This window comes from Novosphingobium sp. B1, assembly GCF_900176395.1.
Classification (GTDB): domain Bacteria; phylum Pseudomonadota; class Alphaproteobacteria; order Sphingomonadales; family Sphingomonadaceae; genus Novosphingobium.
Map to the genome: position 1 here is coordinate 1 of NZ_FWXL01000012.1, position 54,233 is coordinate 54,233.

The following is a 54,233-nucleotide window of genomic DNA, read 5'->3' on the forward strand; positions in this document are numbered from 1 at the left end:
CACCAGCTTGACCCAAAACCCGCTCTGCGGGACATACCATCACCCGGGTCAATTCTCGATGGAAATACCGGGTCAATTCTCAGCGGAAATCTACAGCCAGCCTCAACCTTCCCAGCATGCCCCGCAAAGCCGTGCATGCCCAGCCACCATTGCAGCGCGATCACCCCGCCCTTGGCAGGTTGGAGCAGGCCGACGAGCAGCACCAGCGCCATTACCGCCACGATCAGCATCATAGCCCAGCCGGGCAGGCCGGTGTGGAGGCCGAGTTCGATGATCACCGGGGCCATGATGTGCCCGGTCAGCAGGATCGCAATGTAGGGCGGGAAGTCGTCTGCGGCGTGGAGCGTCCAGTTCTGGCCGCACATGCGGCAGCGCTCCACCGGTTTGAGGAAGCGCGCGAACAGATGCGTGCCGCCGCAGCGCGGACACTTGCCGCAGACCCCGCGCCACACTGCTCTACCCAGTCCTTGCGGGAGCGTGGAGCGGTCTAGCGGGGGCGCGGCGTTGGGCATGTGCGCCTACTTTGCGAAGGGGTTCTTGGGGCTGCGCAGGGTCAGGCGGATCGGCACGGCATCGAAGCCAAGTTCGCGACGGATGCCGTTGATCAGGTAACGGCGGTAGCTTTCGGGCAACTGATCGAGCCGGGTGCCGAAAAGGACGAAGCCGGGTGGCCGCGTCTTGGCCTGGGTGATGTAGCGCAGCTTGATGCGGCGCCCACCGGGTGCCGGCGGCGGATTGGCAGCAAGCGCATCGTCGAACCACCGATTGAGACCGGACGTGGGCACGCGCTTCGACCAGGCGGCGCGGATCTCGAAAGCGGCCTTGAGCAGTTCGTCCAGGCCCTTGCCGGTGCGGCCCGAGATGGCGAGCAGTGGCACGCCACGCACTTGTGCCAGACCTTCGTCAAGCGCCTTGCGGATGCCCTGGAACAGGCCCGAAGGATCCTCTGCCACGTCCCACTTGTTGATCGCGATCATCAAGGCGCGGCCCTCTTCGAGCACCATCGAGGCGATCTTGAGGTCCTGATGCTCGAGCCCGCGCGTGGCATCGAGCGTGAGCACGACAACCTCGGCGAAATCGATGGCGTGCCGCGCATCGGCGACCGACATCTTCTCGAGCTTCTCGGTCACGTTGGACTTCTTGCGCATCCCCGCCGTATCGATCAGGCGGACAGGGCGATATCCCTCGCGCTCGGGATCGAACCACTGCCAGTCGATGGCGATGGAATCGCGGGTGATGCCTGCTTCCGGCCCGGTGAGCAGGCGGTTTTCGCCAAGCAGCTTGTTGATCAGCGTGGACTTGCCCGCATTGGGGCGGCCGACGATGGCGAGCTTGAGGACGGATTCAGGATCGAACTCCTCCTCGTCACCCTCTGCTTCGGCGTCGTCGTCTTCCTCGACCTGCTTGGGTTCAAGGTGCGGACGCAGAGCTTCGAACAGGTCGGCAAGGCCCTGTCCGTGTTCGGCGGAGAAGGCGACCGGTTCGCCAAAGCCCAAGACAAAGGCATCATAGATGCCGGGATCACCCTGCCGGCCCTCGGCCTTGTTGGCCATGAGCACAATCGGCACGCGGCTGGACCGCAAGTAGCGGGCGATTTCCTCGTCAAGCGGGGTGACGCCGGCGCGCGCATCGATCACAAACAAGGCAACGTCAGCGCCGACCAGCGAAGCTTCGGTCTGCTGGCGCATGCGGCCGGGCAGCGTGTCGGGATCGAGATCTTCCCAACCTGCCGTGTCGACGATGGTGAAATCCAGCCCGAGCAGCGTGGCATCGCCAAAGCGGCGATCGCGCGTGACGCCGGGCTGATCGTCCACCAGTGCCAGTTTCTTGCCGACAAGGCGGTTGAACAGCGTCGACTTGCCGACGTTCGGGCGTCCGATAATGATGACCTGGGGGCGCATGGGCCTGCCGTGGCTGTTTAAGCGCGTGAACGCAAGAGCGCGTTTAAGTCAGGGCGATTGATTATCCCGCCGTTAACCATGGGTATAAGGCCCGCCCTAACCCAAGCGGCAGATAACTGCCGGAATGAGGGAACAGATTTGCCGGTTCGGACTGCTCTGCGCAATCGCCACGCTTGGAACAAGCGTGAATGCCGCAGAATTCCGCGATTCTTCGCGCCTCGGGGCTTCGGCCTTCGATCAGGATGAAGCCCTGCCCTACCTGCAATGCGTGCCCTATGCACGTTCGGTCAGCGGCATCCAGATCTATGGCGATGCGTTAACGTGGTGGGAGCAGGCCGAGGGCCGCTATGCCCGTGGCCATCAGCCCAAGGTTGGCGCGGTCATGAGCTTTGCGCCCTATGGCCGGATGGAACTCGGCCATGTCGCCGCTGTCAGCCGCGTGGTTGATTCGCGCACGGTGCTTCTGCGCCACGCCAACTGGTCACCGATCGGGGGACACCGCGGCCAGATCGAGAACGACGTGCGCGGGGTTGACGTATCGCCCGCCAACGATTGGAGCCAGGTGCGCGTATGGTATGCGCCGATCGGTGACCTCGGCACGACGGCCTGGCCGGTCAACGGCTTCATCTATCCCGACAAGCCGGGCAAGCAGAAGGGCTATATGCTGCTGGCCTCGAGCAAGCCGGCGCCGGTGGCAAAGGCAGCCGAAGCGCCGCGACAGTCCATCGGCGCAGACTTCCTCAAGGGCGTGCGGCCCGAAGTGGACGTGAAGGCGAGCCCGGTGCGGCGACAGCTGGCGATGAGCTATGGCGTGCCGAAGAGTGCCGGTGCCAAGCCCGTCGTGAGCCGACCGGCGCGTCTTGCGCCTTCGCTTAGCGATGATCCGATCGGCCGGATCATCGCCGCGAAGACGCGCTGATCGTCAAAGCGATCTGATGATTGCCGAAAAATCGAGGCCTGCGTTTCCGGCCTCGGCGAAAGCTGCATAGAGTTCTTCAGCGCGCTGGCCCATCGGCACGTCGGCGCCCGCATCCTTGGCAGCAGCCATGGCCAGCTTGAGGTCCTTGAGCATAAGCGCGGTGGCAAAGCCGCCCTGGTAGCCGTTGTCGGCCGGGCTTTGCGGGCCAACCCCGGGGACCGGGCAGTACGAGGTCATCGACCAGCACTGGCCCGAGGCCTTGGACGAGATATCATAGAACGTCTGCAGGTCGAGCCCGAGCTTCTCGGCCATGGCGAAGGTCTCGCAGGTGGCGACCATTGAGGCGCCCAGAAGCATGTTGTTGCAGATCTTGGCGGCCTGCCCTGCCCCGCTGCCTCCGGCATGGATCACCGCCTTGCCCATGGCGGCAAGGATCGGCTCGGCGCGGGCAAAGGATTCTGCGGTGCCGCCAACCATGAAGGTCAATGTGCCGCCGTTGGCCGCCGCGATGCCGCCCGAAACCGGGGCATCGACCATCTCGTAACCGGCGGCGTTTGCGACAGCGGCAACCTCGCGCGCGGTGGCAACGTCGATGGTCGAACAATCGAGCAGCAGGGCCGAGGCGGGTGCCTGTCCGATCACGTCAGCGCTGTAGACCGCATTCACGATGGCGCCGTTCGGCAGCATCGAGACGACGGCATCGGCGCCCTGCACCGCTTCCTTGACGGATGTGTAAGTGGTGCAGCCGTTGTCCTTCGCGCGTTCGAGCGCCGCTTCGGCAAGGTCGAAAGCGTGGACGTCGTGCCCGGCCTTGACGAGGTTCGCGGCCATGCCGCCGCCCATGTTGCCAAGGCCGATGAATGCGATCTTCATGGCCTTAACGCCCCTTCCACACGCCGGGGCGTTTTTCGATGAAGGCCTTCATGCCCTCGGCCTTGTCCTCGCTGGCGGTGAGGATCTGGAAGACGCGGCGTTCGAACAGCAGGCCCTGGTCGAGCGTGGTCTCGAACGCGGCGTTGACCATTTCCTTGTTGGCGACGGCGGCCATCGGCGGCATCGCGGCAATGGTCTCGGCAGTCTTGAGCGCGTCGGCAAGCAGATCAGCCAGCGGCACGACGCGGGTGACCAGCCCTGAGCGTTCAGCCTCGGCGGCGTCCATCATGCGGCCGGTGAGACACATGTCCATGGCCTTGGCCTTGCCGACGGCGCGGGTCAGGCGCTGCGAGCCGCCCATGCCGGGCGCCACGCCAAGCTTGATCTCGGGCTGGCCGAACCTGGCGTTTTCCGAAGCGATGATGAAATCGGCCATCATGGCAAGTTCGCAACCGCCGCCCAGCGCGAAGCCGTTGACTGCCGCGATCCATGGCTTGCGCGTGGTCTTGACGAGGTGGCTGGTCCACTTCGAGAAGAAGTCCTCGTTATAGAAGTCGGCTGCCGGCTTGTCCGACATTTCCTTGATATCGGCGCCGGCCGCGAAAGCCTTCTCGCCCGAACCTGTCAGAACCGCGCAACGCTGTGCAGGATCAACCTCAAAGGCGGCGAAGGCTTCGATCAGTTCGGCCAGAACCTGCGAATTGAGCGCGTTCAGCGCCTGCGGGCGGTTCAGCGTTATGAGGGTGACGGCACCCTTCTGTTCGACGAGGATGGTTTCGTAGGTCATAGCGGTTTCCATTCGTCAGCAGCGCCGAGCGGCGCGAATATCTGGTCGAGCAGGTCGTCGGTGACGCCCTCTGCCGTGGCGGGCGACCACTTCGGCGCGTGGTCCTTGTCGACGATCACGGCGCGCACGCCTTCGGCAAAATCCGGCAGGACCAGGACGCGGGCGCCGATGCGGTATTCCATTGCCATGTTGGCGGCGAAGTCCGACAGCGTCAGGCTGGTGGCGAGCTGGCGCAAGGCAACCTTGCAGGTCTGCGGGCTCTTGGTGTGGAGCGTCTTCAGCGTTTCGGCGGCGAATTCCGAACCATCGGCTTCAAGCGCGGCGAGGATGTCCTCGTAGCGGTCAGAGGCGAACAGGCGCGCGATCGCATTGCCATTAGCAGCGATCTTCGGTTCGGGCGGAACGGCGGACAGCTCGCGCAGGATTGCCGAGATATTTTCCGGATCCGCCGCGATGCGGGCCTTTGCCTGCGCCAGATTGGCCGAGGGCAGGTAATGCGTGGCAAGGCCTGCCCAGAGGCATTCCGCACCATCGAGCCGTGCCCCGGTGAGCGCGAGGTACTGGCCAAGGCGGCCCTTGAGCCGCGAGAGGAACCAGCCGCCGCCAACGTCAGGGAACAGGCCGATGCCGGTTTCGGGCATGGCCAGCTTGGTGTTCTCGGTGGCCACGCGGAACGTCGCAGGTCCGGCGATGCCAACGCCCCCACCCATGGTGATGCCATCCATGAACGCGACCACCGGCTTGCCATAGGTCATGAGCAGATGGTTGAGCTGGTATTCGTCATGAAAGAACTTGCGGCCCGATGCACCGCCATCGTTCAGCGCCGAATTGCGCAGGAAGGCGATATCGCCACCTGCACAGAAGCCGCGTGAAAGCTTGGGATCGTCATCTGCGGGAAGCTGATGGTCGATCATGACGACAGCAACGCCGTCATCACCGCGCCATTCGAGCAGTGACACGGTCATGGCGTGGACCATGTCGAGCGTCAGCGCATGGATCGCGCGCGGGCGATTGAGCGAAAGGATGCCAGCCGCGCCATCCCGGGTCGAGATTACTTCGTCGGTCACTTCAGAAGGTCCCTTCCGACGATCATGCGCATGACTTCATTGGTCCCTTCGAGAATGCGATGGACGCGCAGGTCGCGCCAGAAGCGCTCGATCGGGTAATCGCGCAAGTAGCCGTAGCCGCCAAACATCTGCAGCGCGCGATCGACGATCGAAGAGCCGTTGTCGGTCGCCAGCTTCTTAGCCATGGCCGAAAAACGCGTCTTGTCGGGCGCACCAGCGGTGACCTTGGCCGCAGCCATGTAGAGCAGCGCGCGAGCGGACTCGAGGTCAGTCGCCATGTCGGCCAGCACGAACTGCGTGTTCTGGAATTCCGCGATGGACTTGCCGAACTGCTTGCGATCCTTGACGTAAGTCACTGCCTCATCAAGGCAACGCTGCGCACCGCCCAGCGAGCAGGCACCGATGTTGAGACGCCCGCCATCGAGGCCTGCCATCGCGAACTTGAAGCCATCACCTTCCGCACCGACGCGATTGGCGGCAGGCACACGAACGTTATCGAAGATCACCTGCGCGGTGGGCGAGGCATTCCAGCCAAGCTTGCGTTCAGGCGCGCCGAAGCTGACGCCTTCCATGTCCTTGTCGATGACAAGGCAGGAGATGCCGCGGGAACTGTCATCACCCGTGCGGACCATGGTCACGTAGATATCGTTGACCCCGCCGCCCGAGATGAACTGCTTGGTGCCGTTGACGACGTAGTGATCGCCATCGAGGCGGGCGGTGGTCTTGAGCGCGGCAGCGTCAGAGCCTGAGCCGGGCTCGGTCAGGCAGTAGCTGGCGATCTTGTCCATGGTGACAAGCTGCGGAAGGTAGCGCCCCTTGAGTTCGTCCCCACCGAACGTGTCGATCATCCAAGCGGCCATGTTATGGATCGAAATGAATGCGCTGGTTGCCGGGCAGCCATAAGCCATGGCTTCCATGATCAGTGCTGCTTCCAGACGACCAAGGCCGATGCCGCCGGATTCTTCGCTGACATAGATCGCGGCGAAGCCGAGTTCGGCCGCGGCCTTGATCGTTTCGCGCGGAAAGATGTGCTCCTCGTCCCACTGCGCGGCGAATGGCGTAATCGCATCGGCGGTGAAGCGACGCGCCATGTCCTGGATGGCAATCTGGTCTTCGGTCAGCGCGAACTGGTCGGTCATTTCTCTTTCCCGTCACACGGATTTAACCGTGCCCTTAAACTGAAGCTGGGCGGCGGATATGGTCCGCCACCCATGCTGTCCAGTGCTATCCGCAGGAAATGCGGACGATCGTGTAGTTGTCATCATAGGACACGGTCAGCCGGTCGGCGCGGTAGTCCATTGTCACCGCCGAACGCGGCGGCACCCAGCGCAGGGTGCGGGCACCGGTGAGCTTGAGCAGTTGCGTGCCCACTTCGGCACTAGCCTTGCTGCCGACCATCGATTGGGCCGCATCGCCGTTGCAGGTTCCCTCGGGCATGGCGGGCAAGTCCTCCGGTGGTGGTGTCCCTTGCGAGCAGGCCGAAAGGCTGGCCAAGGCCGCAATTGCGATGATCGGCAGTTTCATCGGTTTCCCCTTACTTGCATCGGCTGTGACGACGCGGGCCCTGCGGCGCGTCTTCGCCGAACTCTGTCAGCACAAGCGTCTTCCCGCCATCCTCAAGCTTGTAGCTCGCCTCGCGCTGCCATTTCATGCCCTCGCCCTCGTAATCGAAAACTGCACGGACTTCGGTAGGCGTGGCGATCTTGGCACTGCCAAGGTCAGCCATCGATTCGTAGAACTTGACCGACTTCTCACCGACGGTGAGCGCACCCTTGTCGGCCCCGGTAGTGGGGTCGCAGTCAGCGGCGTTCATCGCCCACTTGCCCCGCATAGCCGTCGGGAAGGTAGCGTTGGCAACCGGCGCATCGACAGGTGCCGCCGCGCTGGCTCCAGGGGCGACAGGCGGTGCCATCGCTTCGCTTTCACTGACCATCGGCGCCAGGCTCGGCGTCGCTGCATCGCTTGGGTCGGACGACGGCTTCGAACACGCGGCCAGCGCCAGCGGTGCAGCGATCAGGGGAAGGACAAGATACTTCATCTAGGTTGCTCCGGCGTGATTGCAGATGGCAAAACCAACGCACACCGGAGCATTCCTATCCATGAACAGCCTTTAACCCGGCCCAGCCCCACCATCAGCCCATCGTCGGAATGACGAACGCATTTCCACCGTCGGGCGAGCCATCCGGCCAGCGCTGGGTGATCGTCTTGACCTTGGTCCAGAACTTCACGCCTTCCATGCCATGCTGGTTGGTATCGCCGAAGGCCGAGCGCTTCCAGCCACCGAAGGTGTGGTAAGCCACCGGCACCGGGATCGGCACGTTGATGCCAACCATGCCCACGTTGACGCGAGCGGCAAATTCGCGCGCGGCGTGGCCGTTGCGGGTGAAGATGGCGACGCCGTTGCCGTACTGATGCTTCGAGGGCAGCGCGAGCGCTTCCTCGAAGTCCTTGGCGCGGACGATCTGCAGGACAGGCCCGAAGATCTCGTTGTGGTAGCTGTCCATGTCGGGCGTGACATGGTCGATCAGCGTCGGGCCGACGAAGAAGCCTTCCTCGTGGCCCTGCAGGGTGAAGCCGCGACCGTCGACGACGAGTTCGCCGCCCTCTTCGATGCACTTGCCGATCCAGCCTTCGACCTTTTCCTTGTGCGCCTGGGTCACGACCGGACCGTAGTGCGCTTCGGGATCGGTCGAGACGCCAACGCGCAGGGCTTCGATTGCGGGGATCAGCTTGGCGCGCAGCTTGTTGGCGGTATCCTCGCCGACCGGGACGACGACTGGGAGCGCCATGCAGCGCTCGCCCGCCGAACCGAAGGCCGCGCCGCACAAATCGTTGACGACCTGGTCAAGATCGGCGTCGGGCATGACGATGCCGTGGTTCTTGGCACCACCCATGGCCTGCACGCGCTTTCCGGCGGCTACGCCGCGATTGTAGACGTAGTGGGCAATATCCGACGAGCCGACGAAGCTGACCGCGCCGATGGCGGGGTGATCGAGGATCGCGTCGACCATTTCCTTGTCGCCATGGACGACCTGGCAGATGCCTTCGGGCAGGCCCGCTTCGATGAAAAGTTCAGCGAGGCGCACCGGCACCGAGGGGTCGCGCTCGGAAGGCTTGATGATGAAGGCGTTGCCGGTGGCGATGGCAATCGCGCTCATCCACAGCGGAATCATGCCGGGGAAGTTGAACGGCGTGATGCCCGCACCGATGCCGATCGGCTGACGCATCGAATAGACGTCGATGCCGGGGCCGGCCCCTTGCGTATATTCGCCCTTGAGCACGTGCGGGATGCCGCAGGCGAACTCGACCACTTCAAGGCCGCGCTGGATGTCGCCCTTGGAATCGGCGATGACCTTGCCGTGCTCGGACGAGAGCATGTGCGCGAGGCTGTCCATGTTGGCCTCGACCAGTTCCTTGAAGCGGAACATCACCCGGGCGCGGCGCTGCGGGTTGGTCGCGGCCCAGGCGGGCTGCGCCTTCAGCGCGGCCTGCACGGCGCGCTCGAGCGTCTCTGCGGTGCCGAGCGCGACTTCGGCCTGCACGCCGCCGTTGTTGGGATCGAAGATCGGGCTCTTGCGGGCAGGCGCGCCGCCGGGGCCGCCGACGATGAAGTGGTCTACGAGACGCATCAGGAATCCTCTTTCACCAAACTTTGACAGATTGATGCGCCTGCCGGCGATTGCAGGCAACCCGCGAATATGCGAGGCCCACCTGCAGATTTGCAGGTGATCCGATGCACTCGAGCGACTGGAACGACTTTCAGGCCTTTCTGGCGGTGGCGCGCGCCGGGCAGCTCGCTCGGGCGGCGGCGAACATGGGTGTGGACGCCACGACCATAGGACGGCGGTTGCGGCGGCTGGAGACGCGAACCGGCGCCACACTGTTCGAACAGACCCGCGAGGGACAGGTGCTGACCGAAGCGGGCGAAGCGATGCTGGCCGAGGTCGAGGCGATGGACCAGGCTGCCAGCCGGATCGCTGAAAATGCCGCAAGCGGCGGCGGCGTTGCCGGGACCTTGCGGGTGAGCCTGTCCGAGGGGTTTGGTAGCTGGATTGTCGCCCCTGCCCTGCGCGGCTTTGTCGATGCCAATCCTCGTCTGATGGTCGATCTCGTCGCATCATCAGGCTTTCTCAGCCCTTCCAAGCGCGAGGCGGACCTTGCCGTCACCCTCTCGCGTCCGCGTGCGGGACCGGTGATCGCGGGCAAGCTGTCAGACTACAATCTGCGGCTCTATGCCACGCGCGGGTATCTTTCGCAGAAAGGGCCGCCCGAAAACCCTGCCCAACTGGCGCAGGGCCACCGGCTGGTGGGTTACATCCCCGACCTGCTCTATGCGCCGGAATTGCGATATCTGGCGGAGATCGAGCCGGACCTGACCGCCGACCTGCGCTCGTCATCGATCATCGCGCAGCACCGCATGATCGCAGCGGGGGCCGGCATCGGCGTGCTGCCATGCTTCATCGGCGATTCGGACAAGTGGCTGGTGCCGGTCCTGCCCGAGCGGCGCATCACGCGCTCGTTCTGGCTGGTGACACACAAGGACACGCACAATCTGGCGCGCGTAAGGGCATTCAAGGAGTGGCTGACCGCTCTGGTCACGCGTGAGCGCGGGCGGTTGCTGCCGCGGTGAAGGTGCGCCCGGCCTGCCCGGGCGCACCTTCAAAAACCTCAGCCCTTGGCGACGGGGGCGTCTTCGCCGAGATCTTCGTACCAGGCTTCGACCGGGCCGTTGAGCTTGATCGTCAGTGGGTTGCCCTTGCGATCCATGCTCTTGCCGGCCTGCACGCGGACCCAGCCCTCCGAGATCGAGTATTCCTCGACGTTGTTGCGCACGACACCCTTGAAGCGGATGCCGACGCCGCGACGCAGCTTGTCCGCATCGAAGTGCGGGCTGCGCGGGTTGATCGCAAGGCGATCGGGCGGCACGTCAGGACCGGTGCTGGCAGCAGGCGCTTCGAGGGCGGTTTCGGGCTGGTTGATTTCGTCGCTCATGGGCTGCGCAAATATCTTGATTGCCCCACTTGTCAATCGATGCGGAGCGTCGTAGAGGCCCGCCCCTGTCAAGCGGTCGCAACGCCGACCTTCCTCTGACGGGCGCGTAGCTCAGCGGTAGAGCACACCCTTCACACGGGTGGGGTCACAGGTTCAATCCCTGTCGCGCCCACCATCTTCCCCCGACGGGCAGGATGGCGGCTATATCTATATCGGCCGATTCCCGCGCTGCTGCCCTCATCCGTTGCCAGAACCGCTCAACCTTGCGCTGGCGCGGCCTGCGCCGTTGCGGTCTGCCCATCCAGCTGGCGCCGATAGCGCCCTGCCAGCCATGCGCAGACGAAAAGCTGCAACTGGTGGAAGATCATGACCGGCAGGATCACAAGGCCGACCTGCGCCGGCGCGAACAGCGCACCGGCCATCGGCACGCCCGATACGAGGCTCTTCTTCGATCCGCAGAACAACAGGACAATCGCATCTTCGCGCGACAGGCCGGCCGCCTTGGCCGCCCCGGCGTTGATCCCGATTACGATCGCCAGAATGGCAGCCGATGCCACGAGAAGCACCGCCAGATCCAAAGCCCCGACGCGCTGCCACACTCCGTTGGCAACCGCTGCACTGAAAGCGGAATAGACCACAAGCAGCACCGAGGAGCGGTCCACCGGCAAGAGCAGCGCCTTGTGCCGGTCGATCCATTTGCCGATCAGCGGCCGCAGCAGATGGCCTGTCACGAACGGCAGCAGCAATTGCGTTGCGATCTTCTGGACCGAGGCCAACTCGTCGCCGCCGGCTGATGTGCCGGAATGGATGAAGAGCGTGACAAGCAGCGGCGTCAGCACAATGCCGAGCAGGTTCGAAAGCGAAGCGCTGCAAACCGCGGCCGCAACATTGCCCCCCGCCATGGCGGTAAAGGCAATTGAACTCTGCACCGTGGAAGGAAGCAGGGCAAGGAACAGCAATCCCGTCGCCAGCGCAGGGTCGACCACAAGTCCCCCGGCCCATGCAGCGCCCAGCCCGAGCACCGGAAACAGCACATATGTCGACGCCAGCGTCATCAGATGAAGGCGCCAGTTGCCCAGCCCGGAAACGATCGCCTCGCGCGAAAGCTTGGCGCCGTGGAGAAAGAACAGCAGCATGATCGCCGCGTCGGCAACCAGATCGAACACCTGCAACGCCGCGCCGCGCGCTGGCAGCACGCTTGCCAGAATGACCGTGCCGACAAGCGCCAGGAGAAACGGGTCCAAGGTGGGAAAATTCAAACGCCTGGTCATGATCGAAACGGCTATGCCCTGATTTTTCAGCCAATCCAACGAAATGATCGGCAAGGAATTGTTGTTCGCCCAGACTGCCTCTTCGGGCATCGCCAAGGCTCATCCGGTCCGGAAGCGCGATTGCCCAACCCGCTCCAAGCCGATACGTGCTGGGGCTGCCATTTCAAGTCGAACGGATACCCCCGACATGACAGACGCCGCCGCCCCGGTGCTCAACTACATTCCCTATGAAGATTTCCTGGCCCATGTGCGCAGTCTTTCGCGCAAGGTGGCCGAAGATGGCTGGAAGCCCGATTACATTGTCGGCATCGGTCGTGGCGGGCTCGTTCCGGCGGTATACATCAGCCACGATTTGCAAATTCCGATGCTGTCGGTCGATCATTCCTCCAAGGTTTCCGGCTTTGCCGACGAACTGCTCGGCAAGGTCGCCGGGAAGTCTGTCGATGGCACACGGCTTCTTTTCGTCGATGACATAAACGACAGTGGCGGCACCATCGCCTACATGCGCAAGGTGCTCGCAGAGTATGGCTGCAACAAGGAAAACCTGCGGTTTGCCGTGCTGATGGACAATTGTCGGTCGCAGGCGCGCGTCGATTATGCAGCGCAAGCGATCGACCGGGCACAGGACAAGCGCTGGTTCGTGTTTCCGTGGGAAGCGGTAATGACGGCAGAGACGCTGACCGAAGAAGCGCAGGCCGTGCCCGAGCGCCTGGGGTAACGCCAGCGCGTCTTGGCCCCAAGGCAGGCGCGTCGCGCAGGATTTCAACCGCCTGATAGTGCCCAGATCACGCTGGCCACAAGCGCCAGTCCAGCGGGTGCCCTCACCGGCGACCATCGCACATCGGCAACCGCTTCGCCCAGTTGCCGCTCGCAATTGCCGGTGATCATGGCGCTGACCAGATCGCGCCCGACAAGGAACTGGTAGAAGAAGATCGCCAGCACATGCAGGCCGATAAGGAACAGCGCCACGTTGAAGACGGTGCCATGAATGTCCGCAGCCCGCCTTGCGCCCTCGGCGCTCAGGACAGCCGCGAGCGGCCCGGCTTCACCGCCGTCCCCGTTCCCGGCGAAAAGCCCTGCCGTCGTCAGGCCGAGGAGCGCGGCAAGCAGTGCGGCAACGCTCCAGCCGCCAAGCGGGTTGTGACCATCGGTCGGATGCTCGTCCGCCGCCTTGCGTGCATAGGCAAGGACCGCTGCCGGACCCCTGAGAAACTGGGTGAAACGCGCCGTCCGTGATCCGGCCAGGCCCCAGTAGATGCGGAACAGCAACAGCCCCAGAACGACAAGCCCGGAGGTCCGGTGCAATTCCATATCGTGGTTTTCGGCGCTCCACCATGAAAGGAAGAACAGGCTGACCAGCGCCCAGTGAAACAGTCGCACCGGCGCATCCCACACGCGAACCGTTTCGGCCATGCCTGCCCCTCATGACAATCGCACTTCTGTGCTCTGCGGCCACCGGAATGTGCCACGAGGCGCCTCCGCCGCCAAGCGCGATGCTCTGTGCGCCAGCGAACCGGACCACGGCGCCGGACAAGGCTCCGGCAAGCTTCATTCGGAACAAGCGAGAACGGCCCCGCCGAAGCGGAGCCGTACCCCTTCGCCGGCCCGTTGGAGGCCGTGCCGACGAAGCCCCTTTAACCCTGTTCAGTCGTTGGCTTGCTGCTGCTGCTGCGCGGCCTGCTTGATCTGGCCTTCGCTCATGGCCGAGAGAACGGCATTGCCGCTGCCGCTGAAGTTCGCGGCGGGCAACATGGCCTTGGCCCCATCGACCTTGACCAGCAGCGAGCGCACCTGCCCACGGCCATCGGCAACGACTTCGCGGATCTTGCCGATCTTCTCGCCATCTGGGCCGAGCACGGTCATGCCCTTGCTGAGCGCGAACGCCCCGGTGGCCGAAGAAGCGGCGCTCCCGGCAAGGGCGAGCGAGCCCATCCCGCCCGAGGCCGCGCCATTGCCGCTACCGCTGGCCGAGCCTGTGGCCGAACCCATCGCGGAACTGGCAGCAGAGCCGGCAAGGTTGCGGCCAGTCGTGGCCACGCCCTGGGCCGTACCGCGCGCAGTGCCGGCAACCTGTCCGGCAGTTGAGCGCACGGCGTTGGTGCCGACAAGCTGCGCATCGGCGCTGCCAGTGGCCGAGCCGGAACCCGAAGCCGATCCGCTGCCGCCGACCATGCGCGAAGGCGTGGACAAGGTCTGTCCCACCGTGCCGCCGAGCGTTCCATCGGCGCTGCCATCGGCGTGGACCTTGCCGCTCCTGCGATCGACCGACTTGCTGCCCGAGGCGTTGCCCGAGCCATTCACCGTGCCGCGCGTGGTGCTGTCGGCACGGCGTGTTGTCCGCTCTACGGCATCGCCCATGGTGCGGCCATTGAGCGTGCCGCCCAGCGTGCCGCCGATGTTGCCTCCCAGGGTTCCGCCAAGGCCGCCACCAAGGCCGCCCCCGCCCAGGATCTGCGCCTGAGCCGCCGGGGCGATCAGGATGAACATGGCGGTCGATGCTGTCAGGAACTTGCGCATATCGTTTTCCTTTCCTCGAATGGATCGGGGCACTGCTCGCAATGCCCCTTCGAAAGGAAAACGGATGGCCATTCGGGTTTAATTCACCCGCGCCCTCATTTTTATCTTGCGGGGCGGCAGATCGTGCACAGCAAGCCGCGCCCGTACGTGGCGTCGGTGCCCTTGCCGCCCAGATCGATCGCTTCTGCATCGAGCCGCGCGCGGACATTGCCGGACGGCAGCGCCAGCGCGACGCGCGAGGCGACCAGCGGCGTGGCGAAAGATGTTCCCCGCACCTTGAAACGCCGGCCCGCGGCGTTGCTGGCAAACAGGTCGGCACCGGGCGCGGCATAATCGAGGTGCCCCGCCCTGCCCGCCTCGATCAGCGCACGATTGCGCCCGTCGACGGCGGTCACCGCGATAACGCCGGGATAGGAGGCGGGATAAGCAGGTGGCGCGGCAGGACCGTCGTTCCCCACCGCGGCCACGATCACCGCGCCCTTGCGCTGCGCCGCCGCCACCGCATGGGCGACGACGGGATTGGCGGGACCGACCAGACTGACCGAGACGACCCGCACTTGCGCGCCCAGCAGCCAGTCAAGGGCGCGGGCGACCGCAAGCGCATTGCCGCCAGCGGGGTCCTGCCCATAGACATCGGCAACAAACACGCGCCCTACGCCGGCGAACTTCAGCAGCGAGACGACCGCACTGCCGTGGTCGCTTGGCCTTGGGGCACCGCTGGCAAAGCCGCGCGTCGCGATGACGGAGAGCGCGGAGCCACCATCGATCACGCCTACCGGCGTGGCGATGGGCGGCATGGCGATGGGCGGCATGGCGATGGGTGGGGCCTGCTTCGCCGCCGAAGTGCTTGAACCGCTTGTGAAATTGAGCGTATCCGAAGAGATCTCTGCATCCGGCAGCCGCGCAACCAGCAACTTCTGGGCGCGGGCGAGGGTCTGGCCGGCGGGGACCGACAGGCGCACCACCGTCAGCCCGAGTTCTTCAAGGGTCTCGGTGGAGATGATGCCGAAACCCGCCGCACGTGCCGTCTCGATCGCACCCGGCGCGGGGTTGGTGAGGAGCAGTTCGCCCTTGCGCGCAAGGTCACCGGAAAGGTCACGCTCGATCACGTCGCGGTTGGTGCGCAGGAGGCGATCGAGGCGCTGCAAGCGCAGGCGGGTAAGCCCCTCGACCGCGCCCTTCATTTCCCCGACGGCGTCGCCGACCTGTGGCAGACCTGCCCCCAACCTGCCCGTCACCTGCCCCAGACCTTCGCGCACGTCAGGCAGCGCTATTTGCGCCCCGAGCGGGGCTGCGGCGCACAGGGCCAGAAGGGTCGCGAAGGTCAAGCGTTTCATCGGCATCACTTTTTTGTCATAGCCTCAAAGGTCTCGGGGATTAAACGGATGAGGCGGTTCGTTCTATCCATCAGAAAGGCAAAGACTCTGGCTGACCCCTTCGCCGATGGCATCCTGGCCCTGCTCCCGCGCCTGCGACGGTTTGCGGCCGGGTTGGCGCGAGATGTGGCCGAGGCCGACGATCTTTGCCAGATGACGATCGAACGGGCGCTGCGCAGCCGCGACAGGTGGCAGGCAGGCACGCGGCTCGACAGCTGGATGTACCGCATGATGCGCAACATATGGATCGACGAAATCCGCGCCCGCACCCGCCGGGGCGAAACCTTCGAGGCGGAGGAGGCCGGCCTGGCGGTCGGTGCCTCGGGCGGACAGGAGGAGCGCGTCGGCCTGGGCGATGTCGATCGCGCGATGGCCCGGCTACCCGACGAACAGCGCGAGGCAGTGCTGCTGGTGATGGTCGAAGGCTGGTCCTACAAGGAAGCGGCGGAGATCGTCGGCTGCCCGGTCGGCACGCTCAATTCACGGCTGGTGCGCGGGCGCGACGCGCTGATGACGTTGCTGGGAGAAGCGGCATGACCCCGACGCCTGAACAGATCGCGGCCTTTGCCGACGGGCAGCTTGAAGGTGCCGAGCAGGCGCAGGTCGGCGCCGCCGTTGCCGCCGATCCGGCGCTGGCGCGGCAGGTGGAGGCGCATCGCGCGCTGGCAAGAAGGCTTGGCGCGCATTTTGCGCCGATAGCGGCCGAGCCGGTTCCCGATCATCTGGCAGCCATGCTAGCCGCGCCAAAGGTGGTGGACCTGGCGGAGGCCCGGGCACGGCGCAAAGGCCCGCCGCGCTGGGCGTGGGTTGCCGGGCCGGCGCTGGCCGCATCGCTGGTGCTTGCGGTTTCGCTGGGCCAGCGCTCCTCCGACTATGTCAGTGACGACGTTGCGCTGGCGCTGGATAGGCAACTGACGAGCGAACAGGCCGGGGCAGCTACTGTCCGCGTGCTGTTGAGCTTCCGCGACGGCGATGGTTCGTTCTGCCGGGCCTACGCCGCTAGCGGAGCGTCGGGCATTGCCTGCCGCGATGATGAGGGCTGGAAGCTGCAGGCGGCGGGCCAGGGCGAAGCGCAATCGGGCACCGAATACCGGCAAGCGGGGAGCGAGGGCGCGATCATGGCGCGCGCGCAGGCCATGGCGGCTGGCCCGGCGCTGGATGCAGCGGAGGAACGTGCCGCACGCGATGGCGGCTGGCGCAAGGCAGGTTCGTAAGAGGGAACCGGGCGGTCTGGCGGCAGTTCAGGAAAGCCCCCCTCCCGGAGATTTCCCATGCAAAACAAGGATGAACGCACGCCGCCGCTGGAGCCGACGAGCGACAATGCGAGCCTCAACAGCGAAGTGCACGCCACCACCAAGATCAATTCGAACGTAACGCCCCAGGACTATCCCGAGGAAGAGCGCCGCATGCAGGCGATTTCGTCGCAGGAGCCGAGCGAAGGCGTGCGCAAGGATCGACCGCAGGACGCCTCGCAGCAGTCGCACTCCACCGAAGAACCTGCCGAAGGCGAGCGCGAGAAATGATCGTGCGATTGCGCAGGATCAAGGAAGTTCTAATATAAGGCGGCATGGTGGGCTGGTTCACACTGGAGGACCAGACCCATGTTCAGGACCAATGTCGGCGGTATCGACCGTCTGCTCCGCATCATTCTCGGGCTCGTGCTGATTGCGCTCGTGTTCATCGGGCCGCAGACACCGCTGGGCTGGCTCGGCGTGGTACCGCTTTTGACCGGGCTGCTGCGTACCTGCCCGCTCTATTCGCTGCTTGGCATGAATACCTGCCCCCGCCCGTAAGAGCGCCGACGGCGGCTTGCGCCTTGCCAAGCAAGGCGGCATAGCGCGGCCCATGCACGATATCCGCCTGATCCGCGAAAACCCCGCCGCTTTCGACGCCGTCCTCGCCCGCCGTGGCGTGGAGCCCGCAGCCGATACGATCCTCGCGCTCGATGCGCGCCGCCGCGAGATCGCGACGCGGATGCAGGAGGTGCAGGCGCGCCGCAACGAGGCATCCAAGGCCATCGGCGCGGCCATGGGCAAGGGTGACAAGGATACTGCCGAAGCGCTGAAAGCCGAAGTGGCCGCGCTCAAGGTTGAACTGCCCTCGCTCGAAGAGGAAGAGCGGACGCTGACGGCGCAGCAGAATGCCGCGCTGGCCGCCTATCCCAATGCGCCCGCCGCCGACGTGCCGGAAGGTGCGGACGAGAGCGAGAACGCTGAAGTCCTGCGCTGGGGCAGCCCCCGCGAGTTCGATTTCACGCCGAAGGAGCATGCCGACCTTGGCCCTGCACTCGGCCTCGATTTCGAGACCGGCGCGCTGATTTCGGGTGCGCGGTTTACCTTCCTCAAGGGTGGCATGGCGCGGCTGCACCGCGCACTGGCGCAGTTTATGCTGAACCGCCAGACCGGCGAGAACGGCTATCTCGAATGCATTCCGCCGTTGCTGGTCAAGGACGAGGCTGTATTCGGCACGGGGCAGTTGCCCAAGTTTTCGGAAGACCTGTTCAAGACGACTGACGGCCGCTGGATGATCCCCACCGCCGAGGTTAGCCTGACCAACGCGGTGCAGGGCCAGATCCTGCAGGATGCGCAACTGCCCTTGCGCATGACTGCGCTTACACCATGCTTCCGCTCGGAAGCGGGTGCGGCAGGGCGTGATACGCGCGGGTTCATTCGCCAGCACCAGTTCGAGAAGGTGGAACTGGTCTCGATCACAAAGCCAGAGGATTCCGAGGCCGAGCACGAGCGCATGACGGCCTGTGCCGAAGGCGTGCTGCAGGCGCTGGGACTGCCCTATCGCAAGGTGCTGCTGTGCACCGGCGATATGGGCTTCACTGCGCGCAAGACCTATGACCTCGAAGTCTGGCTGCCCGGCCAGGGCGCCTATCGCGAGATCTCCTCGTGCTCCAACTGCGGTGACTTCCAGGCCCGCCGGATGAATGCCCGCTATCGGCCGGAAGGTTCGAAAGGGACTGAATTCGTTCATACTCTTAATGGTTCGGGCCTTGCAGTGGGCCGCACTCTGGTGGCAGTTCTGGAGAACTACCAACGGGAGGACGGGACCGTGGACGTACCGGAAGCTTTGCACCCCTACATGGGCGGGTTGACCCGCCTCGTGCCCACAGCCTGATGCGCCGTATCGCGGCAGCGCTTGCGCTGCTGTCAGCCGCCCAGACGGCAAGCCCCGGCATGGCCCAGAGCGGCCAGCGCGGGGCAATCGTAGCGTGGACCTATACCGTGCAGGCAGGCGATACCTTTGCCGGCATCGCGCAGCGTTGGGGCGTGGACATGGCGGCGCTGGGTGAGGCGAATGGCATCCCCAGCCCTTATGTCATTCGCATCGGGCAGGTGCTCAGGCGACCCGAATTGACCGCCGCGCCTCGCAGCGCGCCGACCAGAGCGCCAGCGCCTGCGCCTGCGCCTGCCATTGGTCCGGCCAAGCCGGCCACATCCCCCAAGGCCGAGCCGCGTCCGGCACCGACGCTGCGCCCGGCGCTGCCGCCACGTCCGACACTGACGCTGCGTGAATCCGATGCGCCGCGCCTGCAATGGCCGACAGAAGGCGCAGTCGTTTCGCACTTCGGCGAGCGGGTTTCGAGCATCCCTTCGAACGGGATCGACCTTGCCGCGCACTATGGCCAGAAGGTGCGGGCAGCGGCGGCGGGCACGGTGCTTTATGCGGGCAAGGAGCCGGAGCGCTTCGGGCAACTGATCCTGATCGATCACGGCAACGGCTTCGTGACCGCCTATGCCTATCTCGGATCGATGACGGTGAAGGAAGGCGACAGGGTGACCGCGTTCGAGCGGATCGCGCTGGTCGGCCGTAGCGGCGAAGCCAAGGCGCCGACCGTCCACTTCGAACTGCGCCGCAACAACGTGCCGCGCGATCCGGAACTCTACCTGCCGCCGAGATTATAGGACACATGGATCTGCATCTGCTGAGGCGCGGTGGACGCAAGCCGGTGAACCTGCTGCGGCGGACTCTGAAGGTGCCGGTCTGGGCGGATCTTGGGATAAGGCTGGGAGCGGCGCTTGTCCTGGTGGCGATCGTGGTGGCGGTGCACTGGATCGATCGTGCCGGCCTCAAGGACGCGCACGACGGTCAGATCAGCTTTCTCGACGTTGTCTATTTCACGATGATCTCGATCACCACGACGGGCTTTGGCGACATTGCCCCGGTGAGCGACCGTTCGCGGCTGATCGAGGCGGTGATCGTTACGCCCATCCGCATCGCCGTGATCTTCATCTTCGTGGGCACGGCCTACAATTTCATCATCAAGCGCAGTTGGGAGCGGTTTCGCATGGCGCAGATCCAGAAGAACCTGACCGATCACGTGGTCGTGCTGGGGTTTGGCGTGTCAGGCGCAGAAGCGGTTGCCGAACTGATCGCGCGCGGCACGCCTCCGGGCTGCATCGTGGTTATCGACCCATCCGAGAGCGCGCTTGCAGCAGCGGGGCGGCTGGGCTGCAACGTGATGGCGGGCGATGCCACGCGCGATGCAACGCTGATCGACGTGCACATCAATCAGGCCTGTGCCGTGCTGGTTTCGGCAGGACGGGACGATACCTCGATCCTGATCACGCTGACCGCGCGCCACCTTGCCCCGAACGTGCCCATCAGCACGGTGGTGCGCGCGGTGGACAACGAGGCGCTTGCGCGGCAGGCGGGTGCAAGCACGGTGATCAACCCGGTGCGTTTCACCGGCCTGCTCATGGCCGGCTCAGCCCATGGCAAGCATGTCGCCGACTACCTGACCGACCTCGCTTCGGTGGAAGGGCGTGTCCAGCTGGTCGAGCGCAAGGTGCGGTCCGACGAAGTGGGCAAGCCGCTCTCGGCGCTGGCCAGCGGCGGGCGCGGCTTGCGCATCTATCGCAAGGGTCGCGCGATCGGCTTCTGGGAGGCTGACGCCGCCGCGCTGGAAGATGGCGACGAGATCGTCGAAATTGCCCCTACGTCGCCAGCTATTGGCCTACCAGCCTGAACGCGAGGCCCATCGCAAGGTAGGCGACAAGCCAGAAGCCGCCGTCGATCAGGGCAAGCCGCGTACTGATGCGCTGCTGGCTGTAACTGATCCACAGCGAGGGGATGATGAAGGCGATGGCAAGCCCGCCAGACATCATGAAGTAGAGCCACCACTTCACGTCGAGCGTGGCCGCGCCGACGCGGGCGAACATGTGGCCCATCATCGAGGCGCTGACGAAAAGAAGCGCGGCCGTGATCGCCGCCGTGCGCCAGGGCGAGCGGCGGATGCCGAGCTTGCCGGGGCCGACCTCCTCAAGCCGGGCGCGGCCGAACAGCGGTCCGTACCAGAGGGTTGAGACGCCAAGTGCAAAAAGCGTTGCAACAATGACCGCTATCCAGTTGACCGGGCCCATCTTTTCCTTCTTTTCCAAGCCCCCGCAGGCCTTTGTTGCTAGACCGCGGCGCATTCTATTGCAACGCCGCGAAGCAACCTGAAGGGCCATAGGTGACGCGCCGTGCTTTTTCCCCTATGGGCCGCGCCATAATGGCAAGCCAGATTCCCCCGATAGAACTCCCCGAAGCCCCCAAGGTAGGCATGGTCAGCCTTGGCTGCCCCAAGGCGCTGGTCGATTCCGAGCGCATCCTGACGCGCCTGCGCGCCGATGGCTACGCGATGAGCCCGGACTATGCCGGTGCCGACGTGGTGCTGGTCAACACCTGCGGCTTCCTCGATTCCGCCAAGGAAGAGAGCCTTGCAGCGATTGGCGAGGCCATCGCCGAGAATGGCCGCGTGATCGTGACCGGCTGCATGGGCAACGAGGCCGAGGCGATCCGCGCCAAGTTCCCGCAGGTCCTGGCAGTGACCGGCGCACACCAGTACGAGGCCGTGGTCGAAGCGGTGCACGAAGCCGCGCCGCCGAGCATGGGGCCGTACATCGACCTCATCCCCCAGGCCGAGCCGGGCGATGTCAAGCTGACGCCGCGGCACTATGGCTACCTGAAGATTTCGGAAGGCTGCAATCACGCCTGCGCCTTCTGCATCATCCCATCGCTGCGCGGAAAGCTGGCGAGCCGGCGGATCGATGCCGTCCTGCGCGAGGCAGAGAAGCTGGTGGCGGCGGGCACCAAGGAACTGCTGGTCATCAGCCAGGACACTTCGGCCTATGGCGTCGACGTGCGGCATGAAGAACGCATGTGGAAGGGCCAGCCGGTTCGCACCCACATGACCGACCTGGCTCGCGAACTGGGCAAGCTGCGCACGCCGGACAGCGAGACGCCGTGGGTCCGGCTGCACTATGTCTACCCCTACCCTCACGTCGATGCGGTGATCCCGCTGATGGCCGAGGGACTGGTGACGCCTTACCTCGACATCCCGTTCCAGCATGCCAGCCCGAACGTGCTGCGCGCGATGAAGCGCCCGGCCAACGAAGCCAAGGTGCTCGACCGGATCAAGGCCTGGCGCGAAATCTGCCCGGACATCGCCATCCGTTCGAGCTTCGTGGTCGGCTTCCCCGGTGAGACCGAGGCGGACTTCGAATACCTGCTGGAGTGGCTGGAAGAAGCACAGCTTGATCGCGTGGGCGGCTTCCGGTTCGAACCGGTGGCCGGCGCCGCGGCGAATGACCTGCCCGATCCGGTGCCAGAGGATATCAAGGAAGAGCGATATCGCCGGCTGATGGAGACGACCGAGCGCATCAGCGCGGCCAAGCTGCAGGCGAAGATCGGCCGTTCGATCAAGGTGATCGTCGACGAAGTTGGCGCGCCAGACGAAGATGGCGACATCGGCGCGACGGCCCGATCACAGGCCGATGCACCCGAGATCGACGGTGCTGTGTACCTGCGCAACGTGCCGGCCACGCTGAAGGCAGGTGACTTTGCGCAAGTGCTGATCGAGGACGCCGACGCGCACGACCTTTACGGCGTGATCGAGGGTTAGACCGCTACCCGGCAGGCCGCGTTGAGCAGTGCTTCGCGCAACGGCCCGACGGGAGGCAGGTCAAGGCCGGCGAGATCTGCCACGCCTTCGATAGCGTCTTCTCCGTAGCAGTTGGCAAGCTCGATCGTTTCGCCTTTCAGGCGCTTGCACAAGGGCAACGACCAGAAAGTCCTGACGGTCGGGCGCGCGCTGTCGTTAGGGTCCTCGTCGACAACCATCGCCAGCCGCTGCGAACGCAGGCGCACGAACGAGCCGATCGGGTAGACTCCAACGGTTTCGACGAAACGTGCGAGAATGGCCGCGTCAAATAGATCGGCCTGACGTTGAAGCGACAGGATGGCTTCGGCAGGGTCGAGCCGCTCGGGGCCGGCTATCATCGTGTCATAGGCATCACAGATGGCGGCCATGCGGCTCAGCGGCTCAATGGCGAGGCCGCTCAGGCCCTGGGGATAGCCACTGCCATCCAGGCGTTCGTGGTGGTGCAGGATTACCCGCAGGACCTGCTCGGGAATGTCGCCGGCTGCCTTCAGAAAGGTGTAGCCCAGAACGACGTGCTGTTCGCGCAGGTCCGGTCGCAACAAGGCGTAATCGCCACCAGTCGCGACGAGGTCCACCGGCAGTTGCCCGACCCCAACATCCATGAGCAGTCCCGCCATGCCGGCGTCACGGACGTCAAGAGGAGAGAACTTCATGTGCTTGGCCAGCGCAATCATCAGCGCGCTTACCGCCAGCGAGTGACGATAGATCGACTCGTTGTCGTTCTGGCAGCGCAGAAGGCCGTTGAATGCGTAGAGGTTGCGCTGGATGGACGCATAGACCGCGTCCAGCACAGGCTCCACCTCGTGTGCACGGATTGTCTTGCCAAGGCGCACTTCGATGAAAGTCTTGCTGAGCACGCGCATGGCATCGCCTGCGGCCCGCTTCGCGCGCCCGAATTCTCGCGCGATCGGCAGGACCGCCGCCGGTCGGGGGAACCGGGGCTGCGGTTGGACGGGAGAGTGCTGGAACCGTTGCGCGGCCTGTACGATGACAGGTCGTTCAGGATTGACGGGTCGCCGGGAGGATCGCTCGGCAAGAGCAGCATCCCTGCCCCGTTCCGTATCGATCACCACACCACTGACGTCGCTCTCGCGCAGCTGTTCGAGCATCGCCTGGTCTTCAAGAAGAAAGCGCCGCTTCCAGAAGGGGTGGCTGAACCAGTTGCCCTCCAGCTTGTGGATGAACATCCCGAGCTGGACTTCCTCGGTTGTGATACGCTTCAGCATGACCCGTCCATTGCCCCTGGACGACCAACCTAAGTTAGTTTTGGTATCTCTTGTTTGGCAGGCACTGTCAGGAAAAATGCGAAGGCGTGCCGCTTCCCGCCATTTACCAAGATGGCATGCGGGAAGCGGCGAGAGGACTTACTGGTTGGGATCCTGTACCTTGAACGGATCGGTTGCATCCGGCTTGGTCGGCAGCGGCGAGCGCGGCAGTTCCTTGTCGCTCATCGCTGCCTGCAGCAGCATGCCGGCAAGGATGACCGAGGCCTGACGCATGTCGTCGGCGCGCATGTGATCGAGCGTGTCGACGCTCGAGTGATGGACGCGGCTTTCATAATCGAGCGGGTCCTGAATGAACTGGTAACCGGGTAGGCCGATCGCCTGGAGATAGACGTGATCGGTGCCGCCGGTCTTGCTCATCACCACCTTGTCAGCGCCGAGCGAATTGAAGGGGCTGAGCCATTCACGCAGGATCGATGCCGCTCCGACGTTGCCCTCGGCATAGATGCCGCGGAACTTGCCCGAGCCGTTGTCCATGTTGAAATAGGCCTTGAGCTGCGAATATTCGGGCTTGGGCGTGATCGGGTACGCGTTGCGCCATGCTGAATAGCTGTCGATCCCCTTGAGCGCGGGATCGACCGGACGCGAAGCGAGGTGCTGTTCGATATAGGCCTTCGAACCAAGCAGGCCCTGCTCTTCCCCGCTCCACAGCGCGAAGCGGATGGTGCGCTTCGGCTTTACGCCCATTCTGGCAAGGAGCCGCGCAGCTTCAATGACTGCAACGCTGCCGGCGCCGTTGTCGGAAGCGCCATCGCCCGCGATCCAGCTATCGAAGTGGGCGCCGGCCATTACGTACCCTGCCTTGGGATCGGTGCCGGGGATTTCGGCGATGACGTTGTCGGCCATCAGGTCCTTGTCATCGAAGCTGGCATCGATCGACAGCGAAAGCTGCGGAGCGGCGCCGGTCTTGGCGAGGCGCACGAGGCGGCGGTAGTCTTCCTGCGCCATGTCCATTGCCGGCACGGCCAGCGTCTCGCCGGGGATGAAGTCATAGCCTTCGCCGTGGACCAGCTTGCCATCGCGGTAGGTCATCTTGACCATCGCCAGCGCGCCTTCGGCCTTGAGGAATTCCGAAAGCTTGCGGGCAAAGCCGCGACGCGCGACCTGCATGGCGAGGCCTTCGGGATCGTGGCGCGGCAGGGTGTACTTGTCGAGCTTGCCGATATCCTCGCCCGAGAGGCGTTCGAACACCGGGTCCTTGGACTCGCTGGTTTCACCGGGCAGGCTGACGAGGACGATCTTGCCGGCAAGCTTGCCCTTCCATGCCTCGAAGTTTTCGACCTTGCTCATCGGCGCGACCACGACCGGCGCGGTGATCATGCCGTTGGTGGCGGGCGACCACGCCACCGGCAGCACCGTAAGGGGCAGGCTGCGCGGGCTGGTCATCGTGGCGGAATAGCTCTTCAGGTTCCAGCCAAGCCCGAACTCGAACGGCTCACTATGAATGTTCTTCAGGCCATAGGACGCGAACTTGGCAGCGGCCCATTCCTCGGCCTTGCGGTGATTTTCCGAGTTTGTGAGACGCGGGCCGATGCGGTCCATCAATTCCGAGGCGGTTTCCATCGCATCGGAACGGTTGAGGCCTTCATCAAGCAGTTGGGCGATCATCCGGTCTTCGGCGGGGCCGGCGAGCACCGGGGCGGCAAAGGCGCACAGCGCGATGGCAGCGACGCCGGTGGCGGCGCGCGAGCGAACGGTCATATCTGGAAGTCTCCCCTGGGGCGGTTTCTATCGCAACCAGTCTTGCCGCTGGAAGGCCGGTTGCCAAGTGCCTTTTTCAAGACGGTTTCAGCAACCAGTGACTGACGCCCCATTCCTTGCCGCCGCGATGCCCGAACAATCCGGCGGTAGCGAGATAGAACAGACGCCAGCGGCGCATCCACAACGGGGTCTGCGCACCATAGACTTCGCGCAGGACCGGCTCGATCTCATCAGCGCGCGCATCGAACAGGGCCAGCCAGTCGCGCGCCGTCCGCTCGTAATGGGTGCCGTCCCACCACCATTCGCGCTCCAGCGCAAAGATATCGGCGAACTGGCCGATCAGCGCATGGCTGGGCATGATGCCGCCGGTGAAGAAATACTGCGCGATCCAGCTCGACTTGTCAGCGGTATCGAAGCGGTAGGGATACTGGCGATGGCTGAACACGTGAAGGAACAGGCGGCCATCGGGCCGCAGCCAGGTCTTCACCCGACCGAGCAGTTCGCGCCAATTCGCCATGTGTTCGAACATCTCAACCGAGACGACCCGATCAAATTGTCCCTCCGGCGCGAAAGCATTCATGTCTGCAGTTATAACGGTCAGGTTGGCCAGCCCGCGTGCCTTGGCCTTCGCGCGGATGTGGTCTCCCTGGGGGCGCGAGTTCGACACGGCGGTAATGCGGGCGTTGGGGAAGCGCGCGGCCATATGGAGACTGAGCGAACCCCAGCCGCAGCCAAGTTCGAGAATGTGCTGGCCATCTTCCAATGCGGCATGTTCGGTCGTGGCAGCAAGCGCGGCAAGTTCGGCCTGTTCCAGCGTCTCGTTGCCGGTGGGATAGAGGCAGCAGGAATACTTGGCGTTGGGGCCAAGGCTCAATTCGAAGAAGCGCGGCGGCAATTCATAGTGCTGTTCGTTGGCGGCATCGGTGTGTTCGGCAACGGGCCGCTCGGCCATCCATGCAGCGAAGCTGGCGTCGCCGGGCCGCTCGCGATGGACGGCGCGGCGGCGTTTTTCGCACATGAAGGACACGCCCGCGCGGGTCAACGCATCGGGCAGCGGGGCACGCTCGACGAGCGCGATTATCGGGGCAAGAAGGCTCACAAAGGGTAACTAGCCACCGGGGTGCGACTTGTGTCAACCTGTCACCACGGGAGCGGTCTACAACCCATGACGGATGGGTATTACGCGACGAACAGGTAGCTTGGCCGATGGGGGTCTGGGATCGTGATGAGCCGTGACGGCATGCCGGAGGGCGTGCTTGATATTGCCGTGATCGGGAGCGGGATATCCGGGCTTTCGGCTGCATGGCTGTTGTCGCAGCGGCATCGGGTCACGCTGTTCGAGGCGGCGGATCGGCTTGGGGGGCATAGCAACACGGTAGAAGCCGATGGCGTGCCGGTGGATACCGGGTTCATCGTCTACAACGAACGCACCTACCCCAACCTGACGGCGCTTTTTGCGCACCTGGGCGTGCCCACGCGCGAGACGGTAATGAGCTTTGCCGTGACGCTAGATGATGGACGGCTGGAATACGCGGGGGACTTGCGCGGGCTGTTCGCACAGCGGCGCAACCTCGTCTCGCCCCGCTTCTGGTCGATGTTGCGCGACCTGAGGCGCTTCTACAAGGCTGCACCGCGCGATCTGCCGGAGATGGGCGAGTTGGGACTGGGCGCCTATCTTGATGGACTGGGCTGCGGGCCGGCGTTCCGCGACGACCACCTCTATCCGATGGCTGCAGCCATATGGTCGACCCCGGTGCGCGATATTCCGCACCATCCGGCGGCGGCCTTCGTACGCTTCTTCGAAAACCACGGACTGCTGCAATTCCGCGAGCGGCCGCGCTGGCGCACGGTTGACGGCGGCAGCCGCGAATACGTGAAGCGCATCAGTGCTCCGTTCATAGAGGGCGTGCGGCTGGCCTCACCGGTCAAGCAGGTGCGCCGCCTGCCCGATGGCGTGCTGATCGACGCCGGGCGCGGCTGGGAGCGGTTCGACCATGTCGTGATGGCTGCCCACGCAGACCAGTCGCTGGCCATGCTCGGCGATGCGGACGAAAATGAGCGCCGCCTGCTTGGGGCTTTCCCTTATCGTAATAACGAGGCCGTGCTCCACGCCGATCCCCGATTGATGCCGCGGCGGCGCAGGGTGTGGTCGGCCTGGAACTATGTAGCGCGGCGCGGGGCCGAGCAGCATCAGCTTTCGGTGACTTACTGGATGAACCGGCTGCAGCACCTCCCGACCGACAAGGATCTGTTCGTCACGCTCAATCCGCTGGTCGAGCCTGACCCGGCACTGGTGATCCGCCGCGAGGCTTATGATCATCCGGTGTTCGACGTAGCGGCGGGCCTTGCCCAGAAGCAGTTGTGGTCATTGCAGGGGCAGCGGCGGACATGGTTCTGCGGGGCGTGGTTCGGCGCGGGCTTCCATGAGGACGGCTTGCAGTCCGGACTGGCCGTGGCCGAGCAGTTGGGCGGCGTGCGGCGGCCGTGGACTGTGGCGGAAGAGTCCGGTCGCATCCATGTGACGCATCAGGCGCGCGTTCCGGAAATGGCGTGATGGACGACGGGGCCCTGTACCTGGGGCACGTGCTGCACCGCCGCTTGCGCCCCAGCGTCCATGTGCTCCGCTACCGCGTGCTGCACATGGCGCTGGACATCGACCGGATCGACGCTCTGGCAAGGCGCCTTCGCCTGTTCTCGCACGGTCGCTTCAATCTGTTTGCCTTTCACGATCGCGATGTGGGCGATGGCGGGCCCTTGCGCCCCCATGCCGAGCGGTTGTTGGGCGAGGCCGGGATCACCCCGGATGGCGGCCGCATCGTGCTGCTGACCATGCCGCGCATCCTGGGATATGCCTTCAACCCGCTCAGCACCTGGTTCTGCCACGGCGCGGACGGGGCGCTTCGCGCGGTGATCTATGAGGTTTCGAACACCTTCGGGGAGCGACACAATTACGTGATCGCGGCAAATCCGGATGCGACGACGCTGCACCAGTCGACAGCAAAGCGCTTCCATGTCTCGCCATTCCTGCCGATTGACCTAGACTATGCCTTCCGCATCCAGCCCCCTGGCGAGCGCCTGGGGATCGGGATCACGGTGTCCGATGCGCAGGGTCCTGTCCTTGCCGCGGTCCACACCGCGCGGCGCGCAGCGCTGAGCGATGCCGCACTCCTGCGCGCGGCGATCGCCTATCCGCTGGCCACGCTCAAGGTGACGGCCGGCATCCACTGGGAAGCGCTGAAGCTGTGGATCAAGCGCGTGCCGCTGTTCCGCAAGCCAGCGCCACCGGAGCAGTCGGTGACGGTCGGCCGCTGATCAGAACAGCTTGGTCAGCATGTAGAAGGCGGCGCCGACGGTGGCGCTGGCCGGGATGGTGATGAACCATGCCGTGACGACGCGCTGCGCCACGCCCCACCGCACGGCGCTGGCGCGGCGGGCGGCGCCGGTGCCGATCACGCTGCCGGTGATGGCGTGGGTAGTCGACACCGGGATGCCGAGCGCACTTGCGCCGAACACCACGATCGATCCCGCCGACGAGGCGCAGAACCCGGTGTGGTGGTTGAGCTTGGTAATCTTGGTGCCCATCGTCTTGATGATCTTCCACCCGCCCGACATGGTTCCGAGCGAAATCGCGGCATAGCACGACAGCACAACCCATTCGGGGATGTGGAATTCGCCCTTCAGGTAGCCGGTGGAGTAGAGCAGCACGGTGATGATGCCCATCGTCTTCTGGGCATCGTTGCCGCCGTGGCTGATCGAATAGGCAGCCGAGGACAGCAGGTGCAGGCCCTTGAACACGTTCTCGGCGCGGCGGGGCTGAAAGCCCTTGAACAGCCAGCTGGTGAGCAGCACGAAGAACATGGCAAGCGCCATGCCGATCAGCGGCGACATGAAGATCGCGACGAATGTCTCGATCGTCTTCTTGGATTCGATCGCATCGAAACCGCCGTGCATGACGCCAGCGCCGAGCAGCCCGCCGATCAGAGCATGGCTCGACGACGAGGGAATGCCCTTGATCCAGGTCACGATGTTCCAGAACATCGCACCAACCAGCGCGCCGAACACGACTGCGGGGGTGACGATGTCCTTGTCGATGATGCCCTTGCCGATGGTGTCGGCCACATGCAGGCCGACCAGCCAGTAGGCGCCGAAGTTGCCCGCAGCGGCAAAGAGTACCGCAGCAACGGGCGAAAGCAGGCGCGTCGAGACGACCGTGGCAATCGAATTGGCGGCGTCGTGCAATCCGTTGAGGAAATCGAACGCCAGCGCCAGCGCAATCAGGCCAACCAGCAGCGGAAAGGCGAGCTCGTGCATCGGATCAGCTCCTGTCCCGCGCCGTCAGGCGTGGTCGATGACCAGCGCGTCGATCTCGTTCGCGACGTCTTCGAAGGCGTCGGCGATCTTTTCGAGGTGCTTGAAGATCTCGCGCGCAACGATGAAGGCGATATGATCGCCATCGGCGCGATGGCGCTGGAAATTGGCCTTGAGGCCCGCCTGGTGGATCAGGTCGACCTCGCCTTCCAGCTTGACGATGCGTTCGGTCAGCGCGTGCAGGCGTCCGCCGTTACGTTCGATATCGCGCAACAGCGGCATGGCTTCCGCAATCAGGCCCACCGCTTCGACGATCTTGTCGGCCATGGCCTGCATTTCGGGTTCGAACGCGGCGATCTCGTAAAGCTCGATGGCCGAGGCCGCGGCCTGCATCTCGTCGATCGTATCGTCCATCGCACCGATCAGCGACGTGATCGCGCCACGGTCGAACGGGGTCAGGAAGGTGCGGCGCACGGTGAACAGCACTTCGCGGATCACATCGTCGGCGGCATGTTCGCGGTCGCGGATCCGGCCAACCCACTGCGCGGCATCCCCGTGAGAGCGCGTCAGCTTGGCGAGGGCATCGGCGGCATCGACGCAAGCCTCGGCGTGACGCTCGAACATGCCGAAGAAATCGCCCGACTTGGGCAGGAGACGCTGGAACCAGCCAAACATCGTATTGCTTCCCGAATTGATGCACGCATCAGGGGAAACGAGTCGTCTCCGCCTTCGCGCGCACTAGGGCACCAGAGAGACTGTAACAATCGCAAAGCGCGCGATTGTCCACACGCTTGCAGTTCACGCCTAGAGCCAGCCGATCCGCCGGAACCGCAGCCAAAGCCCGCCGCAGACCGTAATGATCACCGCCCAGACAGCGAAGTACCCGTAATGCCAGTGCAATTCGGGAAGATACTCGAAGTTCATGCCATAGATTCCGGCGATGGCCGTGGGCACGGCCAGGATCGCAGCCCATGCGGCCAATTGCCGGGTCATCTCGCCCTGGCGGTGCTGTTCCAGCAGGCTGGCCGTCTCGACGATGGCGGCAAGGGTTTCCTTGAGGCCGCGCATCCGCGCCATCGCGCGCCGCACGTGATCGAGCACGTCGCGAAACCAGATGCGGGCTGCGGGATCGATGCAAGGCAGATCGGCCAGAACGAGCCGCTCGCACATTTCCTCCATCGGCCCGATCACCCGTTCGAACCGGCGAAGCTGGCGGCGAAGGCGGAATATGCGGCGGATCACGGCCTGTTCGGGGAACACGTCAATCGCCGCCTCCTCCATTTCCTGCGCCACCTCCTCGAGTTTTTCCAGCAGCGGCAGATAGCCATCGACGATGAAATCGAGCACTGCGTGCAGGACGTAGTCCGGCCCCTCGGACAGCCGATCGACCTGAGTCTCGAGTTCGCTGCGCAAGGCGCGATGGGCGCGCGTGCTGCCGAAGCGAACGCTGATCAGGAAGCCCGGCCCGACGAAAAAGGCGGTCTGGCCGTAGTCGATTTCCTCACCGTCCTTGAGTTCGGCAGTGCGGGCCACGACGAACAGGGTCTTTCCGTAGACTTCGACCTTGGGCAGCTGGCGCGGATTGAGGGCGTCTTCGACCGCCAGAGGGTGGAGGCCATACTGCCGCTGCACCAGCGCCATCTCGGCAGGATCAGGCTCGCACAGGCCGATCCAGTCGAAGCTATGTGTCGGAAGTTCCGGCGCGGGTTCGCCGGTCAGTTGCAGCGCTTCATCATGGGCGGTGCCATGGCTGTAGCGGCGGGCAGCGATCAAGGTCATCTGTCATGATTGGCAAACTCGGGCGCCACTGGCAATCACGCCCGAGTGTGCTAACATGGCTGTAAATACAAACGATGGAGAGAGAGACCGTGGGTGCACAGCAATCCACCTTTGCGGCGAGCAAGCCCGACGTCGATGTCCTGATCGTCGGCGCCGGCATCTCCGGTATCGGCATGGCAGCGCACATGAAGATGCTCTCCCCCGACCGTTCGTTCACGATCGTTGAACGCCGCGCGCAGATCGGCGGGACCTGGGACCTGTTTCGCTACCCCGGCGTGCGATCGGATTCCGACATGCACACGCTCGGCTTCGTGTTCGAGCCGTGGAAGCACGAGAAATCGATCGCCGATGGTCCTTCGATCCTCGAGTATCTCAACCGCATTGCCGACGAGCGCGACATCCGCCGCCACATCCGCTTCGACAGCAAGGTGCTTTCGGCAGACTTCGACAATGCTTCAGCCCACTGGGTGGTGACGCTCGAAGGGCCGGACGGGCAACGCAGCCGGGTGACAGCAGGCTGGCTCTATCTCGGGTCAGGCTACTACGATTACGACAAGCCGTATGAGGCAGAATTCACCGGTCGCGAAGAATTCAAGGGGCAAATCCTGCATCCACAGTTCTGGCCAGAGGACCTGGATTATTCCGGCAAGCAGATCGTGGTGATCGGATCAGGGGCGACGGCGGTGACGATCGTGCCTTCGATGGCGGGCAGAGCGGCGCACGTGACCATGCTTCAGCGCACGCCCACGTGGTATGCCACGCGCCCGGCCAAGGACGCGATCGCCAACTTCCTGCGCAAATGGCTGCCCGAGGAGACTGCCTACAAGATCACCCGCTTCAAGAACGTCAAGTTGCAGAACCTGTTCTTCAAGCGCGCGCGCACGAAGCCGGACAAGGTTGCTTCATTTCTGACGAAGCGGATCAAGGCTCTGCTTGGCGACAAGTACGACGAGAAGGCATTCACCCCACCCTACAAGCCATGGGACCAGCGCCTGTGCCTTGTTCCTGACGGGGACCTGTTCGAAGCGATCAAGGCAGGCAAGGCAAGCGTGGTGACCGACCAGATCGAGCGGTTCGATGCCACCGGTATCCAGCTCAAGTCTGGAAGGCATCTCGATGCCGACATCATCGTGACGGCGACCGGCCTCAAGATGGTCATGGCCGGCAAGATCGCGATCAGCGTCGACGGTGTGCCGGTCGATTTCGCCGACCGTTACTACTACAAGGGCGCGATGTTCTCGAACGTGCCGAACCTTGCGGCGGTGTTCGGCTATCTCAACGCTTCCTGGACCCTGCGTGCCGACATCAACGCGCGTTACATTTGCGATGTCCTCAACACCATGAAGGCGCGTGGAGCGGATGTGGCTGTGCCCCGACTGGAAAAGGGCCGCGAGCTCGACGAGGACAACATTTACGACTTCTCGTCGGGGTACATCACGCGGGCCCGCCACTTGCTCCCCAAGTCGGCGAGCGACATGCGCTGGCGGCTGAACCAGGATTACGTGCGCGATGTTGCGTGGATGCGGGAAGACCCGATCGACGACGGCGTCCTTCAATTCGGTCATGCAAGCCAGGCCGCCCTTTCGGACACGCACATCGAAGCGGCGGAATAGCGCTTTTGCAGGTGCGGGCCTTGCGGTATCCCCCCTGCATATGACCAACGAATCCCGCATATGGACCGCCGCGCTCGTCGTCGTGGGCGACGAGATCCTCTCTGGCCGCACGCAGGACAAGAATATCGCCCAGGTCGCATCGTGGCTGGGCGTACAGGGCATCCGCCTGCGGGAGGTTCGGGTCGTGCCGGACGACATGGACGCCATCGTCGAGGCGGTAAACACGCTGCGGGCGCGCAATGACTACCTTTTCACCACGGGCGGCATCGGTCCGACGCATGATGACATCACCGTGGATGCCGTGGCACAGGCGCTCGGCGTGGACGTGGTGATCCACCCCAAGGCGCGGGCGATCCTCGAAGCGTACTACGAGACGCGCGGCGGCCTCAACGAAGCGCGGCTGCGAATGGCGCGCGTGCCCGATGGCGCCGACCTGATCGAGAACAAGGTTTCGGGTGCACCGGGAATCCGCGCAGGTAATGTCTACCTCATGGCCGGCGTGCCTGGCATCACCGCGCAGATGCTCGACGGGCTGACCGGACAGCTTGAGGGTGGACTGCCGCTGCTGTCGACCACGGTTGGCTGCTGGGTTGCCGAAAGCGAGATCGCAGACTTGCTGCGCGAGACCGAAAAGGCCTTCGAGGGCGTGCAGATCGGCAGCTATCCGTTCTTCCGCGAAGGCAAGACCGGCGCAAACTTCGTTATCCGTTCGGTGGACGAGGCGCAGTTGCAGGCCTGCGCCCATGCGCTCGAGGAAGGCCTCGGCGCGATTGGCCGGTTCCCCGTGTCGGGAGGGATCTGAGCAATGCTGGACCGCCGCCTTGCCCTGCTCGCGCCGCTGGCCTTTGCGCTGATCGCTGCAGCGCCGGTGAAAACGCGCGCCCCGGCCGCACGACCGGTCGTGCCGACTTATCCTGCGCCATCCAAGGCTGCCCTGCCCGACAAGGTGCGGGTTGCGCTGGAGACCGAAGCCGGACGGATCGTCGTGGAACTGGACGTAAAGCGCGCGCCGGCGAGCGCCAGCAACTTCGTGCGCTATGCCGAGACCAAGCGGTTTGACGGGACGGTGTTCTATCGCGCCATGCATCTCAAATGGGGCGAGCAGCCCAACGGCCTGATCCAGGCCGGGACGCGCGGCGATCCCAGGCGCAACCTGCCACCGATCCCGCACGAGCCGACCGACGTGACCGGCATCATGCACAAGGCCGGGACGCTTTCCATGGCACGCTATGCCCCCGGAACCGCCACAGGCGATTTCTCTATCATGGTATCGGACCAGCCTGGCCTTGATGCCCAGCCCGATTCTGCCGATCCCGAGATCAAGGCCGGTTATGCCGCGTTCGGGCAGGTGATCGAAGGCATGGACGTGGTGAAGACGATCTTTGCCGCGCCGATCTCGGAAACCGAAGGCGAAGGGATCATGCGCGGGCAGATGCTTGCCAAGCCGGTGAAGATCCTGACGGCTCGTCGATTGCAGGATACGGCAGTAACCGCACTCCAGGCAGCAGCACCTGCGCCCTGAGGCTGCCCCTGCCCTGTTGCTGACGTTGGCGACGGTGAGCAGTTGCGCCACATCGCCGCTGTCCAGCCTGGAACGCACCCTGTCCGCCAACCAGAGTGCGACCGCAGCGCTCGAGCAGTGGTGTGCGGCGCGACGGATCGCCAGCCCCGCGATCGTGCGCGCGATTGCCGATCGTGATGCTCGCCGCCCCGCCTCTGCCGCCATTCGTGCCAGCCTCGGGGTGCGGCCGGACGAGCCGCTGGGTTACCGGCATGTCCAGTTGGCCTGTGGTGAACGGGTGCTGTCAGTAGCGCACAACTGGTATGTCCCGGCCCGGCTGACTGCCGCCATGAACAGGACGCTGGAGACAGGCGATACACCGTTCGGCAAGGTGGTGGCACCATTGGGTTTCACCCGCCAGCGGCTGGAGCGCCAGCGCGGCGGAAGTGCGGACTGCCCTGCCGGGACCGTGCTTGCCGATAAAGCTGTCCTGCGCGTCGGTGATGGCACGGCGATCAGTTTCGTGGTGGAATGCTACACAGCAGCCAACCTTTCGCGCGACTGACATATTTTCGAGTTGGGCCGGGAACCGCCTGCGGCGTGCGCAGTTACGTCCTGCACGGGGAGCTTCACCAGCAATGCCGACTACGCCAGTCTATGCGTTCTCGCGCGATGCAGGGAACAATCGTCTAATCCTTCTCCTTCTGGGGATCGGCTTTGCCGCACTGATCGCCGCTGTCGTGGCCGTGGTCGTCGTGCAGCGGCAGGCCGAACGCGATGCTTACTGGGTGGAGCACACGCTTGACGTGGAAGCCTCGCTCAACCGCTTTGTCCGCCATGCCGAGCGCGTGGAGACAGCGCGGCGCGGCATGATCATCGCCCCGCGCGAGCAGAGCTTCTACCAGATCGCCGATTCCGCCATCTCGCAAGCCGAACGGGAAATGGCGCAGCTCAACCGGCTGGTCGCAGACAACCCCGTGCAAATTCGCTCGGTGACTGGGCTGAGCAAGGCGTTTGAAGCCTATGCCAATCGCGCCCGGACGACCGCAGCAGAAGCCAAGCTCGGCATCGTCAAGGTGGCGAGCCTCGACGCTGATACGGCAACGCAATCGATCCGGTTCATCCGCAGCTTCTCCGACAGGATGCTCGAGCGCGAAGACCGGTTGCTGCGCATTCGCAACCTGGATCAGGATCGCACGCGGAATCTGCTTTCCGCAATGCTGGGCCTTTGTGGTGCGCTGATCATTGGCGTTAGCATTGCCGTCATCCTCATCATCCGTCGCAATATCGGCGAAATCGACACCAAGCGTCGCGAATTGCATCTGCTCAATCAGGAACTTGAATCGCTGGTCGATGCGCGAACTTCGGAGTTGCAGCGCGCCAATGCTGAAATCCAGCGCTTCGCCTACATCGTCAGTCACGATCTTCGCTCGCCACTCGTCAACGTCATGGGCTTCACGGCCGAACTGGACGCCGCCCGCAAGGCAATTGCGGATCATCTCGCCAAGAGCGAAGAGGCGCTGCCCGAAAACGTTCGCATGGCCGTCGACGAAGATCTGCCCGAATCAATCGGCTTCATTCGCAGTTCGACGCAAAAGATGGACCGGCTGATCAACGCCATTCTTCGGCTCTCGCGTGAAGGGCGGCGCACCCTGTCCGCCTCGCAGCTTGATCTAGCCGGGCTGGTGCAGGCGATCATCGATTCCCTGCAGCACCGCATCGACGAGACTGGCACAACGATCGAGATCGGACAGCTCCCGGCGCTGGAGAGCGATCGCCTTGCCCTGGAGCAGATCCTTTCCAATCTCATCGAGAACGCGCTGAAGTACCTGCAGCCCGGACGCCCCGGGGTGATCCGCATCGATGGCAACGTGGCGCATGGACGTGCGCATATCCATGTTCGCGATAATGGCCGCGGCATCGAACAGCGCGATCACGAACGCATCTTCGACTTGTTCCGGCGCTCGGGCACGCAAGATCAACCGGGCGAAGGCATCGGACTTGCACACGTTCGGGCGCTTGCCTACCGGCTTGGCGGACTGATAGAAGTTTCAAGTGAAAAGGGTGTCGGTTCAACCTTCACGCTCTCGCTCCCCCTGAAGTTCCAAGCCGGAGTAGCCGATGCCTGAATCCCTTGCCGTCAACATCGTCATGATCGAGGACGATGAAGGCCATGCCCGGCTGATCGAGAAGAACATTCGCCGCGCCGGCATTTCGAACGCCATTCGACATTTTACCGATGGCACGACCGCGATCGATTTTCTGTGGAACGATCCGCACGGCCCTGCCCACAATGGCCCGGCCCTGGTTCTGCTCGATCTCAACCTGCCCGACATGAGCGGGATCGACATTCTGGCCAAGATCAAGGGCGATGCGCACCTGCGCCGCACTCCCGTGGTCGTGCTGACCACGACCGACGACAAGGTGGAGATCCAGCGGTGCTACGACTTGGGCTGCAACGTCTACATCACGAAGCCGGTGAATTACGAGAATTTTGCGGAAGCGATCCGGCAGTTGGGACTTTTCCTGTCGGTGATCCAGGTGCCGGACGCCGAGGGGGACGCTTGAGCGAAGAGCAGATCCGCCTTCTCTACGTCGACGACGATGCTGGCCTCAGGCGACTGGTACAGCGCAGGCTGCATAATGACGGCTTCGCGATAACTCTGGCCAGCGATGGCAATGAAGGTCTTTCGATGGCGTCGGACAATACGTTCGATGTCATCGCGGTCGATCATCACATGCCCGGCATGGACGGCATGGAAACGCTCGAGCGGCTGCTCACCCTGCCCGATTGCCCACCAATTGTTTATGTGACCGGTGCCGATGACGGTCGGCTTGCTGCAGCCGCCTTGCGCGCCGGTGCAGACGATTACGTGGTCAAGACTGTCGGCGAGGACTTCATCGACCTGCTCCGCTCGGCATTCACCCAGTCGCTTGAACGCGTGCGCCTGCGTCGTGCCAAGGAACAGGCCGAACGCGAACTGCTGGCAAGCAACGAACGCCTTGCCGCCCTCCTGCGCGAAGTGAACCACCGCGTCGCCAACAACCTGCAAATGACGATGAGCTTCATCAACATGCAGGCCTCGGTGCTTCCCGAGGGCGAGGCACGCAACGCCCTGCTCGCCTCACAGCAGCGCATCGGCGCGATAGCCCATGTCAATCGCCACCTCTACGCGACCGGCAACGTCGAACATGTTGCCATGGACGAGTATCTCGAAAATCTTGCCCGTGACCTGGCCGAGACGTGGACGTCTCCCCATGCGCCACGCCGGGTCACCGCAACGTCCGAAGCCGTCGAACTGCCCACCGACAAGGCGGTAACGCTCGGCATCGTCATTTGCGAACTTGTCGCCAATGCCTGCAAGTACGCCTACGGCAGCGATTGCGAAGGTGATGTGCGCATCATCTTCGGCACGAACGGTGATGGGCGCATGAGGCTGACGGTGGAGGACGAAGGTCTGGGGCTCGACGAGTCAGCACAGCCCAAGGGAACGGGCCTGGGCCAGCGTCTGGTCAAGGCCATGGCACGCGGGCTCGGCGCGACGCTCGATACGCAGTCGGCAGCCCCGGGCTTGCGCATAACGCTGGAATTTGCGGTCGATTGACCGCGTTTCAGGGGCGCGGCGGCACTGTCCAGTCCCCTGTTGCCCCTTCCATCGCCGCTTGCGCATAAGCCTCAAGCTCGCGCCAGTGACGGTCCCAGCCAGGTCCGCGCTTTTCAGGCGGGATAATCGCCTCGACCTGCAGGCGGGCGGCGGTAACGGGATTTTCGGGGCGTTCAGGCTGGGGCATCAGCCGCTCCTAGACGCCTTGCACAGATAGAAAAAGGGCCGGAGAGGTTTCCCTCCCCGGCCTTCTTTTTCGCAGGCTGCGATCGCTGAAGATCAGCCGCCGTTGACCTGTGCCAGGTCAACCTTGAGGCCCGGACCCATCGACGACGACAGGCCGACCTTGCGCAGGTACTTGCCCTTGGCGCCAGCAGGCTTCGCCTTGACGATGGCGTCAACGAAGGCTTCGAAGTTGGCGCGCAGCGCTTCGTCCGAGAACGAGAGCTTGCCGATGCCGCCGTGGATGATGCCGGCCTTTTCGACGCGGAATTCGATCTGACCGCCCTTGGCAGCCTTGACCGCTTCAGCGACGTTCGGGGTGACGGTGCCGAGCTTCGGGTTCGGCATAAGGCCCTTGGGACCCAGCACCTTGCCGAGGCGGCCGACGATGCCCATCATGTCGGGCGTCGCGATCACGCGGCCGTAGTCGAGATTGCCGTTCTGCATGTCTTCCAGCAGGTCTTCGGCACCAACCTTGTCAGCGCCAGCGGCGAGAGCGGCTTCAGCCTTGTCGCCACGAGCGAACACGGCAACCTTGACGTCCTTGCCGGTGCCCGAAGGCAGCGTGACCATGCCACGAACCATCTGGTCGGCGTGGCGAGGATCGACGCCGAGGTTCAGCGAGACTTCGAGGCTCTCGTCGAACTTGGCGGACTTGAGGTCCTTGAGCAGCGCGATCGCTTCATCGACGCCATAGAGCTTCTGGTTGTCGCCCAGCTTGGTGTCGAGGGCCTTCTGCTTCTTGGTCTGCTTGGCCATGCTATCAGCCCTCCACCACGGTGAGGCCCATCGCGCGAGCGGAGCCTTCGATGATCTTCGTTGCGGCGTCGATGTCGTTCGCGTTCAGGTCCTTCATCTTGGCCTGGGCGATTTCCGCCAGCTGCGAACGCTTGATCGAACCGGCCGAAGCCTTGCCCGGGGTCTTCGAACCCGACTTGATACCGGCAGCCTTCTTGATGAAGAAGGTGGCAGGCGGGGTCTTGGTCACGAAAGTGAACGAGCGGTCCGCGTAGACCGTGATCACGGTCGGCAGCGGGGTGCCCTTTTCGACTTCCTGCGTTGCAGCGTTGAACTGCTTGCAGAATTCCATGATGTTGACGCCGCGCTGACCCAGCGCCGGACCGATCGGCGGAGCAGGCTTGGCTTCACCAGCCGATACCTGCAGCTTGATATAGCCTTCAATCTTCTTGGCCACGATGGCCTCCTTTCTTCCTGTCGGCCCGCCAGCCAAGGCAGACCTCAGAGTGAGCGGTCAAACGCCCCGATACTGGGACTCCCGCACGGACCCACGGACAGATTCGCCCGCAAGAGTGCGCGCCCTTAGCGACAATGGTGCCGAAAGCCAAGCGCCAAGCGCAGGCCAGGCGCAAAGCATGCGGCGATCTGCCAAAGCCGTGATAGCCTTGGAACGTGAGGATCGATCGCCGGACACTGCTCGCCGCTGCCCCTGCAGCCCTTGCCACCCGTGCGGTAGCCGCCGTGCCTGCGCCAGCGCTGCCCACCGTCGCCGCGATCAGGCGAGACTTTGCCATCCTGTCAGAAGCCTATGATCGCCTCCATCCCGGCCTCGACCGTTATCTTGGCCACGACCGCTTTCGTGATCTGGTGCAGGACGAAGTCAGCCGGCTCGTCAACGGGCCGATGACCACCCGCGATCAGTATCTTTCTCTCGCGCGGGTGACAGCTGGCGTCCGCTGTGGCCACAGCTACCCGAATCCATCCAATCAGTCGAAATCCGTCATCGCGCAGATCGTGGGCACAAGTGCGGCCGTGCCCTTCACATTTGGCTGGATCGACGGACAAATGGTGGTGACTGGCATCTTGCGGGCCGATGTCCCGCTCAGGCGCGGAGATACCATCACCGCTGTCGATGGTGTTGCGACCTCCACGCTCCTGCGCCGGCTATTGCCGCTAGCCCGTGCGGACGGCAGCAACGACGCCAAGCGGCTTGCGCTGCTTGGCGTGGAGAGTCAGGACACTGCCAATCCGTTCGACCTCTATCGTCCGCTCGTTGCCAGGCACGGTCCTGCCCATCGCATTGCACTGACATTGGCGGACGGTCGCACCATCGACCTTCCATCTTTCATCCGTCCCCCAAGGGTCCGCGGAGCCGACAGGAACGATGCCGAAAGCAATGGCTGGAACCTTTCCATCAGCGCAGGCGTGGGCACCCTGCGCATGGACAACTGGGGTCTCTATGACAGCAAGTGGGACTGGCAGGCCTGGCTGGAAGCCGCATTCGATCGCATGATCGATGAGAAAGCCCATGGTCTCGTGATCGACATACGCGCCAACGAAGGCGGCATCGACTGCGGCGATGCGGTGCTGGCAAGATTGATCGACCGGCCGCTTGCGCAGGCGGTGATGGAACGCCACGTGCGCTACAGGTCAATTCCCGATGCGTTGCGCCCGGTGCTCGACACGTGGGATCGCAGTTTCGACGACTGGGGCGATGCGGTCAGGCCCTCCTCACGCAAGGGCATGTACAGGCTTGTGCGCGGAGACTTCGACCTGCCGGGTGCAAGGCTCGAACCGAGAGGCAAGCGCTTCGAAGGCAAGGTCGCGGTGCTGGTGGGGCCGACCTGCTCTTCAGCCACATTCCAGTTCGCCGAAACAGTCAAGCGCAGCGGCGTGGCCGTGCTGGTCGGCGAGCCCACTGGCGGCAACCTGCGGGGCATCAACGGCGGTGCGTTCTATTTCCTGCGCCTGCCGGAGACCGGTTTGGAGGTGGACCTCCCGCTGATCGGCTTCTTTCCATCCAGCCCTCAACCGGACGCGGGTGTCATGCCGGATGTCCCAGTGCAGACGAGCGCCGGGGACATCGCATCGCGCCGGGATCGGGCCATGGAAAAAGCGCGCCAGCTGGTGAGCTGACGCGCCTTTGCCTGCGTCGTCGAAAGATCAGCCGCGAACGAGTTCGACTTCCTCGAAGCCCAGTTCCACAGGTGTGGCACGACCGAAGATCGAGACCGAAACCTTCACGCGGCTCTTGTCGAAATCCAGTTCCTCGACCACGCCGTTGAACGAGGCGAAGGGACCCGCGTTGACCTTGACCTGATCGCCGATCTCGTAGTCGACCGAAACGTTCTTGCGCGGCTCGGCAGCGGCCTGTTCGCGCGCGCCGAAGTAGCGGGCGGCTTCCTTGTCGGAAATCGGCTGCGGCTTGTTGTTGGTGCCGAGGAAGCCGGTGACCTTCGGCGTGTTCTTGACGAGGTGATAGATGTCGTCGTTCATCGCCAGCTTGGCGAGCACATAGCCCGGCATGAACTTGCGCTCGACCTGAACCTTCTTGCCGCGCTTCACTTCGGTGACGGTCTCGGTCGGCACTTCGACCGCTTCGACCAGCTGCGAAAGACCGATGCGCTCGGCTTCCGAAATGATCGCTTCCTTCACCTTGTTCTCGAAACCGGAATAGGCGTGAATGATGTACCAGCGGGCCATTTTTGTTCTCTCAGGTCCTGGAGGTGGTCAGATCAGGCGAGCGACAGCAGAAAGCGCACGATCATGCCGAACAGCGAATCGATGCCGAGGAAAAATACAGCAAGGATCAGCATCATGATTGCCACGAAGATCGCGGTGGTGGTGGTTTCCTGCCGGGTCGGCCAGACCACCTTGCGCGCTTCGGCCTTCACCTGGTTGAAGAACTCGCCGGGGCTGGTCTTGGCCATTGCTCGAACGCCTTGCTTGCTGCGGCCGGGGCCGCGTGGAAACTCGTTTCTTCCGTCTAGGGGACATCGCCGCCCCGGACAGGTCCGGGAGGGGCTGGCGATTTTCCGATGTCGGAAGTGGGCCTGATCTAGTCGCAGCGACGCGGTTTGGCAAGATGGAGCGTAAGCGACAACTTGCACCTTGGACCCGATGGTCCGCCCAGAAGCCTGGACCCTTTGCATCTCTGGTCGGTTCTTACCCCCACGAACAGGGGTGAGTTTGACGGGGGCTGAAAGGAACGCAACCATGAAGAAGATCATCCTCCCGCTGGCGGCCATTGTCTTTGCCGGCACTGCGCAGGCGCAGAGTACCACCGCCACCACCACAGCGGGCGACCAGGTTTCCACTGGCACCGCAACGGGTTCAACCAATGCCAACACCGGACTTGGTGCTGACGTCAGCGTAAGCGCACAAGCCCAGCGCCAAGCCGACGACAAGGGCATCGGCGCAGACGTTTCGACAACGGCCAAGGTCCGCAACGACACTCGCGCCGAAACACGTGCAGCAGATCGTGCGCAGCGGAAGACCGAAGCAACCGCAGACCGCCTTGAACGCAAGACGATGAGCACTGCCGATCGCGCTCAGCACCGCACCGATCGTACCATCAACGATGTAGCCACTTCGGGCGCCCTTGATACGGCAGTTTCCGGGCGCGGCGCGCTGGGCGGCTCGCTCGGCAGCACCGGCATGGGTGCGTCCGCCGGTATCGGCGGCGGCCTTGCTGGCACCGCTGCTGGCGGCCTCGGCCGGGGCCGGAACTGACGCCAAAACTTACGCGATCATTTTCGCAGTACTGGAAAAGGGCGGGCGTAGCGGCTCGCCCTTTTTCGTGCCGGTTCTACCGAAAACGCCGGGCCGCAGTCTTCCAATGCGCGCGACGATTGCTAGCCTGGTCTCAGTTCTCAAGCGAACCAGACGCATTGGGACGCGACTTGGGGCGGTGCCGGATCGGCGCCGCCCCTCTTTTCCTTCAGAAGCCGGACGACGGCATCCACATTTCGACGGCACCGGCCTTGCCGGGAATGGCAGCGACCTTGCGATAACCTCCAGTTCGCGCAAGCGCATGCACCAGCGCTATGCGCTCGGGCAGCTCGCAGACCATGTGATGCGTGGGCGATGCAAAGACGAGTGCAGCGGGGCGCCTTTCCATGATGCGGCGAATTTCGGCATCGGCTGCGACCGGCAATGCCGGGAACTCGCAGACCAGATGCTGGTGGAAGGAAAACCGCGTCAGTGTCGGCGCGCCGCTAAGCTGATAGACCACCGGGTCGTAATTCACCACGTAGATCGGTTTGCCGGGAGCGTGCTGGCGCAAGTAGGCTGCAATGCCAAGGGGTTGCGAATCGTGATCGGGATCGTCGCGCAAAAGCTGGAACAAAACGGGCCAGAGCACGACCGCGGCGACAATGACCAGGGCCCATCTGGCAAGGTCCCTGCGCTCCACCAGAGTGAGTGCGGCCAGTACCCTTGCCGAAAGCAGGCACAGCGGCGCAAGCAGTGGCAAGGCATAGGCAGGATATGTCGCGCGCATGGCAAGCTCTGCCAACGCGGCCGCACCCAGCCAGCCCCAGGTCAGCAGCGCGGCATCGGGATTGGCAGGTCTGACGCCTGCTCCCCGCCACGACAGGCGCTTGCGCTCGGCCCAGCCAAGGCCGGCAAGAAGCAGTAGCGGCATTGCGGTTTTCAGTGAGGCGAGCACCCGCACTGGCGCTTCGGCCAGTGTCACGCCATCGCCATGAAGTCGCAGCAGCGCGCCGAACACGCTGGCGTCCAACAGCTCGGTAAAAGCGCCGTGGGCCGCGAAATAGAGCGCGAAGGCACAGGGGACCATGGCAAGTCCTGCACCGAACGCGGCAAGTGCGGGCAAGCTGCGATGGCGCCAAGCAAGATAGCCGGCGAGGAACAGGATTTCGAAGCCCGCCGTCTGCTTCATCATCGGCGCTGCGCCCATGACAAGGCCTGCCAGCAGCAATTGACCGGATGCCCTTCCGGCCGTCGCGGCAAGCGTGATGCCCCAGATGACAAACGGCGCTGCAAAAAGCTCGGGCTTGTTGGCAAGGCCATCGAACAGCAGGCTGTAGGTCGGCAGAAGGAGCGCGGCGATCAGGGCGAGGCGCGAATCACCCAAAACGCGCTGGCCAAAGCGATAGAGCCCCGCCGCCCCCGCCCCGATGGCAAGCGCAGCGAGAATCCTTCCGCCGAACGGGGCCGCGCCGAACATCGCATCGGCGAATGCGAACACCAGGAAGATGCCCGGTGGCTTGATGTCCCATGTGCCAAGATAAGGAAGTTCGCCCATGCGCCAGCCATGGCCGATCAACCAGAACAGCGCCGCATCGGCATCGGCACGGGGCGCGATGCCGAAGGGCAGGCGCACCAGCGCAGCCCACAAGAGGAGCGCGACGGCCACGATGAGGAACGGCAGGCGCACCGCAGACCGCACCTGCCGAATTTCCATCCCTATCGATGCCATGCCCGTGCCTGCCCCCTAGCGTTGCACAAGCCTTTTCGACCGAACATGGTTAAGGAATTGCTGCCGTTGAGACCCTGGCTGGCAAGAACGCACCCACTGCAGGTTCGTGATGGTGTAGCGTGGTTGAGGGGCTTTGCGGCTATGCTGAGAAGCAGATCATGACCTCGACCCGGCAAGGGCTTCGCCTTGCGGGGAGATGGCAGGAGTGGAGGGACTCGAACCCACGGCCCTCGGTTTTGGAGACCGATGCTCTACCAACTGAGCTACACTCCTGTGCTCTGGGCGGCCCCTTAAAGGGTTGACGACAGGAGTGCAACCGACCGAAACACATTATTGAAGATTATGGCCCGCAACGATCCCCATTCCATCCCGCCCGAGCTTCTGCTCAAGGCCTATCGCGCCGGGATCTTCCCGATGGCGGACAGTCGCGACGACCCTGAAGTGTTCTGGGTAGAGCCGAGAATGCGGGCGATTCTCCCGCTGGACAGCTTCCATCTGTCCAAGTCACTGGCGCGCACGCTCCGGCGCGGACGCTTTGCCGTCACCTGCAACGCGGCTTTCGAGGCGGTCATCGACGCCTGTGCAGCCCCTCGCCCCGGGGCCGAGGAAAGCTGGATCAGCGCACGGATTCGCGAAAGCTATATCGGCCTGCACGAGCACGGCCATGCTCATTCGATCGAATGCTGGCAGGACGGGCGCCTTGTCGGCGGACTCTATGGTGTGGGATTCGCCCGGGTGTTTTGCGGCGAATCGATGTTCAGCCGCGAAAGCGATGCCTCTAAGGTAGCCTTGGCATGGCTTGTTGCGTCGTTGCGAAGAGTGGGGGCCGAACTGCTAGACTGCCAGTTCACCACCGCGCACCTGTCATCGCTCGGGGCGGTGGAATTACCCCAGAGCCAGTATCTGCAATTGCTTTCAGCTGCGCAGCGGCCCTATTCGTCGGCAGAGCTGGCAGCCGGCCGGGCGCTGGGCGACGAGCTGGGCTTTGGACTGGGCGGCGTAACCGGCGGTGAAGCGCCGCTGGCGTTGCCACTGGGCTTTGCCGCATTGCGCGCAGCGGCAAGAGGCTCTTCCTCGCCCGGGAACGTCATCGCGCAATCCTTGACCCACACGTCATAGACCGGGTGTTCGACCACGCTCAGCGACGGGGCGTTCTTGAACAGCCAGCCGGAGAAGACCTTGCGCCAGGCAAGCGGCTCGCTGGTGGTGGCGCGTTCCTCGACGTAGAGCTGAACGAAAGCGCCCGTTTCCGGGGGGTCTTCCCACGGCGCAGTCTTCTCGCACGTGGCAAGCTTCACGATGGCGTTGCCGATGCGGCGCGATTCGCCGCTTTTCAGCACAACTTCCTGCGTGATGTTGTTGCGCTTGTTGAGGAAGCCCAGCGTTGCCACCCGGTCCTTGATCGGTGTGCCGAATTCGCTTTCCACCGCAGCGCCCGATGCGCTGACGACGGCCGAGCCGGTCTCGGTCGCCTCGGGCGGAGGCGGAGGAGCCTTGTCACCGCAACCGGCAAGCGCCAGCACGCCCGCAAGCGCGAGCCCGCGTGCTACCGCCGGCGCAATCGATGGCATCAGGCTTCCGGCACCCAGGCTTCGTAGTCACCCGTGGCTGCAGCCCGCTTGCCACCGCGTTCCAGCGCACCCTGCGGGCGATAGGCCTTGACCGTGCCGGTGGCGTTGGGGGTGTAGTCTACTTCCCAGATGCGCGGCGGCGGCAGATTGCTTTCGGGCACGCCGTCAAACGAGCCGTGCAGCCAGCCGTGCCATTCCGAAGGCACGCGGCTGGCGTCGTTCGCGCCGTTGTAGATCACCCAGCGGCGTTCGCGCCCGGCGAAGGGATGGCCCTTGGGATAGGGTTTCTTGGCGCGGAAATACGTGTTGCCCTGCGCGTCGGTGCCGACCTGCTCGCCCCTGAGGGCGCTGTCGAGCATGGTGGTCACGGTAGCGCCATTCCACCAGGTGAAGATCTTGCCGAGGATGCTCATGATACCTGCCTTGGATATTGGGCGCGCTTAGCCGCTGATGGGGGGAACAGGCAAGCGCTCAGATGCGCCTGCCCCCGGTCGCTTCACCAATCGACCTTGTCACCCGGCTTGATGCCAAGCTTTGCCGCAAGGCCGCCGTTGATCTCGAGCACGGCCAGCGTCGGACCGGCGGCCGGCAGCGGCGTTTCGTCATAGGGCCGGGCGTTGGCGGCAATGTTCATGATCCGGCGATCGAGCCCCACGAAGATGATGTCGAGCGGAATCACCGTGTTGCGCATCCAGAAGGCAGCAACGTCTGGCGGATTGCGCAGGAAGATCATCCCTTCATCGTCGCCGATCTCGGTCCGGAACATCAGCCCCTTGGCCTGTTCCGCCGATGTCCGGGCGACTTCCGACTTGAAGACGTGCGCCGTCTTGCCGCTGGTGATCGTGACAGGTTCGATCTGCAGGCCGGAAACCGGGTGCACGGCCGCGGCAGCACTCTGCGCCGGGGGCTTGGTGCCGGCATCTGCGGCACCCGGGGAACAGCCCGCGATCAGCGCAAGGGCAGAAAAGGCGGCAAGTCTATTCAGCTGCTTCATCGATCCACTCTTCCAGAGCCTCAGCGCTCAAGGCATTCACCACCTCGCGCGCATGTGCAAGGGGGTGCCCTGCACGGAGCATCGCTGCGACCTGCTTTTCCCGGATAGCCGGGTCAAGCCCTTCCCCCTTGCCGAACGGGCCAAAGCGACGTTTCCGCGCCATGACAAGCGCGGCCCGGCGGGCTTCGACCTCACTGCCGCGCGATTCGTCGCGCAAGGACTCGTCAATCCCGGCAGCGCCCAGCGCCTGGTCGATACGCCGCGCGCCATAGCCCCGGCGCAAAAGGCTTTGTGCCTTGCTGCGCGCAAAACCGGCATCGTCGACATAGCCGAGCTCGATGAACCGGCCAACGATAGCGCCGATGTCGGCCTTCCCCTCGCCTTCCCATCCGCGTTCGCGCAGCTTGCGGCGCAGATAATCGGAGAGTTTGCCGGCGCTGATGGCAAAGCGCGCGACATAAGCCAGCGCCATCTCGTTCAGGCGCGGGGCATCGAGCGGCCTAGGCTGCTTGCGTTCGCGCGGTGCCCGGCGACGATCTGGGGAATTGCGATCCATTCGCCATATTCGTGCCACAGTCCCCGCTAAATGAGAACGTCCGTACCGTGGTGGCGTTGTTTTCGCGTCACGGACCAGTAATGGGCCGTTCACGAGTGGGCTGACATTGGCCTGCAGGACGAATGAAGAGAACATCGGGGTATCGCATGACTGTTTCGAACGCTGTCGCTGACAAGGCGATTCTCGTTCCCACACCGAATATCGACGTGCAGCCACGTCGCTATGCGGACTTCGATACTTTCTGCGAGGCGCTGGACCATGCCGCCAAGGGTGTGCTGGGCTTCAACTTCCACGATCCGCGCGGCACGCTGAGCCGCATCTACCCCTATTCCGAACTGCGCGCCGATGCGCTGGTCGCGGCGCGCAAGCTGATCGCATTTGGCGTGGCGCCCGGCGATCGCGTTGCGCTGGTGGCCGAAACCGGCCCCGATTTCGCGGCGATCTTCTGCGGCGCGATGTATGCCGGCGCCTGGCCGGTGCCGCTCCCCCTGCCCACCAGCTTCGGCGGCAAGGAAAGCTATATCGATCAGCTTGCCGTCCAGCTTGCCAGCTCTGATCCGAAGATGCTGGTCTATCCCGGCGAGATTGCCGAAATGGCTGGCGCCGCCGCCGCGCGGCAAGGTTGCGCCGGACTTTCGTGGGAGGATTTCCACGCTGGCGAACAGTCCGCCGCCGAACTTCCGAAGCCCGATCCCGACGCGATCAGCTACCTGCAGTATTCCAGCGGCTCGACGCGTTTCCCCCACGGCGTTGCGGTTACCCATCGCGCGCTGCTCGCCAACCTTGCCGGCCATTCGCATGGCATGAAGATCGACAATCCGGACCGCGCAATTTCGTGGCTGCCGTGGTATCATGACATGGGCCTGGTGGGCTGCTTCCTCTCGCCGATCGCCAACAGCGTGTCAGTCGACTTCCTCAAGACCGAGGATTTTGCCCGCCGCCCGCTCGCCTGGCTCGACCTGATCAGCCGCAACAAGGGCACGTCGCTGTCCTATTCACCCACCTTCGGCTACGACATCTGCGCCCGCCGCATCTCGAGCCAGACTGCCGTCTCCGATCGTTTCGACCTTTCGCGCTGGCGCGTGGCCGGCAACGGGGCCGACATGATCCGCCCCGACGTGATGCAGAACTTCGTCAACGCCTTTGCCGATGCCGGCTTCAAGGCCGAAGCCTTCCTGCCGAGCTATGGCCTTGCCGAAGCGACCCTTGCGGTGACCGTCATGCCTCCGGGCGAAGGGATCCGCGTCGAACTGGTCGAGGAAGAGCGCCTTTCGGGCACTCCTCGCGATCTTTCGCGCCCCGCTCGCTATCGCGCCATGGTCAATTGCGGCGTGCCGGTGCTGGGCATGGAAGTGGCCATCAAGGGCGAAAACGGCAACGTGCTGGGCCATCACCACATCGGCAAGGTCTGGTGCCGCGGCTCCTCGGTCATGCACTCCTATTTCCGCGATCCTGAAGCGACTGCGGCCTGCATGGTCGATGGCTGGCTCGATACCGGCGACATGGGGTACGTCGACGAACAGGGCTACCTGTTCATCGTGGGACGCGCCAAGGACATGATCATCATCAACGGCAAGAACCACTGGCCGCAGGACATCGAGTGGGCGGTCGAACAGCTCCCCGGCTTCCACCAGGGTGACATTGCCGCCTTCTCGGTCGAGACCGAGAACGGCGAGGAAGCGCCTGCCGTGCTGGTGCACTGCCGCGTGTCCGATCCGGTCGAACGCGTGAAGCTGCGTGACCAGATCCGCGACAAGGTGCGTTCGATCACCGGCATGAATTGCGTGGTCGAACTCGTGCCGCCGCGCACGCTGCCGCGTACCAGTTCGGGCAAGCTTTCACGCGCCAAGGCCAAGAAGCTTTACCTTGCAGGTGAAATCGCGCCCTACCAGCTCGCCGCCTGATCGCGCCATTCCGGCACGGCTCTTTCGCAGAAACACTTGACGACGTTGCAATCTTCCGATTCCTTGGCGGCGGGGAATAGGGGAGAGGAATCATGGCAACCGCACATCTGCAGGAGCCGCGGGCACAGTCCGTCGAAGCATCGGCGCAGGAACTGTCCGGCGTCGTCATCGGCTGGGATCATCGTGCTTATGCACGCAACATCCACTTGCGGGTGCAATCAACCAACTCGCCGCAGCCGCGGCCCGGTGCAGTCGACACGCACCACCTGTTGATGACGCGCAACCAGGCGATGCTGCTGGCAAGTTACCTCATGCGCCTGACCGGACAGCAGCCACCAGTACCGCGCCCGCGAAGCTTGTGGCGCCGTCTGTTCGGATAGCGTTTTTGCCGCTTCCCTAACCGCGCGATTAAGAGCACTCTGCCGCAGGAACTCCACGCAGAACGGAGCCGGGAGAGGACATGCGCAGATCAGCCTTTCGCCACGCAATGGTGGCAAGCCTTGCCGCCATCGCGGCGGCACAACCTGCATTCGCCGATGCGCCGACGCTGGCAACGTCTCGGGCCAATGCAGCGGCCTTGGACGCCTTGCCCATGGGCGACGTGCGCGATTTCGATTTTGCCGCACGCGGGTTTGTCGCAACGCTGAAGGACCCTGTCATACGCGATGCTGCGGGAAAGCCGGTGTGGAACACCGCCGCCTTTGCCTTTGCCAGCGGTCCGGCTCCGGCCACCGTCAATCCCAGCCTTTGGCGCCATGCCCAGGTTCTCGGCAAGGCAGGACTGTTCAAGGTTACCGCCCGCATCTGGCAGGTACGCGGCTTCGACGTGGCAAACGTGACTTTCGTGCGCGGCGACAAGGGATGGATCGTGATCGACCCCCTGACTGCGACCGAGACCGCTGCCGCGGCCTATTCCCTGATCTCGGAGAAGGTGGCGAAGCTGCCCGTCACGGCCATGATCTACACCCACAGCCACGTCGATCATTTCGGCGGCGCTGGCGCCTTTGCGCAGGCATTGGCCAAGGATGCGCCGACCATCGCGCCGCAGGGTTTCACGCGCGCCGCCGTAAGCGAGAATGTCATTGCTGGCCCCGCCATGGGCCGCCGCGCAGGCTACCAATTCGGACTTGAACTGCCCAAGGGGCCAGAAGGTTCGATGGGGTCGGGGATCGGCATGGGCGTGGCCGCGGGCGGCCGCAGCCTGATCCCGCCGACGCGCGAGATTGCCGAGACCGGCACCGAACTCATGCTCGACGGCGTGCGGGTGCGGTTCCAGATCACGCCTGGCACCGAGGCCCCGGCAGAGATGAACTTCGGCTTCCCTGACTGGAAGGTGGCAGATCTTGCCGAGAACGCAAACGTCAGCCAGCACAACATCCTTACCCCGCGCGGTGCCGTCATCCGCGATGCGAAGGCCTGGGCCCAGGGACTGACCGAAGCGATCGACTTCTTCGCTGGCTCCGAGGTGCTGATCACCAGCCACGGCTGGCCGCGTTTCGGCGCGGGCGAGATCAGCGACTATCTTGGCAAGCATCGCGATGCCTATGCCTATCTTCATGATCAGACCGTAAGGCTTATGAACAAGGGTCTGACCGGGCCGGAGATCGCCGCACGGCTGACGCTTCCGCCGGCGCTGGCGCAGCAGTGGTACGACCGGCCCTATTACGGGTCGTACAGCTTCAATTCGCGGGCGGTCTATCAGTTCTACATGGGCTGGTACGACGGCAATCCCGTCCACCTCGCGCCGCTGCCGCCCGAGGATGGCGCCAAGCGCTATGTCAATGCAATGGGCGGTGCAGCGCGGGTCAGGAGCATGGCCGAAGAGGCTTTCGCCAAGGGCGACTATGCCTGGGCGGCAGAACTGCTCGACAAGGCGATCTTTGCCGATGCCGGCGATGCCCCGGCCAAGGCGCTGCTCGCCCGCACTTACCGCCAGCTCGCCTACCAGAGCGAAAACGCACTGTGGCGGAATATGTACCTTTCAGGCGCGCGCGAGCTGGAGAACGGGGTCTCGGCAATCGATCCCACAGGCGGCGCAGGCCTGATCGGGCAACTGCCGCCGGCCGATCTTTTCGATGTGCTCGCCGTCAGGCTTGATCCCGCAAAGGCGGCAGACGGCGCGCTGATGCTCGGTTTCGATTTCCCCGACAAGGCGTCGCGATTCACGGTGACCGTCGCCAACGGCGTTCTGGTCCATCGGTCGGGCCTGCGTGACGGGCGACAGGCGACGCTCACGGTGCGCTATGCCGATCTGCTTGGCGCGCTGTTTGCGGGCCAGCCGCTAGCCGCCAAGGTCGCCTCTGGTGAAGCGAAAATCGAAGGGGATCCGGCTGCCTTTGCCCGCCTGGTAAGCTGGCTCGACAAGCCGGACCCGGCCTTCGCCATTGTTACGCCTTAGGGGACCGGCTTCTTGAGATAGGCGATCACGTTCGCGCGGTCTGCCGGGTTGGACAGGCCCGGGAAAGCCATCGAGGTGCCTGGCACCACCGTCGAAGGCTTGGTCAGCCACTTGTCGAGCGTGGCCTCATTCCAGGTCAGCTTGGCCTTCTGCATCGCGGCCGAATACTTGAAGCCCGCAGCCGAGCCCGACTTGCGCCCGACCACGCCCGCAAGGTTTGGACCCATCTTCGGGCCTGCAGTCGGCTGGACGGCGTGGCAAGCGATGCAACGCATGAACACCTTCTTGCCTGCTGCGGCGTCCTGCGCCTGCGCCGCGCCACCCGCCAGCGCCGTAACGGCGAGACCTGCCATAACCAATGCACCCGTAAACTTGCTCATTGCCACATCCTGCCCTTGCTTGATGCTACCATTTGTTTGCTTCAGCCGCACGCCGATGCAGACGTCAAGAGTTTGCCGGACGGGGTTTATCCCGCCTGAACGGATTCGCGCCATAGCCAAAAGGGAGCAGAACGGGAAAGGTGGGCTGCAAAAAGGGTGGCTGCAAAATGCATGCTTTGTCCACTAGGTAGTCAGATGCACTCCACCGGACCCGCTCGCCTTCGCCCCCTGCCCGCAGGCTTCCTCGATGCCCTGTCAGCGCGCTTCGGAACCGCCTGCCAGACCGCGGAAGCAATACGCGCACAGCACGGCAGCAGCGAATCGCAGTACGCTACCGTCCTGCCCGATGCGGTGGTGTTTGCCGCATCGACGCAGGACGTGGTCGATTGCGTCAACCTGTGCCGCGAAGCCGGGGTGGCAATCGTACCTTATGGCGCCGGCACCTCGCTGGAGGGCCACACTCTCCCGCTCGAGGGTGGCGTGAGCCTTGACCTTACGCGCATGGACACCGTCCTTTCAGTCAACCACGCCGACTTTGACTGCACCGTACAGCCCGGTATCCGGCGCGAGGCGCTCAACACACACTTGCGTGACAGCGGGTTGTTCTTCCCGATCGATCCGGGAGCCAATTCGACCATTGGCGGCATGGCCTCCACCCGCGCCTCGGGCACCAACGCCGTGCGATATGGCACGATGCGCGAGGCGGTGCTGGGGCTCGAGGTGGTGACGCCGCAGGGCAAGGTCATCCGCACGGGAACGCGCGCCAAGAAGTCGGCCGCCGGATACGATCTGACGCGGCTCTACATCGGCTCGGAAGGCACACTTGGGGTCATCACCGGCATCACCTTGCGCCTTCACCCAGTGCCCGAAGCGATCATGGCGGCAACCTGCCCGTTCGAGACGCTATCAGGCGCGATCGAAACAGTGGTGCAGGCTTTCCATTGCAGCGTGCCGATGGCGCGGATCGAACTGCTCGATGCGATGCAGGTTCGCGCCGTAAACTTGCGCAGCAAGCTTGGCCTGCCCGAAGCGCCGACGCTGTTCTTCGAATTCCACGGGACGCCCGGCGGTGTCGCCGAACAGGTCGAGACGGTCAAGACGCTGGCCTCGGTCAATGGCGGTGGCGCCTTCCAGTGGGCAACACTGGCCGAAGACCGCAGCCGCCTGTGGCGCGCGCGGCACGAATCGTATTACGCCGCCGTCAACCTGCGCCCTGGCGCCATCGGCCTGACGACAGACGTCTGCGTGCCGATGAGCCGGCTTGCCGAATGCATCCTGGCCACCCGCGCCGATCTCGACACCTGCAGCGTACCCGCCACGATCCTGGGCCACGTTGGCGACGGCAACTTCCACCTCGTCTTCTCGATCGATCCGGATGCCCCGCACGAGATGGAGGAAGTCGAGGCAGTGAATCACCGCATGGTCGCCCGGGCGCTGGCCATGGATGGCACCTGCACCGGCGAGCACGGCGTCGGGATTGGCAAGCAGCAGTGCCTTGTCGATGAACTGGGCGAGGATGCGGTGCAGATCATGCGCACGCTCAAGCAGGCACTGGACCCGGGCAATATCTTCAACCCGGGCAAGATCTTCCAGCTATAGC

58 protein-coding genes, 2 tRNA genes and 1 pseudogene are annotated in these 54,233 nt (G+C 64.1%); 28 read left to right on the top strand and 33 right to left on the bottom strand.

Annotated features, from left to right (window positions below; translation table 11 throughout):
- A partial coding sequence (locus tag B9A23_RS16990) for a DUF983 domain-containing protein (protein ID WP_139797527.1) occupies positions 1 to 512 on the bottom strand: 512 nt, incomplete at its 3' end.
- A 6-nt stretch (positions 513 to 518) separates the two neighbouring features.
- Positions 519 to 1,901 (bottom strand): ribosome biogenesis GTPase Der, encoded by a 1,383-nt coding sequence (der, locus tag B9A23_RS16995; RefSeq protein WP_084280223.1) that lies wholly within the window; start codon positions 1,899 to 1,901, stop codon positions 519 to 521.
- A gap of 250 nt (positions 1,902 to 2,151) precedes the next feature.
- Between der and B9A23_RS17000 the strand changes: the two genes are divergently transcribed.
- The gene (locus tag B9A23_RS17000) at positions 2,152 to 2,820 is read left to right on the top strand and encodes a CHAP domain-containing protein (RefSeq protein ID WP_254895172.1); all 669 of its coding nucleotides are present in this window, start codon (positions 2,152 to 2,154) and stop codon (positions 2,818 to 2,820) included.
- A gap of 3 nt (positions 2,821 to 2,823) precedes the next feature.
- Here B9A23_RS17000 and mmsB read toward each other — a convergent pair whose 3' ends face one another.
- The 7 genes from mmsB to B9A23_RS17035 all read right to left on the bottom strand — a co-directional run bounded on the left by mmsB (position 2,824) and on the right by B9A23_RS17035 (position 9,176).
- Complete coding sequence (gene mmsB / locus B9A23_RS17005; protein WP_084280225.1) at positions 2,824 to 3,693, bottom strand: 3-hydroxyisobutyrate dehydrogenase; 870 nt, start codon at positions 3,691 to 3,693, stop codon at positions 2,824 to 2,826.
- A 4-nt stretch (positions 3,694 to 3,697) separates the two neighbouring features.
- A complete protein-coding gene (locus tag B9A23_RS17010; RefSeq protein WP_084280226.1) occupies positions 3,698 to 4,480 on the bottom strand; it encodes an enoyl-CoA hydratase-related protein in 783 nt (260 codons plus the stop codon).
- Positions 4,477 to 5,547: an enoyl-CoA hydratase/isomerase family protein gene (locus B9A23_RS17015; RefSeq protein WP_084280227.1), complete on the bottom strand. Its 1,071-nt coding sequence runs from the start codon at positions 5,545 to 5,547 to the stop codon at positions 4,477 to 4,479. The genes B9A23_RS17010 and B9A23_RS17015 overlap by 4 nt, the downstream gene beginning before the upstream one ends.
- Entirely contained in the window at positions 5,544 to 6,686 is a 1,143-nt protein-coding gene (locus tag B9A23_RS17020; protein ID WP_084280228.1) for an acyl-CoA dehydrogenase family protein, read from the bottom strand. The genes B9A23_RS17015 and B9A23_RS17020 overlap by 4 nt, the downstream gene beginning before the upstream one ends.
- An 85-nt stretch (positions 6,687 to 6,771) precedes the next feature.
- The gene (locus B9A23_RS17025; RefSeq protein WP_084280229.1) at positions 6,772 to 7,071 is read right to left on the bottom strand and encodes an I78 family peptidase inhibitor; all 300 of its coding nucleotides are present in this window, start codon (positions 7,069 to 7,071) and stop codon (positions 6,772 to 6,774) included.
- Between the two features lie 10 nt (positions 7,072 to 7,081).
- Positions 7,082 to 7,585 (bottom strand): hypothetical protein, encoded by a 504-nt coding sequence (locus B9A23_RS17030; protein ID WP_084280230.1) that lies wholly within the window; start codon positions 7,583 to 7,585, stop codon positions 7,082 to 7,084.
- A gap of 94 nt (positions 7,586 to 7,679) precedes the next feature.
- Positions 7,680 to 9,176, bottom strand: a complete 1,497-nt coding sequence (locus B9A23_RS17035) for a CoA-acylating methylmalonate-semialdehyde dehydrogenase (protein WP_084280332.1) — start codon at positions 9,174 to 9,176, stop codon at positions 7,680 to 7,682.
- A gap of 104 nt (positions 9,177 to 9,280) precedes the next feature.
- On the opposite strand from B9A23_RS17035, the gene B9A23_RS17040 reads away from it, so the two are divergent.
- Entirely contained in the window at positions 9,281 to 10,177 is an 897-nt protein-coding gene (locus B9A23_RS17040) for a LysR family transcriptional regulator (RefSeq protein ID WP_084280231.1), read from the top strand.
- Positions 10,178 to 10,215: 38 nt separating this feature from the next.
- Here B9A23_RS17040 and B9A23_RS17045 read toward each other — a convergent pair whose 3' ends face one another.
- Entirely contained in the window at positions 10,216 to 10,539 is a 324-nt protein-coding gene (locus B9A23_RS17045) for a DUF3297 family protein (RefSeq protein ID WP_084280232.1), read from the bottom strand.
- Between the two features lie 100 nt (positions 10,540 to 10,639).
- On the opposite strand from B9A23_RS17045, the gene B9A23_RS17050 reads away from it, so the two are divergent.
- Positions 10,640 to 10,714 (top strand) — tRNA-Val (locus B9A23_RS17050).
- 82 nt (positions 10,715 to 10,796) lie between these two features.
- On the opposite strand, the gene B9A23_RS17055 is transcribed toward B9A23_RS17050, so the two are convergent.
- On the bottom strand, positions 10,797 to 11,810 hold the full coding sequence (locus B9A23_RS17055) for a bile acid:sodium symporter family protein (RefSeq protein WP_084280333.1): 1,014 nt from the start codon (positions 11,808 to 11,810) through the stop codon (positions 10,797 to 10,799).
- A 187-nt stretch (positions 11,811 to 11,997) separates the two neighbouring features.
- On the opposite strand from B9A23_RS17055, the gene B9A23_RS17060 reads away from it, so the two are divergent.
- Positions 11,998 to 12,528, top strand: coding sequence for a phosphoribosyltransferase (locus tag B9A23_RS17060; RefSeq protein WP_084280233.1), 531 nt, complete (start codon positions 11,998 to 12,000; stop codon positions 12,526 to 12,528).
- Between the two features lie 44 nt (positions 12,529 to 12,572).
- On the opposite strand, the gene B9A23_RS17065 is transcribed toward B9A23_RS17060, so the two are convergent.
- From B9A23_RS17065 to B9A23_RS17075, 3 genes are all read right to left on the bottom strand, one after another.
- The gene (locus tag B9A23_RS17065) at positions 12,573 to 13,223 is read right to left on the bottom strand and encodes a cytochrome b/b6 domain-containing protein (RefSeq protein WP_084280234.1); all 651 of its coding nucleotides are present in this window, start codon (positions 13,221 to 13,223) and stop codon (positions 12,573 to 12,575) included.
- A gap of 231 nt (positions 13,224 to 13,454) precedes the next feature.
- The gene (locus B9A23_RS17070) at positions 13,455 to 14,327 is read right to left on the bottom strand and encodes a PRC-barrel domain-containing protein (RefSeq protein ID WP_176218036.1); all 873 of its coding nucleotides are present in this window, start codon (positions 14,325 to 14,327) and stop codon (positions 13,455 to 13,457) included.
- Positions 14,328 to 14,428: 101 nt separating this feature from the next.
- Positions 14,429 to 15,664 (bottom strand): S8 family serine peptidase, encoded by a 1,236-nt coding sequence (locus tag B9A23_RS17075; protein WP_139797529.1) that lies wholly within the window; start codon positions 15,662 to 15,664, stop codon positions 14,429 to 14,431.
- A gap of 48 nt (positions 15,665 to 15,712) precedes the next feature.
- Here B9A23_RS17075 and B9A23_RS17080 point away from each other — a divergent pair, with 48 nt between their 5' ends.
- The 7 genes from B9A23_RS17080 (at position 15,713) to B9A23_RS17115 (ending at position 20,681) form a co-directional block, all read left to right on the top strand.
- Complete coding sequence (locus B9A23_RS17080; RefSeq protein WP_084280237.1) at positions 15,713 to 16,240, top strand: RNA polymerase sigma factor; 528 nt, start codon at positions 15,713 to 15,715, stop codon at positions 16,238 to 16,240.
- The gene (locus B9A23_RS17090) at positions 16,237 to 16,917 is read left to right on the top strand and encodes a hypothetical protein (RefSeq protein WP_139797530.1); all 681 of its coding nucleotides are present in this window, start codon (positions 16,237 to 16,239) and stop codon (positions 16,915 to 16,917) included. The genes B9A23_RS17080 and B9A23_RS17090 overlap by 4 nt, the downstream gene beginning before the upstream one ends.
- Before the next feature lie 57 nt (positions 16,918 to 16,974).
- Positions 16,975 to 17,226: a hypothetical protein gene (locus B9A23_RS17095; protein WP_084280240.1), complete on the top strand. Its 252-nt coding sequence runs from the start codon at positions 16,975 to 16,977 to the stop codon at positions 17,224 to 17,226.
- Between the two features lie 78 nt (positions 17,227 to 17,304).
- Positions 17,305 to 17,496 carry a YgaP family membrane protein gene (locus tag B9A23_RS17100; protein WP_084280242.1) on the top strand — a complete coding sequence of 64 codons (192 nt, stop codon included), beginning with the start codon at positions 17,305 to 17,307 and terminating at the stop codon, positions 17,494 to 17,496.
- A gap of 52 nt (positions 17,497 to 17,548) precedes the next feature.
- Positions 17,549 to 18,829: a serine--tRNA ligase gene (gene serS / locus B9A23_RS17105; protein WP_084280244.1), complete on the top strand. Its 1,281-nt coding sequence runs from the start codon at positions 17,549 to 17,551 to the stop codon at positions 18,827 to 18,829.
- The gene (locus tag B9A23_RS17110) at positions 18,829 to 19,617 is read left to right on the top strand and encodes a M23 family metallopeptidase (RefSeq protein ID WP_084280246.1); all 789 of its coding nucleotides are present in this window, start codon (positions 18,829 to 18,831) and stop codon (positions 19,615 to 19,617) included. Before serS ends, B9A23_RS17110 begins: the two co-directional genes overlap by 1 nt.
- A 5-nt stretch (positions 19,618 to 19,622) precedes the next feature.
- The gene (locus B9A23_RS17115) at positions 19,623 to 20,681 is read left to right on the top strand and encodes a potassium channel family protein (protein WP_084280248.1); all 1,059 of its coding nucleotides are present in this window, start codon (positions 19,623 to 19,625) and stop codon (positions 20,679 to 20,681) included.
- Here B9A23_RS17115 and B9A23_RS17120 read toward each other — a convergent pair.
- On the bottom strand, positions 20,662 to 21,093 hold the full coding sequence (locus tag B9A23_RS17120) for a DUF1761 domain-containing protein (protein ID WP_254895169.1): 432 nt from the start codon (positions 21,091 to 21,093) through the stop codon (positions 20,662 to 20,664). The genes B9A23_RS17115 and B9A23_RS17120 overlap by 20 nt on opposite strands.
- Positions 21,094 to 21,191: 98 nt before the next feature.
- Between B9A23_RS17120 and rimO the strand changes: the two genes are divergently transcribed.
- Positions 21,192 to 22,598 carry a 30S ribosomal protein S12 methylthiotransferase RimO gene (rimO, locus tag B9A23_RS17125; RefSeq protein WP_084280250.1) on the top strand — a complete coding sequence of 469 codons (1,407 nt, stop codon included), beginning with the start codon at positions 21,192 to 21,194 and terminating at the stop codon, positions 22,596 to 22,598.
- Here rimO and B9A23_RS17130 read toward each other — a convergent pair.
- The 3 genes from B9A23_RS17130 to B9A23_RS17140 form a co-directional block, all read right to left on the bottom strand.
- A complete protein-coding gene (locus tag B9A23_RS17130; protein WP_084280252.1) occupies positions 22,595 to 23,863 on the bottom strand; it encodes an HD-GYP domain-containing protein in 1,269 nt (422 codons plus the stop codon). The two genes, rimO and B9A23_RS17130, sit on opposite strands and share 4 nt — an antisense overlap.
- Positions 23,864 to 24,001: 138 nt before the next feature.
- Entirely contained in the window at positions 24,002 to 25,621 is a 1,620-nt protein-coding gene (locus B9A23_RS17135) for a M20/M25/M40 family metallo-hydrolase (RefSeq protein ID WP_084280254.1), read from the bottom strand.
- Between the two features lie 76 nt (positions 25,622 to 25,697).
- Positions 25,698 to 26,720: an SAM-dependent methyltransferase gene (locus B9A23_RS17140; RefSeq protein ID WP_084280256.1), complete on the bottom strand. Its 1,023-nt coding sequence runs from the start codon at positions 26,718 to 26,720 to the stop codon at positions 25,698 to 25,700.
- Positions 26,721 to 26,846: 126 nt separating this feature from the next.
- Between B9A23_RS17140 and B9A23_RS17145 the strand changes: the two genes are divergently transcribed.
- The gene (locus B9A23_RS17145) at positions 26,847 to 28,175 is read left to right on the top strand and encodes an NAD(P)/FAD-dependent oxidoreductase (RefSeq protein ID WP_084280258.1); all 1,329 of its coding nucleotides are present in this window, start codon (positions 26,847 to 26,849) and stop codon (positions 28,173 to 28,175) included.
- Complete coding sequence (locus tag B9A23_RS17150) at positions 28,175 to 28,933, top strand: DUF1365 domain-containing protein (RefSeq protein ID WP_084280260.1); 759 nt, start codon at positions 28,175 to 28,177, stop codon at positions 28,931 to 28,933. Before B9A23_RS17145 ends, B9A23_RS17150 begins: the two co-directional genes overlap by 1 nt.
- On the opposite strand, the gene B9A23_RS17155 is transcribed toward B9A23_RS17150, so the two are convergent.
- From B9A23_RS17155 to B9A23_RS17165, 3 genes are all read right to left on the bottom strand, one after another.
- Positions 28,934 to 29,932 carry an inorganic phosphate transporter gene (locus B9A23_RS17155; protein ID WP_084280262.1) on the bottom strand — a complete coding sequence of 333 codons (999 nt, stop codon included), beginning with the start codon at positions 29,930 to 29,932 and terminating at the stop codon, positions 28,934 to 28,936.
- A 24-nt stretch (positions 29,933 to 29,956) separates the two neighbouring features.
- A complete protein-coding gene (locus B9A23_RS17160) occupies positions 29,957 to 30,604 on the bottom strand; it encodes a DUF47 domain-containing protein (RefSeq protein ID WP_084280264.1) in 648 nt (215 codons plus the stop codon).
- A gap of 129 nt (positions 30,605 to 30,733) precedes the next feature.
- On the bottom strand, positions 30,734 to 31,708 hold the full coding sequence (locus B9A23_RS17165; protein ID WP_084280266.1) for a magnesium and cobalt transport protein CorA: 975 nt from the start codon (positions 31,706 to 31,708) through the stop codon (positions 30,734 to 30,736).
- A 74-nt stretch (positions 31,709 to 31,782) separates the two neighbouring features.
- On the opposite strand from B9A23_RS17165, the gene B9A23_RS17170 reads away from it, so the two are divergent.
- From B9A23_RS17170 to B9A23_RS17200, 7 genes are all read left to right on the top strand, one after another.
- The gene (locus B9A23_RS17170; protein WP_084280268.1) at positions 31,783 to 33,321 is read left to right on the top strand and encodes a flavin-containing monooxygenase; all 1,539 of its coding nucleotides are present in this window, start codon (positions 31,783 to 31,785) and stop codon (positions 33,319 to 33,321) included.
- 40 nt (positions 33,322 to 33,361) lie between these two features.
- Entirely contained in the window at positions 33,362 to 34,123 is a 762-nt protein-coding gene (locus tag B9A23_RS17175; RefSeq protein WP_084280270.1) for a competence/damage-inducible protein A, read from the top strand.
- A gap of 3 nt (positions 34,124 to 34,126) precedes the next feature.
- Positions 34,127 to 34,843, top strand: coding sequence for a peptidylprolyl isomerase (locus B9A23_RS17180; protein ID WP_084280272.1), 717 nt, complete (start codon positions 34,127 to 34,129; stop codon positions 34,841 to 34,843).
- A 34-nt stretch (positions 34,844 to 34,877) separates the two neighbouring features.
- Complete coding sequence (locus tag B9A23_RS17185; protein WP_254895170.1) at positions 34,878 to 35,387, top strand: hypothetical protein; 510 nt, start codon at positions 34,878 to 34,880, stop codon at positions 35,385 to 35,387.
- 73 nt (positions 35,388 to 35,460) lie between these two features.
- Positions 35,461 to 36,951 carry a sensor histidine kinase gene (locus B9A23_RS17190; protein WP_176218037.1) on the top strand — a complete coding sequence of 497 codons (1,491 nt, stop codon included), beginning with the start codon at positions 35,461 to 35,463 and terminating at the stop codon, positions 36,949 to 36,951.
- Positions 36,944 to 37,390 carry a response regulator gene (locus tag B9A23_RS17195; protein WP_084280277.1) on the top strand — a complete coding sequence of 149 codons (447 nt, stop codon included), beginning with the start codon at positions 36,944 to 36,946 and terminating at the stop codon, positions 37,388 to 37,390. The genes B9A23_RS17190 and B9A23_RS17195 overlap by 8 nt, the downstream gene beginning before the upstream one ends.
- Entirely contained in the window at positions 37,387 to 38,427 is a 1,041-nt protein-coding gene (locus tag B9A23_RS17200; protein ID WP_084280278.1) for a sensor histidine kinase, read from the top strand. The genes B9A23_RS17195 and B9A23_RS17200 overlap by 4 nt, the downstream gene beginning before the upstream one ends.
- 7 nt (positions 38,428 to 38,434) lie before the next feature.
- Here B9A23_RS17200 and B9A23_RS17205 read toward each other — a convergent pair whose 3' ends face one another.
- The 3 genes from B9A23_RS17205 to rplK form a co-directional block, all read right to left on the bottom strand.
- Positions 38,435 to 38,614: a hypothetical protein gene (locus tag B9A23_RS17205; protein WP_084280279.1), complete on the bottom strand. Its 180-nt coding sequence runs from the start codon at positions 38,612 to 38,614 to the stop codon at positions 38,435 to 38,437.
- Between the two features lie 92 nt (positions 38,615 to 38,706).
- A complete protein-coding gene (gene rplA, locus B9A23_RS17210; RefSeq protein WP_084280280.1) occupies positions 38,707 to 39,408 on the bottom strand; it encodes a 50S ribosomal protein L1 in 702 nt (233 codons plus the stop codon).
- Positions 39,409 to 39,412: 4 nt separating this feature from the next.
- Positions 39,413 to 39,844: a 50S ribosomal protein L11 gene (rplK, locus tag B9A23_RS17215; RefSeq protein ID WP_084280282.1), complete on the bottom strand. Its 432-nt coding sequence runs from the start codon at positions 39,842 to 39,844 to the stop codon at positions 39,413 to 39,415.
- A 215-nt stretch (positions 39,845 to 40,059) separates the two neighbouring features.
- Here rplK and B9A23_RS17220 point away from each other — a divergent pair, with 215 nt between their 5' ends.
- Entirely contained in the window at positions 40,060 to 41,523 is a 1,464-nt protein-coding gene (locus tag B9A23_RS17220; RefSeq protein ID WP_084280283.1) for a S41 family peptidase, read from the top strand.
- A 27-nt stretch (positions 41,524 to 41,550) separates the two neighbouring features.
- Here B9A23_RS17220 and nusG read toward each other — a convergent pair whose 3' ends face one another.
- Together nusG and secE are read right to left on the bottom strand one after the other, a co-directional pair.
- The gene (gene nusG, locus B9A23_RS17225) at positions 41,551 to 42,090 is read right to left on the bottom strand and encodes a transcription termination/antitermination protein NusG (protein WP_039331850.1); all 540 of its coding nucleotides are present in this window, start codon (positions 42,088 to 42,090) and stop codon (positions 41,551 to 41,553) included.
- Positions 42,091 to 42,122: 32 nt separating this feature from the next.
- Positions 42,123 to 42,317: a preprotein translocase subunit SecE gene (gene secE, locus B9A23_RS17230; protein ID WP_084280284.1), complete on the bottom strand. Its 195-nt coding sequence runs from the start codon at positions 42,315 to 42,317 to the stop codon at positions 42,123 to 42,125.
- A 286-nt stretch (positions 42,318 to 42,603) separates the two neighbouring features.
- Between secE and B9A23_RS17235 the strand changes: the two genes are divergently transcribed.
- Positions 42,604 to 43,119, top strand: a complete 516-nt coding sequence (locus tag B9A23_RS17235) for a hypothetical protein (RefSeq protein WP_084280285.1) — start codon at positions 42,604 to 42,606, stop codon at positions 43,117 to 43,119.
- A gap of 208 nt (positions 43,120 to 43,327) precedes the next feature.
- On the opposite strand, the gene B9A23_RS17240 is transcribed toward B9A23_RS17235, so the two are convergent.
- Both B9A23_RS17240 and B9A23_RS17245 read right to left on the bottom strand, forming a co-directional pair.
- Positions 43,328 to 44,830: a glycosyltransferase family 39 protein gene (locus B9A23_RS17240; protein ID WP_084280287.1), complete on the bottom strand. Its 1,503-nt coding sequence runs from the start codon at positions 44,828 to 44,830 to the stop codon at positions 43,328 to 43,330.
- A gap of 197 nt (positions 44,831 to 45,027) precedes the next feature.
- Positions 45,028 to 45,103 (bottom strand) — tRNA-Trp (locus B9A23_RS17245).
- A 69-nt stretch (positions 45,104 to 45,172) separates the two neighbouring features.
- Between B9A23_RS17245 and aat the strand changes: the two genes are divergently transcribed.
- Entirely contained in the window at positions 45,173 to 45,949 is a 777-nt protein-coding gene (gene aat, locus B9A23_RS17250) for a leucyl/phenylalanyl-tRNA--protein transferase (RefSeq protein ID WP_084280288.1), read from the top strand.
- A 35-nt stretch (positions 45,950 to 45,984) separates the two neighbouring features.
- Here aat and B9A23_RS17255 read toward each other — a convergent pair.
- The 4 genes and pseudogenes from B9A23_RS17255 to B9A23_RS17270 form a co-directional block, all read right to left on the bottom strand.
- Positions 45,985 to 46,401: pseudogene (locus B9A23_RS17255) on the bottom strand (DUF2155 domain-containing protein); the annotation flags it as partial.
- Positions 46,401 to 46,814, bottom strand: coding sequence for an NADH:ubiquinone oxidoreductase subunit NDUFA12 (locus B9A23_RS17260; RefSeq protein ID WP_084280289.1), 414 nt, complete (start codon positions 46,812 to 46,814; stop codon positions 46,401 to 46,403). The gene B9A23_RS17260 and the pseudogene B9A23_RS17255, both read right to left, overlap by 1 nt.
- An 83-nt stretch (positions 46,815 to 46,897) precedes the next feature.
- A complete protein-coding gene (locus B9A23_RS17265) occupies positions 46,898 to 47,395 on the bottom strand; it encodes a DUF192 domain-containing protein (RefSeq protein ID WP_084280291.1) in 498 nt (165 codons plus the stop codon).
- Positions 47,379 to 47,951, bottom strand: a complete 573-nt coding sequence (locus tag B9A23_RS17270; protein WP_084280292.1) for a regulatory protein RecX — start codon at positions 47,949 to 47,951, stop codon at positions 47,379 to 47,381. The genes B9A23_RS17265 and B9A23_RS17270 overlap by 17 nt, the downstream gene beginning before the upstream one ends.
- 146 nt (positions 47,952 to 48,097) lie before the next feature.
- Here B9A23_RS17270 and B9A23_RS17275 point away from each other — a divergent pair, with 146 nt between their 5' ends.
- From B9A23_RS17275 to B9A23_RS17285, 3 genes are all read left to right on the top strand, one after another.
- Positions 48,098 to 49,855 carry a fatty acyl-AMP ligase gene (locus B9A23_RS17275; RefSeq protein WP_084280293.1) on the top strand — a complete coding sequence of 586 codons (1,758 nt, stop codon included), beginning with the start codon at positions 48,098 to 48,100 and terminating at the stop codon, positions 49,853 to 49,855.
- A gap of 92 nt (positions 49,856 to 49,947) precedes the next feature.
- Positions 49,948 to 50,235 (top strand): hypothetical protein, encoded by a 288-nt coding sequence (locus tag B9A23_RS17280; protein WP_084280295.1) that lies wholly within the window; start codon positions 49,948 to 49,950, stop codon positions 50,233 to 50,235.
- Positions 50,236 to 50,315: 80 nt separating this feature from the next.
- On the top strand, positions 50,316 to 52,253 hold the full coding sequence (locus B9A23_RS17285) for an alkyl/aryl-sulfatase (RefSeq protein ID WP_084280296.1): 1,938 nt from the start codon (positions 50,316 to 50,318) through the stop codon (positions 52,251 to 52,253).
- Here B9A23_RS17285 and B9A23_RS17290 read toward each other — a convergent pair.
- The gene (locus B9A23_RS17290; RefSeq protein ID WP_254895173.1) at positions 52,250 to 52,606 is read right to left on the bottom strand and encodes a c-type cytochrome; all 357 of its coding nucleotides are present in this window, start codon (positions 52,604 to 52,606) and stop codon (positions 52,250 to 52,252) included. The genes B9A23_RS17285 and B9A23_RS17290 overlap by 4 nt on opposite strands.
- 222 nt (positions 52,607 to 52,828) lie before the next feature.
- Here B9A23_RS17290 and B9A23_RS17295 point away from each other — a divergent pair, with 222 nt between their 5' ends.
- Positions 52,829 to 54,232: an FAD-binding oxidoreductase gene (locus B9A23_RS17295; RefSeq protein ID WP_084280297.1), complete on the top strand. Its 1,404-nt coding sequence runs from the start codon at positions 52,829 to 52,831 to the stop codon at positions 54,230 to 54,232.
- Position 54,233 lies beyond the last annotated feature (1 nt).

Excerpts from the sequence above, each read along its gene's own strand:
- der (WP_084280223.1), bottom strand. The coding sequence starts at position 1,901 with ATGCGCCCCCAGGTCATCATTATCGGACGCCCGAACGTCGGCAAGTCG.
- mmsB (WP_084280225.1), bottom strand. The coding sequence starts at position 3,693 with ATGAAGATCGCATTCATCGGCCTTGGCAACATGGGCGGCGGCATGGCC.
- B9A23_RS17010 (WP_084280226.1), bottom strand. The coding sequence starts at position 4,480 with ATGACCTACGAAACCATCCTCGTCGAACAGAAGGGTGCCGTCACCCTC.
- B9A23_RS17020 (WP_084280228.1), bottom strand. The coding sequence starts at position 6,686 with ATGACCGACCAGTTCGCGCTGACCGAAGACCAGATTGCCATCCAGGAC.
- B9A23_RS17025 (WP_084280229.1), bottom strand. The coding sequence starts at position 7,071 with ATGAAACTGCCGATCATCGCAATTGCGGCCTTGGCCAGCCTTTCGGCC.
- B9A23_RS17030 (WP_084280230.1), bottom strand. The coding sequence starts at position 7,585 with ATGAAGTATCTTGTCCTTCCCCTGATCGCTGCACCGCTGGCGCTGGCC.
- B9A23_RS17035 (WP_084280332.1), bottom strand. The coding sequence starts at position 9,176 with ATGCGTCTCGTAGACCACTTCATCGTCGGCGGCCCCGGCGGCGCGCCT.
- B9A23_RS17040 (WP_084280231.1), top strand. The coding sequence starts at position 9,281 with ATGCACTCGAGCGACTGGAACGACTTTCAGGCCTTTCTGGCGGTGGCG.
- B9A23_RS17045 (WP_084280232.1), bottom strand. The coding sequence starts at position 10,539 with ATGAGCGACGAAATCAACCAGCCCGAAACCGCCCTCGAAGCGCCTGCT.
- B9A23_RS17055 (WP_084280333.1), bottom strand. The coding sequence starts at position 11,810 with ATGACCAGGCGTTTGAATTTTCCCACCTTGGACCCGTTTCTCCTGGCG.
- B9A23_RS17060 (WP_084280233.1), top strand. The coding sequence starts at position 11,998 with ATGACAGACGCCGCCGCCCCGGTGCTCAACTACATTCCCTATGAAGAT.
- B9A23_RS17065 (WP_084280234.1), bottom strand. The coding sequence starts at position 13,223 with ATGGCCGAAACGGTTCGCGTGTGGGATGCGCCGGTGCGACTGTTTCAC.
- B9A23_RS17070 (WP_176218036.1), bottom strand. The coding sequence starts at position 14,327 with ATGCGCAAGTTCCTGACAGCATCGACCGCCATGTTCATCCTGATCGCC.
- B9A23_RS17075 (WP_139797529.1), bottom strand. The coding sequence starts at position 15,664 with ATGAAACGCTTGACCTTCGCGACCCTTCTGGCCCTGTGCGCCGCAGCC.
- B9A23_RS17080 (WP_084280237.1), top strand. The coding sequence starts at position 15,713 with ATGAGGCGGTTCGTTCTATCCATCAGAAAGGCAAAGACTCTGGCTGAC.
- B9A23_RS17090 (WP_139797530.1), top strand. The coding sequence starts at position 16,237 with ATGACCCCGACGCCTGAACAGATCGCGGCCTTTGCCGACGGGCAGCTT.
- B9A23_RS17095 (WP_084280240.1), top strand. The coding sequence starts at position 16,975 with ATGCAAAACAAGGATGAACGCACGCCGCCGCTGGAGCCGACGAGCGAC.
- B9A23_RS17100 (WP_084280242.1), top strand. The coding sequence starts at position 17,305 with ATGTTCAGGACCAATGTCGGCGGTATCGACCGTCTGCTCCGCATCATT.
- serS (WP_084280244.1), top strand. The coding sequence starts at position 17,549 with ATGCACGATATCCGCCTGATCCGCGAAAACCCCGCCGCTTTCGACGCC.
- B9A23_RS17110 (WP_084280246.1), top strand. The coding sequence starts at position 18,829 with ATGCGCCGTATCGCGGCAGCGCTTGCGCTGCTGTCAGCCGCCCAGACG.
- B9A23_RS17115 (WP_084280248.1), top strand. The coding sequence starts at position 19,623 with ATGGATCTGCATCTGCTGAGGCGCGGTGGACGCAAGCCGGTGAACCTG.
- rimO (WP_084280250.1), top strand. The coding sequence starts at position 21,192 with ATGGGCCGCGCCATAATGGCAAGCCAGATTCCCCCGATAGAACTCCCC.
- B9A23_RS17130 (WP_084280252.1), bottom strand. The coding sequence starts at position 23,863 with ATGCTGAAGCGTATCACAACCGAGGAAGTCCAGCTCGGGATGTTCATC.
- B9A23_RS17135 (WP_084280254.1), bottom strand. The coding sequence starts at position 25,621 with ATGACCGTTCGCTCGCGCGCCGCCACCGGCGTCGCTGCCATCGCGCTG.
- B9A23_RS17145 (WP_084280258.1), top strand. The coding sequence starts at position 26,847 with ATGAGCCGTGACGGCATGCCGGAGGGCGTGCTTGATATTGCCGTGATC.
- B9A23_RS17150 (WP_084280260.1), top strand. The coding sequence starts at position 28,175 with ATGGACGACGGGGCCCTGTACCTGGGGCACGTGCTGCACCGCCGCTTG.
- B9A23_RS17155 (WP_084280262.1), bottom strand. The coding sequence starts at position 29,932 with ATGCACGAGCTCGCCTTTCCGCTGCTGGTTGGCCTGATTGCGCTGGCG.
- B9A23_RS17160 (WP_084280264.1), bottom strand. The coding sequence starts at position 30,604 with ATGTTTGGCTGGTTCCAGCGTCTCCTGCCCAAGTCGGGCGATTTCTTC.
- B9A23_RS17165 (WP_084280266.1), bottom strand. The coding sequence starts at position 31,708 with ATGACCTTGATCGCTGCCCGCCGCTACAGCCATGGCACCGCCCATGAT.
- B9A23_RS17170 (WP_084280268.1), top strand. The coding sequence starts at position 31,783 with ATGGAGAGAGAGACCGTGGGTGCACAGCAATCCACCTTTGCGGCGAGC.
- B9A23_RS17175 (WP_084280270.1), top strand. The coding sequence starts at position 33,362 with ATGACCAACGAATCCCGCATATGGACCGCCGCGCTCGTCGTCGTGGGC.
- B9A23_RS17180 (WP_084280272.1), top strand. The coding sequence starts at position 34,127 with ATGCTGGACCGCCGCCTTGCCCTGCTCGCGCCGCTGGCCTTTGCGCTG.
- B9A23_RS17190 (WP_176218037.1), top strand. The coding sequence starts at position 35,461 with ATGCCGACTACGCCAGTCTATGCGTTCTCGCGCGATGCAGGGAACAAT.
- B9A23_RS17195 (WP_084280277.1), top strand. The coding sequence starts at position 36,944 with ATGCCTGAATCCCTTGCCGTCAACATCGTCATGATCGAGGACGATGAA.
- B9A23_RS17205 (WP_084280279.1), bottom strand. The coding sequence starts at position 38,614 with ATGCCCCAGCCTGAACGCCCCGAAAATCCCGTTACCGCCGCCCGCCTG.
- rplA (WP_084280280.1), bottom strand. The coding sequence starts at position 39,408 with ATGGCCAAGCAGACCAAGAAGCAGAAGGCCCTCGACACCAAGCTGGGC.
- nusG (WP_039331850.1), bottom strand. The coding sequence starts at position 42,090 with ATGGCCCGCTGGTACATCATTCACGCCTATTCCGGTTTCGAGAACAAG.
- secE (WP_084280284.1), bottom strand. The coding sequence starts at position 42,317 with ATGGCCAAGACCAGCCCCGGCGAGTTCTTCAACCAGGTGAAGGCCGAA.
- B9A23_RS17235 (WP_084280285.1), top strand. The coding sequence starts at position 42,604 with ATGAAGAAGATCATCCTCCCGCTGGCGGCCATTGTCTTTGCCGGCACT.
- B9A23_RS17240 (WP_084280287.1), bottom strand. The coding sequence starts at position 44,830 with ATGGCATCGATAGGGATGGAAATTCGGCAGGTGCGGTCTGCGGTGCGC.
- aat (WP_084280288.1), top strand. The coding sequence starts at position 45,173 with ATGGCCCGCAACGATCCCCATTCCATCCCGCCCGAGCTTCTGCTCAAG.
- B9A23_RS17260 (WP_084280289.1), bottom strand. The coding sequence starts at position 46,814 with ATGAGCATCCTCGGCAAGATCTTCACCTGGTGGAATGGCGCTACCGTG.
- B9A23_RS17265 (WP_084280291.1), bottom strand. The coding sequence starts at position 47,395 with ATGAAGCAGCTGAATAGACTTGCCGCCTTTTCTGCCCTTGCGCTGATC.
- B9A23_RS17270 (WP_084280292.1), bottom strand. The coding sequence starts at position 47,951 with ATGGATCGCAATTCCCCAGATCGTCGCCGGGCACCGCGCGAACGCAAG.
- B9A23_RS17275 (WP_084280293.1), top strand. The coding sequence starts at position 48,098 with ATGACTGTTTCGAACGCTGTCGCTGACAAGGCGATTCTCGTTCCCACA.
- B9A23_RS17280 (WP_084280295.1), top strand. The coding sequence starts at position 49,948 with ATGGCAACCGCACATCTGCAGGAGCCGCGGGCACAGTCCGTCGAAGCA.
- B9A23_RS17285 (WP_084280296.1), top strand. The coding sequence starts at position 50,316 with ATGCGCAGATCAGCCTTTCGCCACGCAATGGTGGCAAGCCTTGCCGCC.
- B9A23_RS17290 (WP_254895173.1), bottom strand. The coding sequence starts at position 52,606 with ATGGCAGGTCTCGCCGTTACGGCGCTGGCGGGTGGCGCGGCGCAGGCG.
- B9A23_RS17295 (WP_084280297.1), top strand. The coding sequence starts at position 52,829 with ATGCACTCCACCGGACCCGCTCGCCTTCGCCCCCTGCCCGCAGGCTTC.